Consider the following 57,671-nt stretch of genomic DNA (forward strand, 5'->3'; position numbering starts at 1 on the left):
TTTTTTTAAGCTTTACACCAAGCATTTGTTTGAACCTCTGTCCAATAAGGGTGACCTCTTTATTGCTGAGGTGATAGGTCAATCTAGTTTGTTGCGGTCCGGGGTGGTATGGTATGGGTTTTAACATTATTTCATTTGATTGAGCTTATAAATTATAAATAATACAAAGAAACAGCTGACCCTTATCTTTTTTTGGTCAACTGTTTGACAATTAATTATTAACCAAAGTCAATATAATTCTATAAATAAAAATCACCAATATAAATACATTGGTGATTACTTTTGGACTACTATCTAACTTAAGAGTAAGCCTTCTGTCCGAGGGTCCTTGGCTGTATTCTCTTTATCTAATATAACAGCCCGAATCTGTTCTGCAATATCAATATCCACTATACCTAAGTCTCTAGAACCCATTAAATTTCCGCAATCGTCCCGCTATCCACAATAACAGTTATATTCGGATGGTTTTTTAGAATAGAAGCTGGAAAATCTTCTGAGATTTCTCCTTCTAGCAGTCGCTTAACCGCTTCAATTTTCCCCTCACCCGAAACTAATAAGAGGATTTCTTTGCTAGAAAAAATCGTATCAATCCCCATGGTTATCGCTTGCTGCGGGACTTGGTCTATCGAATCAAAGAATCGAGAATTAGCCTTCCGAGTGGAGTCATCTAGGTCCACAACATGGGTTTTTGATTGAAACGATGTACCTGGCTCGTTAAAGCCTATATGACCATTTCTTCCCAAGCCCAATAGTTGTAGATCAATCCCACCATGGTTAGCAATCAAAGATTCATACTGATGACATTCGGCAGAAAGTTGTTCTGAAATACCGTTTGGTAGATGAATATTTTCTGGCCATAGATCCATATAGTGAAAAAGGTTTTCCTCCATATAATAATGATAACTGTTCGGATCGTCAGGGGATAAACCTACATATTCATCAAGATTAAAGGTTTTCACATGGTGGTAGGAAGTATGATTTCGAAGATGGTCATCGACTAAATAACAATATAAGCCGATGGGTGTACTTCCCGTTGCCAAGCCTAAATTTATTTTGTCAGCCATTGCCACTTTTTCGATGATGATCGCGGCAGCTGTTCTACATAATTCTGAGTAGTTATCGACTTTCATGATCTTCATTCAAACAGCTCCTTTATGAAGTACTCATGTAACTTGATACGATTATTTTTTATTATCAAGAAATCAGATGAATATCTGACTATCAGATTTGCTATTTTTTTAAAAACCTAGGTAAATATTCTTTGTGCGCCTCCAGCATTTCGTCTACAATAGCTATCGCCACTTTATCGTTAGCAACAAGCGGATTAATAGTCAATGCAACGATTGCTTTTTCACGACTTCCTTCTACCGCCGCCTCAATGGCCACTTGTTCAAAAGATTTAATCGTTTGTATCAATCCACGAACGGGAACCGGCAATTCTCCCATCGTTAATGGAACCGGACCATCCTTTGTGATGACACAGCTAACCTCAACAGCACTGTTATACGGCAGGCCTGAAATTGCCCCTTTGTTCATTGTATTTAATGGTTGAATATCTCGCTTATCATTGTAAATAGAGGAGATTAAACGACAAGCCGCGTCGGAGTAGTATGCTCCACCACGTTGTTCTAACTCAGGTGGTTTTACATCGAGCGTTACATCTTTATATTTTTCAAATAAAGAGGCTTCAATCCGTTGTACGACTTCTGCACGTGTTTCATTTGACTCAAATTCTTTCAATTCTCTTGCCAACATCTCAGACGTTTTATAGTAGTAGTGATGGTATGAACATGGGATGATATTGATACCCTTGAGGAATTCAGGTGCCCACTCCTCTGCGTCAATATTTTTTACAAAACTTGCATTGGCAGGGTCCATTATCATTTCAAGAACTTTATCTTTTACACAAACCCCGTCCAGATAAACTTCTAATCCAAAAACCATATGATTCAGACCTGCAAAATCAATTCGAATACGAGAGTGATCCACGTTTAAAAGGTCTGCAATCCCCATTTCCATTCCAATCGGAATATTACATAGGCCAATAAATTTCTTTATATTTGAATATCTTAAGGCTGCCTCTGTCACCATACCTGCAGGGTTTGTGAAGTTAAGTACCCACGCATTTGGACAAAGTTCCTCCACTTCCTTGCAAATATCCAAAATGACCGGAATCGTTCGGAGCGCTTTAAACAAACCACCTGCACCATTGGTTTCTTGACCAATGACACCATGTCTTAATGGAATTCTTTCATCAAGTGCACGTGCAGCCAATTGCCCAATACGAAGCTGTGTAGTCACGAAATCAGCATCTCTCAAAGCTTCTCTACGATCATACGAAAGGTGAATCTCCATTGGAACCCCGGCTTTTTTTACCATACGCTTTGCTAGTGCTCCAACAGTTTCTAACTTTTCGCGGCCCGCTTCGATATCCACCAGCCAAAGTTCGGTAACTGGAATTTGATCATATCGCTTGATAATCCCTTCAACTAGTTCCGGCGTATAACTAGAGCCCCCGCCTATTGTCACAATTTTAAATTTATCAGGCATTTTTAAAGCCCCTTTCATACAAGTCAACGATCTCTTTTGCCATATCTTTTACGGTTATAGCATTCATCAAGTGATCTTGTGCATGAATCATTAAAAGTGAAATTTCTGTTGGAGTTCCACCAATCTCGGATTGAATTAACGTTGTTTGAATATGATGTGCCTCATTTAAAGAATCACTCGCTTCTTTTAATTTCTGGCGTGCTAATTCCATATTCTGTTCTTTTGCGGCATGAATGGCTTCCATAGCAGCACTTCGACCATTGCCACCATGTAAAATTAATGTAAAAATTTCTGTTTCATGTTTTACCATAAAACTGACCTCCTCTCTCTTTCAAGCGAAACTTTGAAACTCTGAATTCTATACTATTTATTTTCGATTAGTTTTATTGCTTGCGCGAGAATTGCTTCACCATTACACATGCCGTAATTCATCATATCAATGACTTCAACTGGAATGTTTTTCTCATCACAAATATTTTTCATTTCTTTCAAAAGGAAACGTACTTGCGGCCCTAACAATAACACATCAACCGCGTCGATTTCCGAGCGCACAACTGATTCAGAAACTGCCCAAATGCGGGCCGAAATCCCTTTTAACTCAGCGGCTTTTTCCATTTTTGTTACGATTAGACTAGTAGACATGCCGGCAGAACAACAAAGTAAAATATTCATTATTATTTCCTCTTTCTTTATTCAGCTTTTTTGACGTCGTTTTTATTAACAACGACTAATCGAGCAACTCGATCGTGTGCAGCTAATGACTTGGGATTAGCAAATATACTTATAATAGATATCAAGAATGGGATGCCTTGAAAAAGAAACATCGTTAAAAATTTAATGAAACTCCTAACAACCACTAATAATGCATAAGCAAGCTTACCTTTTTTGTTATTGAGGTAGGTTAATTTTAATTGAAAGATCAATTTCCCAATTGTAGCTCCCCTGAATAAAAGCGTTGTTAAGAAATCATAACAAAACCAGATAATCAGCGTTTGGAGATAGGCCTCATTAAAAAGAGCCATTACCTGTACAGTAGCATCTTGACTAGCAGCTTCACTCATTATTTTTTGAACTTCAATCATCCTTGTTAAGACTCCAGGAAAGTTTGGAAATCCGGTAATTCGGTAAATAATTGAAAGTAGGATAAAGACAATCACCGCATCTATAACAAAAGCAGCCATTCTTTTTAATCGAAACTTAGTAAATAATTTCTTTTTGGTATCCATAATAAGTATTCGCTAAAAATTAAGACGTCTATTTGGATCCATCATGTTCACCACGAACATGATGGGTGTCAAACTTGAAAAGATTGACACCCCTAAAGAAGACACGCCTTAATTAATTATTAGCTTTCTCCATTTCTAAATTTTTCTTATCCCACATCTTAATGAATGGGAACCAAATTGTAAAGGCGACTGCAAAGGCAACCAATTGCATGACAACACCCATTAGTTTACCACCAGTCATAAGATAACCACTGATGAAATATGGTGTTGTCCAAGGAGGCATTGTTCCGTTTGTATAAGGGAAAATCCCTAAATCTGTTCCAAAATAAGTGATAGTTAAAACGGCGATTGGTGCCAAAATATAGGGAATCATTAAGAATGGGTTTAATACCACTGGAAGACCAAACATAATTGGTTCATTTACGTTGAAGATAGATGGACCAATTGCTAATTTTCCGACTTTCTTCAGTAGATTCGATTTTGCAAAGAACAACATGTAGATTGCTACTGGTAGAGTAGCCCCCGATCCGCCCATCCAAATACCATTCTCATAGAAAGAATAAGTAACAATATGCGGTAGAACTTTTGAACCTTCTTTAACAGCATGTAAGTTTGCGTCTGAATTTTGAATCCAAATTGGCTCCATGAAAGCTGTAATGATTGATGAACCATGGATCCCAAATGACCATAAAAAGTGCTCCATGAGACACGCGATAAGCGTACCGATATAAGTTGACCCCGCTAAAGTGAATGGCTTTGAAACAACTTCTCTAATAAAAGTGGCTAAGTTTTCCCAACTTGTATACGCAAATCCAAGTCTTATGAGTAAAAATAACACAATAATAACAAAACCAGGAATAAGTGCTGTAAATGAACGCGCTACTGTTGGTGGAACAGTATCTGGTAAAGTGATAATGATCTTCTTCTGCAAGAAGAAACGATATATTTCAGCTGTAATGATGGCAACAATTAACCCAACAAATAAATACTGTGCAGTAAATAGATCAGGAGACCATGCGGATACTTGCTCTTTACCTAATTTAAAATTACTTAAAAAGCTGATAATAAAATAGCCTGATAAAGCTAGAACACCTGCTGGTATACCATCAATGTTTTTATTGTCGACTTTATAGCTTGAAGCTAAAGAATAACCAACACCAAAAACCGCAATTATCGTAAGGATACCTAGTGTAGCATTATATACGACATCACCAAACGCACTCCAATTATCTCCAAAAATACTAGCCATGAAGTTTTGGTACTTTTCTACTTCTAACCATGCCAATGTGATGAAAATAGAACCAATAATCATAAGCGGCATGGCAAACATAATACCGTCACGTAGGGCAAGCAAATGTCTTTGATTACCTATTTTTGAAGCGATCGGTAGAAATTTCTCTTCAAAAAAGTTACTTTTCATTTAATGATTCACTCCTTTATGGATCTTGGTAAATTAGGAAATTCCCCTTCTACCAAGATCCTTTTAAAACATTTTTTATTTAATTTAGGAATAATATTAATGAGCTTTTGCAAATACTAAAGTTTTCTAGGTGCACCAGTTCATTTCATTTAATTATTAAAGTTTGAATGGTACAACTGTTGTGTAATTACTGTAAACTTTAACCTTACCAACAACAGTGTAAGCACGAGCTTTAAAGTAGTAAGTTTTACCTTTAACTAGTCCAGTAGCGGTAAATGTTCCTGTTGTGGTTGTTTTCGTCACTTTGCTTGTGAAATTGCTTGCTGATGCGCGATCAATTTCATAGCCAGAAACACCATTTACTGCAGTCCAAGTTAACTTAATTGAAGTCGGACTTGCTTTCGACGCTTTTAGACCTGTTGGTGACCCAACTTTCCATTTTGCGTAAAGTGTTGTATTTGCTGTCACTTTATCAGTTGTAAAGTTCCAAGCTGTTTTAAACGCTGCATCTTTGTACCAACCAACAAAGACAAATCCTTTTCTCGTAGGATTAGCAGGTTTTGTAATTACAGTATTGTAATTTGCTTTTTTAGTAGTAACGGTAGATCCACCATTACTGTTAAATGCCACGTTATAACTATTGATTTTCCAGTGAGCAGTTAACTTAACACTTTCTGTTACCCCTGCACCGAAGTTAAATGGTACAGTTGTTGACACGGCATCATTGAACCAACCAATGAACGTGTAACCTGTTTTGCTTGGTGTTGTTGGTGCAACAATAGGGTCCTTATAACTTGCAGTTACTGAATCAACTGTAGAACCGCCATTTGAATCAAATGAAACTGTTTGTACCGCATCCCTTGAAACAGTTCTTTCAAAAGTCATGATATGACTATCGTTTGCAAAAGTAGGAGAATCGTCTATTTGTACAGCTGAGTAAGTTACTGTTGCCATAATAGTAGCTGGCTGGTCAGTTATATAATTAACCGCTCCAGTTTCCGAATCAACTACCACATCAGATGGAGAAGATGACTCAAAAGTAACCTCCACATGTTGATTTCCATCTGTGTTTAAGTCAGTTGAAGCCATTGCTTTTTTCAACCAAGTTGGGTAAGCAAATGTATCTGTATCTACAGAAGTTGGTGCAATTAGTTCTGCTGAGTTCTTTGCATCAACTACGTTGATTGTGTATGTTACTTTTTGAGGAGTTCTAAAGAATCCGTCAATAACATATCCAGTTACAGTAACCGTTCCAGGTTTTAAACCCGTTGCGTAAGCACCATAGTGATCACCGTTAACGCTGATTCCATTTGCGTCTACATTTCCAACTTCTTTATAATTTGCTAATGCTCTTAAGTCAATGACATCTGCTTTACTACTGTCTGCAATAATCTTTGTTGGTACTCCGTTAACATATCCTGTTTGAGTCCAAGCATCTGTTAACCAAGATACGTTCTTAATATAACCTTTAGCTGTTGCATCAAGTTTAACTGAATCACCTACATTGATGGTAAAAGTATGTGAGTCTGCATCATATTTGGCGTTCGGGTTCAATTTTGCAATGTTTGTTGGATAAGTTAAACTTTCTGTTCCATTGTTAACTGGAGCAGTAACTTTTGAACCTAAGTCAGCAATATAATTCGCATCTTCTGGGTTCTGTGTGATCCAGTATGGCATAGAAATGACTGTTGAAGATTCCAACGTATTGCTTGTACCAGAATCAACGGTTCTTCTTTCATGCGTTCCAAAAATATTCGTATTGTATTTAGACATCTTTACTTCATCTCGTGGGATTAGTTGGTCAACCATTAAGTCACCAGCTTCATGAGTCACGTCGTTTCTGTTTGCAGAAAGGACATCCCAGTTCATGTAGTTGTTTGGAATGCGTTTCATTCCCCATTCTGAACCTGCACGATCAACGGTTGCGTCCCCAATATCGAATCCTTTAGCTTTCAATGCACCTAGAGAAGCTGCATAGAATTCTGTCATAAATGGATTTTTCTCACGTTTTTCGTTATACCACCATTGCTTCATCCCGTATAAGATTGCAGGAGCAGTTGCTTTCTCCGCATGGTGAGATAGCGTGTAGTATGAAAGGGCAGCTTCTTCTTCATCAGAATAGTTCATATACGAGTCGTAAGAAACACCGCTTACCCCCATATCGTCTCCGTTATGCGCAGAAATACCAAAGTATCTTGAAACGTATTGCTTTGTCATATCTAGAAGCGATGTTGAGTTATAAGACTTCGGATACCTTTTTTCATAATCGTTATGGGTTGTATCAGTTGTCGAAACTTCCTGGCCTGTCATCACTTTGTATTCGTTTGCGTAATCAAGTGGTGCAATAACATGGATACCTTGTGCCTCAAGCGCTTCTTTTTCAGCTGGAGTATAATTCCCCATATCTCTTGCAGTGACAAGCATTTGCAATGCTAGTGTTGCGTTTAGAGGACCGTCTTCATAGTCACCATCTACCCATGCACTTGGAACACCATCAAGGAATTCAGGGTTCATGTTCCCCCATCTTGTTGGCGAAGAAGTAGCATTCAATCCATTTCCTGGAGCAACTCCATTGTAGCGAGCTTCGAGTGCGTTTTCTCCAGTAATACTCATTTGGTAATAATTGTTCAATATTACGCTGTTTGTATGGTTGATTAAATCATTCTTTATAATAGCTGCTAATTCAGGGTCACTATCCTTGAATGCATTATATGCAAGGTCAAGAGCGAAGTAGTGTCCAACTAATTCATCCGTTGAAGTAGTTGCTTTGTAATAAACTTTATCTGAATCAAGGTCTTTTGTATCTTCATCTAATGATGGATTTTGATCATTTACAATTTTCGTTAAACGTGTAGGTATTGCAACGGTATCATAAGCTTTTACATTCGTTGCTTGACCATTTTTAAACTGTCCAGGAACAGAGTAGTTAACCGATTTTCCTGTAATATCAGTCGTTGTTCCTGCTTTCTTTTTAAGCCAAGCAGTATCAAAACTTTTTGCTTCAGCAATGGTAGCACCATTATTCGAACCATCTACTTTATATGTTCTAGCAAAGAAACCAGCAGAAGCAGGTTTTCCTGTATCTGTTAACGTGTACTTACCATTATCATCAACGAAAACTGGTTTCGCTTCATTCGTTTTAAGCCATAATTTACCTTGTTCAACCGTTTTCACATTTCCACCCAACGAATTTACCACATAAACCACATCGTTCACGTTATTCTTGGAAGGTACTTTTAATTGCATACCAGAGATATATCCAAGCGTTACGATCGACTCGACTGCACGAACAGCAGAAGCTTTCGCATCTTTTGTTCTTTCATCGGATTCGCCGAATGTTTTTTTCATGTAGTTGTATCTCCAGATTTCACCTGAAGCGTACATGGTAGTCCAAAGACCATCGTTATCCGTGTCATAGTTTCCACGTGCTGCATCTGTGTCCGCAGTCATCAACGCTTTCATCATTTCAGCTTGATTTGTAAAACTCATATTACCAGATTGGAAGCCATAGCGGTCAGTAAAATTCCTAGAAATTTCCTCTTGAAGCAATGCCTTACTCATCAATGAAACTTGTTTTCTAGCGATATGTGTTGCATTTCCGGCTGAACCTAACACCCAAAGTCCATTGTCGCCGTCAGGCATGATGTTAGTGATAACCTCGACTGCATTCGTTCCTGGTTGAGAAGTACCCGTTTGTGGAATATATCTTCCGCCTTGTAAATATTGAATTTGATCGGCTGAAGAAAGATTTGGGTCGTAAAGTGTAACCGCATCCGACACGATACCAGAAGTAACATTCATAGGGGCACTCGAAGTAAGATCGACTTTGCCACTAGACATCATTAAAGTATCTTTGGATACCAACCATTTTACTCCGTCATCACCATCAACATATCCTAAATAGTTTTTAGAAGGAAATGTCTTTCCTTCTGGAGCCGTGGGAATGTTTGTTGTTTGCAATTGTGAATCTCTAAGTTCTGCAGGGATCGCTGGATCATTCGCAGCATAATAGTAAACAAACTTATCTAAAAACGTTTTATCTTGTGTTTCTGCTACAGTAACTGTGATCGTCACTGTTTTAGCAGCACCACTAAAATCCACACCAGTACCAGTGATAATTGCTGTACCACCAGTTACCCCTAAAATCTTTCCGCTGTGATCACCGTTTGCATTGCCAACCTTATCAACATAGGCAACATAAGGATCAGAAGTTGTCCATTTTACTGGCTTTGATGTATCTAAACCAGTAGGTTTTGCGTGAGTGATTTGTGTAGTATTCATATAAATGCTTCTGGCAGTTGAAATACTTTTTACATTAAAAGCTTGAGTTGAAACAGTAGGAGCAGCTTTAACAACTAAACTACTATAATTACCTGCAACCATTGAAAGAGCTAAAGCAGCAGTCGTAACCGTTTTACTAAAACGCCATTTACTTCTTTTCATTTATCTTCCTCCAAAGTAATATATTCGAATCAATTTTCTAACTCATAGATTTAACAATACATTCTAAACCCTTCATTCCCCTTCTGCTATCAACCCCCTTAAGTAATGGTGTTTCAAAAGTTTTTATATTATTGTTCCTTCTATCGAGCCTCGTTTACAAAACTCTTTTGTTCATTGCGATAAAGGAACAAATCATAACAAGTCTAGCAAAATAATATTTTAGAAATCTCGTACTGAAAATCATTGAAGTTATTTGACTTCAGAATTCTCTGTTTCGCCTCGGGATGATCCATTAACTGTAAAACTAGTCGACTTAACTCCTTGTGTAAAAACAAGTCTCCAGCACGTAGATTAATTAAAAAAAGTATTTGTACTACCTTTCCATCGTAAGTTGGTGGATTCTTAAATATCACAACACTTACAGAATCTTGAATAGCAACCATTTTTAATGCATGTGGCACTGCAATCCCATTTTGAAGAATCGTCGATATTTTTTCTTCCCGTTCGACAACCAAATCAGGATAGTCAGGTGTTGCAAAACCCAGTTCAACAACTCTTTTTGCTTTTTCTTTAATGAAAGCTTTATAGTCAAAAGACTCTCTACTTTCTTCTATATAAAACAATTCTGAATGAAACAGAGATAAGAGTGATGGCACATTTTCCTTAACTTTACTCGCTGGGTACCTTGTGAGCGTACGACGAATTCTCTGGATATCCGTTTCAGATAATATTGGTCCTACTTGAATATACGGAATAGAACTATTGTCAAAACGAATTGGAATGGATGAAACTAATAAATCATATTCTTCTAGATGAACCGTTTGAAGGTCACTATACAGAACGATTTCAATTGTTGCCCCCTGGAAAAGTGTTGCGAGTTTCATTTTTAGTAAATCGGCCGATCCTGCTCCTGATCCGTACGATAGTAGAATTTTTTTGTAGGAACTTAATTGTTTTTGCTTCTCCCTTTCCATATGGGCTGCAAAATGCATTGTAAGATATCCCATTTCATCACTAGAAAGTTCGAATCCCCATATTTCCTTTATCATTTCAGAAAATTTTAATGCAATCATAAAGACATCGGAATATCTACTGTATACATCATCTATCAATGGATTTGAAAGCTTTAAATTGAAATATAACCTTCTTAACAAGGGATACATATGCATCAAAAGGTTATCCAAAAGTTGCTGATCACCTGTAAACTGTGTCAAGAAAGTTTGATCTAATTTCTCCAAACACTGCTTTAGTTTTTGTTTCAAATCATTCTTTTCTTGTTCCTCAATATCATCCACACTCGATTTACCACTTAAATGTGCAGCAAGATAGATAATCTCACTCTCTGGTAGTAAGACATGATATAGTTCAGAAAGGATTTCACAAATTCTCTTGGCTATATTCATATACGATGGCTTGATCAGGGATACATCTAAATTCTTTTCCTGATTAGGCAATATAAAGTTGTGTTGAGTTACTCGAAACGAGAGTATTTGAATATGTCCTAAAATGTTCTCAAGTGCAAAATAACTCAATTTCAAATGATTGTTTTGTACCTCTTCACTCAAAACAGTTCTAATTTCTTCAAAAGGAAACGCTTTCTCGAAATTTAGATAATTAGATTTCTTTAACAATCCTGTTTCTTTTTGACTTAAGAAATAGGAAAACGCCCTTCTAAAATTTGTTTCGTCACCTAGTAAACGAACACCGTAACGTGATTTTGTTTCTACTTTTAAATCAAAAATCCTAACTAGTTTTTCAACTTCAACCATGTCGCTCAAAACTGTCGATCTGCTTATCATTAGGCTTTCAGCAAACATATCAATGGTTTGAAACTCAGTCGTTTGAAGCAGGAGCATAATGATATTGATTACACGAACACGAGGTAAATCCGGGGCTAAAGCTCCCTTCATTTCTTTCAGATACGATTGAACCATTTCTTGATTTACTACATGAAGTAAAAATCCTTCACCACGTTTTTTCTGAATAACAAATCCAGACTTTTCACCAATAACGTTTAATTCTTTCAATTCATTTCGTAATGTCCGATTTGAAATGGCGAATTCTGATTCAAGTTCATGTGATGTAAGTGTTTTGCTTTTTTGATACAAATATTGCAAAATTAGATCTCTTCGCATACATTACCTCGTCACTCTAGATGCTACTCTAGTTAATTTAAGTTTACTTTCCACCAAATATATTTAACAGTTTGATTTTTTCCAACATACCTAGCAATTTGAAGCTAAATAAGCACTTTCAAGACTTTTAAAGATGACCTGACCGAATCTTATCATAGATCTACTTGTTTAAAAATTTAGCGTTTCTTCATACTTGTTAAGTAAAACTTATTTATCCCTTAAAGTTTCCTCTATGCCCAGTACGTGGTAAATTTCGTATAAGTCAAAAAAACGTTCCCATGGCCCTGGAACGCTTTTCTCATTAAACTCCTATTCACTATGCTAGTAACAGATATGGGGCTGAATTACACACCATAATACTTCGCAAAAAGTTCTTTATTCCATTCTTCTCCGCCATCAACATTAGAGCTCTTAAACACAGGAGGTTTCAGTCCAGCTTGATGGTATTTTTTTGCTAACAAAATAGAAATGGTTTGAGCAACAAAAGCTCCCGCCATCGTAGAAGTTGCCCCCATACCTGTGTTTGCTTCTTCAACATAAAAAGCAGCATCCCCGGGTCCAGTACAACTATCAATAACTACATTACTAAAGTCACAAAGATATTTTCCGCTACTGTGTCTGGATTTTGAGCCTGCAGGATGAATCGGATTTGTAAATGCAATGACCTTTGTACCGCATTCCTGTACCATTTTTGCAAGTTCAACCGTCATTCCATTTCTACCTGAATTAGAAGCAATGACAAGTACATCCTTTGAGGTAATTTTATATAAATCAAAGATAACTTTTGCATAGGCTTCTATCCGTTCAATCACAGTACTTTTTAAAGGATGATCGTGTAAAAAAAACTCATTCGGTAAAATAGGCGAGACCTGTGCAAATCCACCCGCTCTTACGTAAAATTCTTCAGCAAACATATGGGAGTGACCTGAACCTGTAACAAGAAAGCGACCTCCATGTTGGAGTGCTTCAAAAATGCATGTGGCTGCTTCACCCATTTTTTCAATCTGTGTCGTATACAGTTTTTCGAGATTTGCTGTCACATATTGATAATAACTCTCCATTATAACTATTACTCCTTATATTGATTTGTTACCACCCGTACTTATTTTCGCTCCATTTTTTTATAATTAGATCTTGCTTCACAAAAACAAGACTATTCTTTTCGATATCTTTATCTATGATTGCACCAGCTCCGAGAACACTATAAGCGCCTATTTTACAACCAGGCATAATAATCGTATTTACGCCCGTTCTGCAATAGTCACCAAGGTAAGCAGCATTTGAAAAATGTAACGGTACTTCTTTTCGTCCATTTACAACGTGCTCAGTTTCTCCGTCATCAAACCGTAATGTTCCGCAAACGGTTGCTGCTCCGATATCCGTATGACTGCCAATTGCACCATAAAACTCGCCATAATGGTAAAGATATACCTTATCCATCACCATTCCACCAAGGAACTCTGCACAATGGTCGAATATACAATTCGATCCTATCGATACTCCATCGTAAATGATGCAGTAATTACTAATTTTTGTATGATCACCAATCACAGCATTGCCATTAAAAATGGCTCCATTATCAATGATTGTATTGTCACCCACAATCAGGTTACCGTAAATGACAACTCGGTCCCCAATTGAGGAGTTCTTGCCCAGTTTTACATGGCCATGAATGGTTGCATTCGTAGAAATTGTCGCACCTTCTGCTAGTTGGTTCTCTTGTAATGCATTACAAAAATAATCCACCATAAATTGGTTCGCCTCTAACATATGCCAAGGCTTGTCAATATCAAAGAAATATCCACTACATTCGATAGCAGTCAATTTTACTTGATTAAGCGATTTCAGAAGTCCGGCTTCAATAAATCTCTCCTTTGGAACACCTACACCTACTTTTACATCAGGAAAATAATCTGGAGTTCTTTTCACATAATCTAAAAGTGTGTCGTCAAAGTGAAATCCTGCAAATTGGTGGGTAATGCTGTTCCCACGATAATGGGCACCGATCGACTGAACGAACCCATTCTCAATACTCGCACCAATCCAGTTTCTTGAGGATTCCTCTAAATTTTTCAACAATACAGCTGGCTTTGCAGAATTCACTAAGTTCTCTAAATCCTTTTGTTCAACGATGGTATCCCCATAGAGGACTAAAACGTCCTTCGTATCCGAGAGATTCTCAGTTCCTATTACTAGACTTTCAGCACTTCCGAAATTTGTTGGATCACTTACATATTTAATGTTTTCTATATCTGATAAAAGATTCTCTATCTCTCTTTGATGTTCTTCATGAACGACAACAACAATTTCTTCTATTCCCATTGCCACAATGGATTCAATGTTATAGCGGATTAATGGCTTCCCTGCGATTTTTATTGTTGTTTTGGAGCGTACCGCGTTGAAAGGAAACATTTTACTACCTTTGCCTGCCGCAAGAATAATGGCGCTTTTCACCATTCCATCACCTCCGGTTTCATTCACGTTTTATAACCTTGTATTAAAAACAACAAAATACAGTCTAAAATCATTTTTTACCATGGAAATTTTTCACTTATATTCTACTAACCGAAATTTATTTTTGCCTGCTAAAATATAAGGTAATAAATCTTTGGCAAACGGATGAACAAATCCAATGACATTGTGCTCCACCGATTGTCCTAAATCTTTCAATGAGATTTGCACTTCCCCTTCATATTGAGCACTTCTATTATTTAAAACAGAGATTGTATACTTTTCCCTTGGTGCACAGAAGCAAGGAGGCACTTCCATTCCTCTCGTATCAGTCGCCCGGATTAGATTTGCAGGCTGATCCACTCTTGAAATGAGGACTGAATCTTGAATTTGCATTTTTGTATTTTGAGAAACAAACGGATGGAATACAACTGGAATCTCTATATAATCTTGTTTGTAACACCTCGACATTTCAATAAGCTCTGAAAGATCGGCAAACGAGTCACCAATTAGCACATCATCAAAACCATTTGCAAATAACTCTAGCATTGCAATATGGCAAGGCAAAAAGCGGTGTTTTTCAATCGTGCAAACCCCATGACCTAAGTAGTGCAAATCTTTAGGCGAAAGTTGCGATGCAATAAACCCTCCGACTGGCACACCAAATGAGGCAAACAAGTCGTTAATTGGGCGAATGTCCCCAAGAGACAATGCTGTATCTGGTAGTGGGAAAAAATTGTGACAAGCGGTTAGTTGACCAATATTTCCTTCTTTTTCTACCGTTTCTAAAAATTCACGATACTCACGTAAAGCGCCTCCATTCTGATTATCAGAAGAGGACATCGAAGCGTTTACTTCTATTTGAATCCCCTGTTGATTTTTTGAAAGAAGTGCCATTTCTTGGCTCGTAAAACCTCCATCAATACGGAGTTTAGTGATGCCCATATTTTGTAACGCTGTAAGATCGTTTAATGTACAGCCCAACTCGTTGAAAACCTCATCATTCATATCAGCCGATACAGTCATACCAAGTTCTTTACAGTACCTCAGTATGTCCTTCCAAGTGTTCACACTTACATCGTGAGCACCTTCAAAACCATGATTATTTAAAATCAGAGAAACAAATACTTTTTTAAAACCAAACGAATTGGCCTTTTCCAAATAATCTTTGATTTGACCTACTGGATAAAAGTTGGGATACACACTAATTCCTATTTCACGCATATAAAGTCGTCATTCCTTACTATTATTAATTTGTATTTACTTGTACCCCCGCACCAATTATGATGGCACCAAATACTGGATCATAAAGTGGTGCAGAAATCTCTACTTGTGGTAAAACCACACGTAACTTCTCTTTTAACGTACCCAAATAATCTGTTGATTTCGTCAACAAACTGCCTGCAACAGAGAGACGGAATTTTTCTGACCCCATTTGTCGACTGATTCCAACGACTAAACGGACTAATTTCTCTAGTTCTGCTTCAACAATCGTACGAGCAGCTTCGTCTCCTTTTGCCCATGCTTCTAGAATAAATGGTGTACATGAAGCTACCTTGTCAACGGGTAGCGTATCTTCCAAATATAATAAATCCATAAAATCTTCTGGAGAAGTCAACTGAAAATGAGTGAGCAACTTTTCTGTAAATGATGTAGGTGCAATAACTTTGTCGTACTCTTGCATTACAGCTGCAATCGCATGTCGACCAATTTGGAAACCGCTTCCTTCATCACTTATCAATCCACCCCATCCACCAGAGCGTACGATTTTTCCTTTTGAGTCAATTCCCACAACAATGGAACCTGTTCCAGCAATCATCAAAGCATCTTTTCGATCTCCGTTGCCACCAACAAGGGCAATTTCTGCATCATTCACTACTTCTAGTTGGCAAGTGAATCCGCCTTCTTTTAATGCAGACAGATAGACTTCAACATCCTTCGGTCGATCGACACCTGCAGAACCTAGTACGAGAATCGCATCTTGCAGTCGCTCTTGAAAACCAGAGACCAATGCTTCATAAATTTCGCAAAATACTTGCCTAAGACCTTCTACTCCGATGTTATTATAATTAGACATCCCAAAATTTTGATCAAATAGCGTTTCTCCATCTGGTCGTTCTTTGACCATGACTCTTGTTTTCGTTCCTCCGCCGTCCATTCCAATAATCAATCTATTACTCATTATTTGTTTATTCATCCTTTCATTACTCATCGAATCAACCTAGTTACTACTCTAATTTATTTAAGTATACTTACCACCCCAATTATTAAACAGTTGGATTTTTTCCAACAAATTTAGCAATATTATTATTCATATTTCCTGTTGACTAAAGGGATACCATGGTAGATTAGGGGACTTTATTGTATCCTGCGAAAAATTGGATGTTATAATGTAGGAATTGCCAGTTGTCCTTCCAACACAACCTGAAAAACACACGGCACAAGTACTGATAAATCAAGGTTTCTTGTTTTCTAATGTTTCCTTGTGATTTCTAATTTTAAAAATTTGGGCACCTAGCATGGCACCAAAAACACCTACCTATTTTTTTCTGCACTGGCAGCCAATTACTGAGCGGCAGATGATAATAGAAAGATCAGAAAATCATATCCGCAATATAATTAGGACTTCTGTCGGCAAAAAACAAAAGGAAACTAGAATCACAAAAAAAAAATCTGCTGTTTTATTGATATCTTTTAGGTCATGTAGGTCAACAAGGACCTATATGACCTGATAAAACTAGTTATTAGGAAGTACATCAATCAAAACTTGAGGAATCCTTAAAAAATGCCTTTATCATTTGGGGTATTGTAAAAATCCTACTAACAATAATCATCGGAGAAGTTTTTAGCAACAAAATTAAAAAAAGGCCCTGATAATATCAGGGTCTTAATAACTATGTTCTATGAAGGGTGAACCTGTGACCACAACCCTGTCAAGGAAGTAAAGTGAATCTGATTATAACAGTTTAGTTATGAAAACGTTGATTTAAAAGGATATTATTTCATCCATAAATGGTTTAATAAGGTGGAGTTGTGGCATAATGTTAGAGTTTGCCACCAACTTGCCAACATTGTTTCTATATACATATGTGTCGTAAACTGGTCACTACTTCCATTGACCAGAAAAGGGTTAGAAAAACCGTAGTGCATAATAAGATGCTTTTTTCCCTTCAGCTTAATTTTATGAATAAGCTTATGAAGTAACTCCGGGGTTATATCATTTATATTTATTAGCTTCTTTAGTTCATTTTGGGCTTTTCAACCATCTCTGTACTTTTTGTGTATAGTTTTAACATATCCTTCTTTTCAAGAATTTCTGATTGTAGCTTTTTTATTACATTTCTATTTTCATTAACCGCTTCATCATAATCAACTTTTTCTAATACTTCATTCGCTGACAACTTTAGAAATTTCTTATTTTCCTTTTTCAGATTGTTTTCCCTGATTCCTATTTCTTGACTGTATCGCTACACTTTGAGTTATGTAAGCTTCAAGCTCACTAATTTTATCCAACAATTCCATTACACTATCTGGCGACCCTTTCACTCGGTATATCTTCAAGCTCTTTCCCTCCACCCTGCCTTTTTAAATAAGCTTCCATTAAACTAGTTTATTCAGCATGTAGAAAAGCTGTGAAACTTGAGAAAAAATTGCAACCGTTCATACGAAAAAAGCCAGGCCACATTGAAGAAGGCCTGACGCTAACTAAGAAGGAATTCTTCCCAAAGAGTAGTAATGCAGATTATCCTCTCGATTACGAATACGACTCCGTGATTTTTTAGTTGCTGTAACACGACCATGTTTTCTTGTTCCTTTTCTCACGACAAAAAAACCTCCAAATAAGTAGTATTTGAAGGTTCTGAACTCACACAGTTTTGTATTCTCGGACTCACACAGACTCAATAATAATTACCAAAAGACTGCGGGTGTTTGAAATTGTTCATTTGACAAGAAAGTCAGTATTGGCTGGACTGCGTGGTAATCGAACCCACCAGACCTGTCACGCAGGTCTCAAGCAGTTTTGAAGTTTGCTGGCACCTGTTTTTTTAGTATCTTTATATATTCTCAAGTATTGATATATCAAGCTTTTGTACTATGTAGTATTTTCTAGTGATTTATAATTTAAACATTTTGGGCACCAAGCATGGCACCATTACCGCATGATATAGTATTCGAACAATTAGTCCGATGCAGTTTTTAATAACTAGGCTGTGCTAAATGTAAATGTGATTATTAATTAAAATTAAGTAAAACCCGAAAATAAAGATTTCCAAATATTTAATAGCTACATTTAATGAAAAACATCATACAATCTCTCCACAGCCCCGGCTACATTTTCTTCCCTAAGATTAGCAAATCCCAATATTAAACTAATCCTGTTTTCATAATTAACGCTCTTTTCTAGCATAAACCGCCGCATCGAATAGATTTCTAGCTTTAACCGTAACGCGCGCTCTTCTATTTCCTGATACCCTTTCCCCGTATGAAAATGGGCGAGAAAATGAAGGCCTGCCGAAACATCTTCAATATCGATTTCCTCTTGAAAACGCTGTTGAAGCTCCGCAATTAACAATTTTCTTCGTGTATCATACTGATGGTTCATCCGTTTTACGTGTCGTGCATATTCACCGCTTTCAATGAAAAGCTTCAACGTGAATAACATAAGTGAGTTACTGTATTGGATGAAGTTTGAATAATACTCCCTGTATTCCCCTATGAGCTCAGGTGGCAAAACCATATAACTAATCCGCAAACCTGGCAACACTGTTTTTGAAAAAGTCCCCATGTAGATGACTCTTTGGTTTCGGTCTAAACTTTGCAAGGATGGAATATTGTCTGTTCCATATTTAAATTCGCTATCATAGTCATCTTCAACAATGTATCTGTTTTCGCGTTGTGCTGCCCAGTTTAACAGCTCGATTCGTCGGGAAATTGGCATGATTTTTCCTGTAGGGAATTGGTGAGACGGGGTAACAAACACCACATTTGCCTTTACTGACTCAATCTCGGTCATGTTAATACCTTGATCATCCAATGAAACAGGGTGAACAGTTAAATTCATCTTTTTCAGGAGCTGGTGAAAGCGGACATACCCCGGGTTCTCAATAGCAACAACTGTTCCTTTGCTGTTCATTTCCATCAATTGACCTACCAATAACTGTGTTCCTGCCCCAATGATGATTTGCTCCGGCTCACATTCCACTCCCCGAGTCAAAGCAATCATTCGGCAAATAGTCTCTCTCACCACATAAGGCCCCTGGGAATAAGACATTTCTGAAAGTTCTCTTTTATACGATTTAATTGCTTTCTCCTGACACTTTAGCCATTCCTTAAAAGGAAATAAAGAAGTATCTGATGCCATATGGGACAGTGAAAGCCACCCATCTTTGTTGACAGGCTCCTCCTTTAGTTCACTTGGTAGCTTTTGCTTCCAATGCTTTTTTTGTTCAATAAACTCAGTAATATTTTCAACAAAGTATCCACTTCGTTCAATCGTATAGATATACCCCTCAGCAAGCAGCTGTTCATAGCCAAAGCTGACGGAATTAATACTGACATTTAATTGTTCGGCTAATGACCTTTTAGAAGGAAGCTTTTCATTTGCTTTTAACTTTCCTGTTAAAATATTTTCTTTGATCCCTTCGTATATTTGTTGGTAAATATAATTAGAATCCCTCTGTTTATCGATCAGTATGAACATTCTATTACTCCCAATCTGGTACCTATTTTTTTTCGATTTTGGTACTTTTCATTATACCAGATCCATGGGATACTTTTCCTATAATTCAGAAAATTATTGAAGGAGCGATCAGAATGCTAGTCTCTTATTCACAAACTGCAGCATTACAGGAAAAAAGAAAAAAATTTGTCCCAAAGGGTGTAAGCAATGGCAATTTAAACTTTGCCCAGCATGCCTCCGGGGCAACCGTAACAGATATTGATAATAATGAATGGATTGACTTTGCAGGTGCAATTGGAACGTTAAATGTAGGCCACTGTCACCCTAAAGTATCCGAAGCAGTCAAGATCCAAGTAGATAAGTTTTTACATCCTGGATTCAACGTTATCATGTATGAAAGTTATATCAATCTTGCTGAAAAGTTATGCCAAATCACCCCTGGGGAATTTGACAAACAAGCGATTTTCTTTAACTCAGGTGCAGAAGCAGTAGAAAATGCGATTAAAATTTCCCGCCGCTACACGAAAAGACCCGCGGTTGTTTCGTTTGTCCGCGGCTACCATGGACGAACCAACTTAACAATGGGCATGACAAGCAAGGTAAAGCCATATAAATATGGGTTTGGTCCCTTCGCTCCGGAAATTTACCAAGCACCATTTCCTTATATGTATCATAAACCAGCCGGGATGACAGAAGAAGAATATGTGGATCAGGTCATTTCAGACTTTGAAGATTTCTTTATCTCCACAGTTGCTCCGGAAATGGTAGCATGTGTGGTAATGGAACCTGTTCAAGGCGAAGGCGGTTTTATTATTCCACCGAAAAAGTTTATGCAAGCTGTGAGCCGTTTCTGTAAGGAGAATGGAATTGTGTTTGTAGCTGATGAAATTCAAACTGGATTTGGCCGTACTGGCAAATTATTTGCCATCGAACATTTTGATGTAATTCCTGATTTAATTACGGTTTCAAAATCGTTAGCGGCTGGTCTGCCGTTAAGTGGTGTTGTCGGGAAAACAGAAATCCTAAATGTTGCAGATCCCGGTGAACTTGGCGGTACTTATTCGGGGAGTCCTGTCGCCTGTGCTGCAGCTTTAGCCGTAATTGATATTGTGGAAGAAGAAAATTTAGTGGGGAAAGCTGAAATCCTTGGGCAAAAAATTGAAGCGAAATTACAAGACCTCAGCATAAAACATGATTTTGTAGGTGATATTCGCCGTTTGGGTGCGATGGTTGCTTGTGAGATAGTGGAAGACCGCTTCAGCAAAAAACCAAACAAGACGAAAACATCACAGATTGTCAAATATGCAAACGAAAATGGATTATTACTCCTTTCAGCCGGCATAAAGAGTAATGTCATTCGTTTCTTAGCCCCATTAGTGATTACAGATGAAGAATTAGCAAAAGGATTTGCGATTTTGGAAAAGGCTTTTGAATAAGAATTAGAGACACCCGGTCCGATATTGGAAGGATCGGGCTATCTTCATAAAAACATTGGATGGTGTATATAATGGCAGATCTATTACAAGTGAAGAATCCGGCAACAGGTCAAGTAATTAAAGAAATCCGGATTAATACAGAAGAAGAAATAAAGCAAGCACTAAAAGCTGGGCATGACAACTTTAAAAAATGGGCAAAGGTTAATGCCCATGAACGTTCCCGATTATTAAGAAACTGGGCACAAATCATTCAAGAGCATAAAGCAGAAATCGCTGAAATCATGACATTGGAAAATGGCAAGCCGTTGAGTGAATCACTCGGTGAAGTAGATTATGCCACTAGCTACATTGATTGGTATGCAGAAGAAGCAAAACGCATCTACGGAAGAACAGTCCCTGCGTCTTCTGAAACAAAAAGAATCACTGTTACTAAACAGCCGATTGGTTTAGTGGCTGCAATTACGCCGTGGAATTTCCCGGCAGCAATGATGACAAGAAAAGCAGCACCTGCTTTGGCGGCTGGCTGCCCATTTATTGTAAAACCTGCAGTCGAAACACCTTTAACAACGATTAGATTAGTTGAACTGGCCCACGAAGCTGGAATTCCTACTGATGTCATCCAATACGTAAATGGTTCTGGCTCGATGGTCGGCGACCTTTTTACAAGCAGTGAACACGTCCGTAAAATTACGTTTACTGGATCTACTCCTGTCGGAAAGCAATTAATCAAAAACAGCGCTAATACGGTGAAACACGTAACGATGGAATTAGGCGGGCACGCTCCTCTTATCGTTGCCGAAGATGCGGACCTGGATTTTGCTGTCCAGCAAACGCTCCTCACTAAGTTTCGGAATGCAGGACAAACATGCGTATGTGCAAACCGGATCATTGTCCATGAAACGATTGTTGAGGCTTTCTCTGCCAAATTAGCAGAAGCAACAAAAAACTTAAAAGTTGGCAATGGACTTGATAAAGATACACAGGTAGGACCTATTATTAACGAAAAGGGTTTCAACAAAATCGTTGACCAAATTAATGATGCGATTGAAAAAGGGGCAATGGTCCTGGCTGGAAATCAATTCAACGCCGATAAGGAACAAGGGTACTTCTTCGTCTCCCCTACTGTCTTATCAAATGTTACGCTTGATATGAACATTATGCAGGAAGAAACGTTTGGTCCGGTCGCTCCGATTATTACCTTTAAACATTTAGAGGAAGCAGTAGAGATTGCCAATAGTACTCCATATGGGTTAGCTGCCTATTTCTTCACCAATAACTATAAAACCGGCACATATTTAAGTGAAAATCTGGACTTTGGCATTGTCGGCTGGAATGACGGGGCACCATCCGGAGCTCACATTCCCTTTGGTGGCATGAAGGAAAGTGGAATTGGCCGCGAAGGCGGGCTCGAAGGGATTGAACCCTACTTGGAAACGAAATATTTATCTATAGGAAATCTATAGAGCCTCTCAACAAAGATATATAATAATTTTTTTACTTGCCAAATACAGTTTTTTGAAGAAATTTATTACCATAAAATTCAAACAAGACTCTTACGTTGGACATATTAACAACGTAAGAGCCTTGTTTTTTCTATATTTCAATTCATTTCATCTCTTTCTTAACAGCTATGGACACCCTATAACATATTCCCTAACTTCTTTAACTCGGTTTCGATATATGATCTGCTATGATCAAACCCAATAATGGCCAAAACGTTTCCGTTATGGTCCGTTAAGGGAGCAAAGCTGGTTTTCCATTCTCCATAAATATCTTCATATAAAGAAGTGACTCCTGCTTTCCCATCCATCGCCTCAAATGCAACTTCCATCATTTCAGGAGGCCCTTCATATATATGCCCAGGTGGAATGACGAAATCTTCACTTGCTACAATCGTTAGCATTTTATTATTATCTAAAGCTTTAAAAATATAGACCCACTCAATGATTCCTTCTTGTTCACGTATTTTCGTTAATTTTTTCTGAACATTTTTATACGTCAGGTTGGATGGCGACATATTATGATTTACTAATTCAAAGATTTCTTCTGGAAGAATGACAGTAGATGTCACAATCGCCATGGATCGTAATTGTTTATTTAAATGTTCTTCTAGTATCTTCCTTTTATTTAGAGGTGAAAGAGTTTTGTGTTGCATTTTCTCGCGGATTTTTTTATATTTTCTACTCATTGTAGGTTGACTAATATCCAATACTTTTGCTGCAAGCTTAACTGATTTATATTTATCGATCGCCATTTTTATCAATTGTTCTTCAATCATATCCACCGCTTCTTGCATCGGGATAATGTGATGAATTATAGGAGGATCCTTTACAGCAGTCTTTTTCGGGATATATTTGTAGACTAAGCTTGAGTCTACATTCAATTCTTTACTAGTCACGACGATTCGTTCAATCGTATTCTCTAATTGCCTGACATTTCCCGGCCAATCGTAGATACATAATAAATCAATAGCATCTGGTAGAATATTGATGTTTCTATGGTATAACGAATTATATTTTCCTACGAAATGATAGATTAGGTAAGGAATCTCTTCAGTTCTTTCCCTTAATGAAGGAATTTCAATTGGTACTACATTTAAACGATAATATAGGTCTTCTCTAAATCGTCCCTCTCTGACCATTTTTTCTAATGATTGATTCGTTGCAGCTATTATTTGGACATCAATATGAATCGGTTTTGAACTTCCTAATGGTGTGACTTCTTTTTCCTGTAAAATTCGCAGTAACTTAACTTGCAAGTTCAGTGGCAATTCTGCAATTTCATCGAGGAAAATAATTCCTTCATTTGCTAATTCAAATTTTCCGGGAGCACCATTTTTGTTTGCACCACTAAATGCCCCGCCCACATAACCGAATAATTCACTCTCTAATAAATTTTCCGGAATAGCACCACAATTCACTGCAATAAAAGGTTTAGATCCCCGATTACCTAATTGATGAATGGTTTTAGCAAACATTTCTTTCCCTACACCTGATTCTCCTAATAAGAGAACTGTGGTTGAAACTTTTGAAACCATTTCTATTGTATGGAGTACATCTTTCATTTTCTGACTATGGACGACCATTGAAGGAATGTGTTTTATTTCCGGCTCATCGTTTATTTCAATGGAATTCCTTAAAGGATCGGAGATACTTTTTAATCCCCATACCATTAACTCTTCCATAGTATCCTTTGATTGGAACACGGTTATGAGAATCGTACTGCCATTCCAAGCCTTTAATTGAAGAGAGTGTGCCTCTTTATTTAATAATTGTAAAATGGGAGCACCAAAAAATGAAATTTCCTCTAATTCAGTAAATGTTCTACCTATCAATGAGGTTGTGTTTGTTGACCAAAAGTTTTTCAATTTTCCACCTAGAAATAAAATCGTTCCGTTTACATTGGTGACAATCATTTCATCGTAAATAGATAGAAAACTAGATTGAAAAGCTTGGATTAATTGATCATTAGTCATAATCATGGAAATCACACATTTACCCCTTCATTCGCTAGATTTTTAAATTTTGGGATTATTCAAAATGAATTATTTCATATTTGAATAAAGAATTCAAATTTGAATTTAACAAATACTAAAAAATTAAAAGAATATTGAATTGTGGCTATTTTGTGAACACTTTCAATCTGGCATAAAACTTGCAAATGTTTATATTAGAGGATTAGAAAAGAGGCGGTCTATAGAACTGGAACGATTTATTGCATGAACAGCAAGTAAAATAAGATTATTTTCCATCTATTCAATTTAAAAGTGAGTTTATTGTTCAAAAAATAAAGGAGGAATTTTTCATGTACAAATCTACTAAACTGGATTTATTTCCATATCCTTTTCGAAACATTAAAGAAGGTACCAACTACCGTTATTCAAATGACTTAAAAAAACTTGAAAAGCATGAACAAAATTGTGTTGTCATAACACCAGAATATGAAAAACAAATAAAAAGAAAAAGGGAATTACTTAATGAACAACCTGAAGTAAGATTCCAATCCTATCCACATACCATGGAAATGCAATGGGAAGTAGCAGAAATGCTGATTAATATGGCGGTTGAACGCTACCCGGAGCATTTCCAAGTTGAAAAAAATGGTAATTACTGGACTTTTCATAATTTAATCCTAAATGAAACGGAATCTTTCAAATTTGGTGATGAATCTAGCATCGAGCTAGAGCCGCTTGATCTAGTTGGCCGTCATTTCGCCACTGACTTTGTATTAATGGTTCTTCGGGATGACAATCTTTATTTGGAAGTTGCTCAAGAATCCTATGCAGCTTTATTCTCCCCTCACTGGAATAAAGGAATGTCCTTTGACGAAATTCATGGACCGGTACCATTTGTATCACGCACAGGTGTACCGCTAGTTGAAAGAGTTCGTAATTTCTTAATACGCAATGTTTTACCAGGTGAGCCATGGACCAGAATCAATTGGAATTTGATGGCAAACCGTTGGGATGTAAATTATGAAACATATGATATATGGGGACCAACACGCTCTCTAGTCACTCCAGAAAATGCCGGTAAACTAGTAAGACTTCGTGTAGAAGAACAATTTTTCTATCGTATGCCTAGAAGTAATGCGATTTTGTTCGTATTAAATACTCAATTCCTGCCAATGGAAGATTTGACATTAAAACCAGAATGGCTTGAACAAACCTACTCTATCCTCTCGGATATTCCTAAACCAATGGCTGATTATAAAGGATTTACCCCATTTATCGAACCTACTGTAGAATATTTGAAAAACTTGGTTGAAAAAGTAAAATTACAAACTAACTAGCGTGCAATGATTGGAGGTATGTAAAGTGGTATACAACAGCCCAGTATTATTTGATCAATCAGAAACAATTGTAGAAAAATTCACAGTAAGACATGATAGGAGAAAATTACTTATTATTTCTGCTGAACCAAGAGAAGCAGTAACAATCCAACAATTTACGAACGAAATAAATGACCAAAAAGAATATGAACTTATCGAAATCAATGATGAATTACAATTAAAAAATATTAGCGAAGTGTTTGATCGTCAAAAAATGGGGACACAACTTTATATCTCAGCTAAATGGGAGGATGCGGTTCCTATTTTTTCTTCAGCGATTGAGGCTGGGTTTTCAGAAGATGGAATTCAAACACTTATTTCTGGCGAGAAGAGACGATATGTTTATTGTATGAAATGCTATCATCTACAGGAAGTTGAACCTAAAGAATCAGATACAATTTGTTGCCATTGCCAAATCAGCTTAGAAATTGGTCCTTTCTTCTCCATAGAGCGAAAAGGATATATTGGATATCCTTACAACCCAGCTTTCGTAACATCAATTTAATAGTTACATGAGAAGTAAAAAGTAGAATTAAAGTCATAACGATGGGAGTGATGTTTATGAGAGCATTCGGAAAGATTAAAGTTTACGTAGGAAAAATAGTACAGGAAACAAGAACGGTAAGGCGCTTCCACTTGTATCCGGTTGATGTAGAATTACTGCCTGCATTTACAGGTGGTTCCCATATCGCTACATTTGTAAAAAGCGGTAATGGCGTTATTGAAAGAAATTACTCTCTTGTCAGCCATCCAACCGACCGTACTCAATATGCAATTGCCATTCGGAAGGATGACGCTTCAAGAGGTGGTTCCGTTTATTGGCATGATCAGATCAATGTGGGCGATCATTTAGAAATCAGTTGGCCTAAAAATCATTTCCCGCTGGCTTTCAAAGGAGCTAAACATCATGTATTTTATGCAGCTGGAATCGGTATTACTCCATTTATGACCATGATGGAGGATTTAACAGCAGAAGGAAAATCATTTGAATTACATTATTCTGCAAGAACGAATGAAGATTGTGCTTTTTATGACGAATTGCAGTCAAAATATCCCGGTAAATGTCACTTCTATTTTTCAAGAACAGAAAATCCTACTAGAATGACACCTGTAACCATGGCGGAACATCGGATTGGCACACATGTGTATTTCTGTGGACCCGTTTCAATGGTGAAAGAATACAAGGTAGCAGCGGACTCATACGGTTACCCAAGTCATTCCATTCATTTTGAATTATTTGCCACGACTGATGAAGGAGCGAAAAATCCTTTTGTTGTAAAATTAGCGAACAGCGGGAATCAGGTGGAAGTTTCTGAAGAAGAAACGTTATTAGAAGCCCTATTAAAAGCTGGGATAGAAGCTCCCTATTCTTGTAAGGTAGGTGGATGCGGTAGCTGCGAAGTACAAGTAGTTGAAGGTGAGGTTGATCATCGAGATCACTTCTACAAAGATGAAGAAAGACGTACGAAGAAAGTTATTTTAACCTGTTGCTCGAGAGCAAAAGAACTTGAAAAAGAGCTCGTTTTAGAACTATAATAGTGACTTTTTTCTGTAATAGATTCATAATTTTCATCTTTGGTATCTAAAAACGCTGAGGCGTATAAAATTGGAGGCAATTCTTATGACAACAACCACTCAAGTATTAGAATTAAAGATGCTTATTAATGGTGAATGGAGACTTTCTAGTAATCCAGATTCCAATAAGGTAATTAATCCGGCAAATGGTGAATTAATTGCGATCGCTCCTAGAGCAACAGTTGAAGAAACCAAAGAAGCCATCAAAGCGGCAAAAGAAACGTTTGAAAGTGGGGTATGGTCTAAGCTAAGTGCACAAGAACGTGCTCATTACCTATTGAAAATTGCTGATAAAATTGATGAAAAACACGATGAACTAGTAGATCTTGAGGTAAAAGATAATGGAAAAATTAAAGCCGAGGCTGATATTGATATAAGTGATGCTGCCTCTTGTTTCCGCTATTATGCCGGCCTAATTAGGACTCCAGATGGACAAACATACCATGTTGCCGATCCAATGCAAACGATGGTAGTACGTGAACCAGTAGGGGTTACAGGGTTAATTGTTCCTTGGAATTTCCCATTCTTAATGAGTGTTTGGAAATTTGCTCCTGCGTTAGCAGCTGGAAATACGATTGTGTATAAGCCAGCTGAAGTAACTCCGGTAACTGCGACGAAATTAGTTGAAATTATAGAAGAGGTTGGTGTCCCTAAAGGTGTAGTCAATTTGGTATTAGGAAAAGGCTCTGTAATTGGCGAGGTTATCGCAGCCAGCCTTGATGTAGATATGGTGTCATTTACAGGAAGCACTGAGGTAGGAAGAAGCATTATGCGTAACGCTGCAGGCAATTTGAAAAAAATCTCCCTTGAATTAGGTGGAAAGTCACCAAATATTATATTTGCTGATGCTGATTTTGAAGCTGCTGTTGATCATGCATTATTAGGTATTTTTTATGGCTCTGGTCAAGTATGTTCTGCTGGAAGCCGAATTATTGTTGAAGAAAGCATTTATGATCAATTCGTTGAGGAGTTCGTAAGACGCGCCAAAAATATCAACGTAGGACCAGGATTAGAAGAAGGTTCTGAAATGGGTGCCATTGTCAGTGAAGCACAGCTTAATACTATTCTAGAATATATCGAAATCGGTAAAAAAGAAGGCGCAACATTAGCATGTGGTGGAAATCGTCTTACGGAAAATGGTTTAGATAAAGGATTCTTTGTTCAACCAACCGTATTCATTAATGTATCTTCAGAGATGAGGATCGTAAAAGAAGAAATCTTCGGACCTGTGGGCGTTATTCAAAAGTTTAAAAATGAAGAAGAAGCAATTAAACTGGCAAATGACACAATTTATGGTCTTGCCGGCGGCGTATTTACTTCAGATGGAGCAAAAGCACTGCGAGTAATTAAACAAGTACGTGCTGGGATAACTTGGATTAACGCTTATGGACCAACTTACAACGAAGCGCCATGGCATGGATATAAACAAAGTGGCATCGGTTCAAGCCTTGGAACATTTGGATTAGATGAATTCCAAGAAGTGAAACAAATTAACATAAATCTTGCTGTAGGACCAACAGGCTGGTTTTCAGACGATAAATAACGATTAAAATAAATTAACTTTCTAATTAACTAAAGTTTACTGAATATTAGCATAACTATACATTGGCACAGTACTGGCAAATAGAATTTAATTACTATTTAAAGGAGGCTCAAAAATATGCAAAAAAATCAGAACAACATAATTGATGGATCTGCGACAGAACATCATGATAGTGATGCTGCGCAACTGGCATCGCTTGGATATAAATCTGAATTTCGCCGCGACATGAGTCCATGGGCAAACTTTTCGCTTGGGTTCACATATCTATCTCCTGTAGTAGGTGTGTACACACTATTTGCATACGCACTTGCGGTTGGCGGGCCGGCAATGATTTGGAGTTTTGTTATTGTCGGACTCGGACAATTACTAGTGGCACTTATCTTTAGTGAGATAGTTGCTCAATACCCTGTTTCAGGGGGAGTTTACCCTTGGGCCCGAAGATTATGGGGCCGCAAGTGGGCTTGGATGACTGGCTGGGTATACTTGATAGCTTTGCTTGTGACAATTGCCAGTGTTGTATACGGAGCAGGACCTTTTCTAGGACAAATTTTAGGGTTTCAAGCATCTGTGGACTCCACGATAATATGTGCTCTAATCATTCTTGTACTTGCGACTATCATTAATTTTCTTGGTACAAAGGTTCTTGCAACTGCAGCCATAATTGGTTTTGCTGCTGAGATTATTGGTGCGCTTGTTGTTGGTGGCTGGTTGCTTTTAACGGAAAGACATCACGGTCTTAACGTGCTCTTTGATTCTTTTGGTGCTCAAGGTAGTGGCAGCTATTTTATTGCATTTGCAGCAGCTTCATTAATTGGAATTTTTCAATATTATGGGTTCGAAGCTTGTGGTGATGTAGCTGAAGAAGTACCGAATCCGGGTGTTCTTATACCGAAGGCCATGCGTCGGACGATTTACATTGGCGGTGCTGCGGCAACTTTTGTTTGCGTTTCTTTAATCCTTGCCGTTGCTGATATCCCAGCTGTCATCGCTGGTGAGGACGTAAACCCTGTGGATACAATACTAAACGATGCTTTTGGCCCTATTGGAGCAAAAATTGTACTGGGTATTGTAGTGATTTCTTTCCTTTCATGTGCAATGAGTTTACAGGCGGCAGCAAGCAGACTTGCTTATTCGTATGGACGTGATGATATGATTATAGGAAGCCGATTGTTAAAGAAGTTTTCCGCTACTCGCCACATCCCACCATATGCACTTCTCCTTGCGGCTTTTGCGCCTGCCATCATTGTGCTTGGATCAAAAGTGTCTGCAGATGCAATCACAAAGATAGTCAGTTTTGCGGCTTTTGGCATTTATCTTGGATTCCAACTGGTTGTCCTTGCTGCGCTTCGAGCTAGACTTAAAGGATGGAAGCCAAGTGGGAAGTATCAATTAGGCAAGTGGGGACTGCCTATCAATATTGGTGCACTTATTTACGGAATTATCGCTATGATTAACATGTGCTGGCCAAGAACGCCAGATGCACCGTGGTTTGATAACTATATCGTGCTCATTTCAGGAGTGGTAGTTGTTGTTACTGGACTAGTGTATATGATGATTCATCGCAGCTATGGACATAGCAGTATGCCGTATAATGATGCAATACCGAAAAAATATATCTCGGAGCAAAACGAGCCCAAAGACATATCAATGTAGAATTTATGCTAACTCATATTTGGTGAGTAGGTTACGTCAAGTTCCACAGTGTCCGTGTCACTACAATTCATCTGATTCCATCTTTAATTACAAGGCTATGTTAATGAATAATGTTGATTTTTAAATAAAAGTCAGGGACTCTAATGTTTACGAGTCCCTTAATCCTTAATAAGAATCCCCTTGTGATAGATTTACCTTTTCAAAATGTTCAACTGTCGGAAAAGGGTGATAGAAACGGTGTAATAACGCTTTCCATTCTTGATACTCATTTGATTGTCTGAATCCTACAGTGTGGTCTTCTAAACTCTCCCACTTAACCAAAAGCAAATATTTACCCTCCACTTCCATACAACGCTGTAATTCGTGTGAAATATAGCCCTTCATTGTTGAGATAATTTTAGATGCTTTGCGAAATGATTCTTCATATTCCTGTTCCATTCCTGCTTTCACTTGAAGCATAGCGGATTCCAGTATCATTGACTCTCCCCCTAATAACAATGCTATTTCCTAATGGAAAAATTTGATAGTCTTAGGCTATCATTAGTCACGTTGTTGTAACATAGCCAAATACAAAGAAGGCAACTTCATAGTTAGTTGCCTTCTTTGTATTTGAGTTCCGAGATAAATATTCACTTACCCCAAGTATAAGGCATAATGTGGGTAACCGTGTCCAGAAAGTAATACCAGCTGTAGATAATAATTATTGGTTAAATCGCCCACGTTGGCGAAGTAACTCTCGGTATAGATTCGGATCTTTTTCAAATGCAGCACGCCCATGAAGCCAGAAAATATTATTGATCACGACAAGATTTCCAACTGGTAGTTCCAATTCTATTACATGATTATCATTTTCCAATGATGCAGAAAGATCACGAAGATATTTTGCTTGCTCAATGGTATCAGGATAAACAAATTGATCGATAAAACATATACCAGGCTTGTTATTATAATTGAAGAAAGTTAATCTTTCAATCTCTTGATCAATGTTTTTACTTTTTGGCGCTTTATACATAAATTTATGATTTGCTAACGGATGTTTGACATACTTGTCCATTTCATTCCAGTCATCAAGATGCAATAAACGTGATTCACCACCGCGGGCATTTTGTTCCACCATCTTCATCATTATCAGCCAATCTGTCGGCTCATCCACAAACGTACCATCTGTATGAAGTGTAAATAACCGATATGCTTGACGAAGATACGAGTCGCTGCTATCCGTATCTTTTACAGTGAAGCGTGCATAATACTTTCCCGACATTGCATCATGATTTGGAGCTCCCAATAAATGAGAAATAGCGGTTGAAAAAATTACATATTCGTCAGTATTTTCAGTAACACCTTCTAAACCAATAGTAAAACCACCGGATTGTCGATCATGTAAAATGCTCAGAAGAAGTTCAGCAAACTCTTCCCCGACTTGATTCAATAGATAAGAAGCAACAATATGGCGAGCAAATGGCGTATATTCCAAATGCCGAACGGAAATATCGTCCTGTTTTACTGCTTCCAGAAAATTAGAAAGCGCATTTGTTGAAATATTAATGTGATATAATCGGTCACTTTGAGGATGCGGTTCAATTTCATAAGCTTGTGTTTTTTGAACAAATTTTAATGCTTTCTTTTCGATAACATTCATCAATAAAACCTCCTGAATAATGATTAAATTATCTGTTATCCACTTGAAAACAAAAATAGCCAGTTATTCTGCTCAATAAAGACACAGTATAACTGGCTATTATCTACCTTATTGCCCTACATTAATAGAGTCATAGTAAATTTCACAGTTTTTTATTAAATTAATTTCCAAGTTTATAACAAACATGATCCACGTTTTTGAAAAGGTGACTATTCAAAAGGCGAATATACATTTTATTATCTATTAAAATATTAATCTATTTTTTCAATAGTGTCAATATTAATAATATTGTTTCATTTAACTGCTTTAATCTCATTTTTTTGCTGGTGATAGTAGAGAGAAAGGTCTTTTAGAGCAGCAATCAGCGCATTTATTGCTTTCCCGCGGTAATAATACTGAATATACTCAACATGTTTGTCAATTTCCTCATTCAAACTGATTCCCTTCAGTAAATTGCCAATGAATTCTCTCCCGTGCTCCGTTGCAAGTGTACAAGATGCTTCTAATATAACTCCATATTTAGTTTCCACTTCTGCCGTAATCGTTAATGTATCAAACACACTTTTAGCCGCCATCCCCTGTGGCAATCTTGCATGGCCAGCAATAAACATGACATTTGGATTTATCATAATTTTCTCCCTCAATTAAGCTTTATATTTTTATTTTGGTCTTACAAACATCTGTTTATTATAATGCAACAGACATTTTTAAATGACCTTGAACCGGTATTCGATTAACGACTTCCTTTCCGATTTCAATCGAAGCTGTTGCTGCAGGAGAAGGAGCATTACATACGTGAACACTGCTCTTCCCCAGAATAATATGGAAGTCATCAACCATGACCCCATCATTTTTCAAAGCTTGTGCACGCACTCCCGCTGGAGCAGGAACTAAATCATCTGCTTGAATTTCAGGAATTAATTGCTGAAGGCTTTCAACAAATTTTGCTTTGCTTACAGAACGAACCATTTCATCAAGGCCCTCTTTCATAAATCCACTTGCAAGCTTCCAAAAGCCTGGATACCCCATTACTTCTGCAAAATCCTTTAGATTGAAATCTGTCTTTTTGTAACCTTCGCGTTTAAAACTTAAGACTGCATTCGGCCCTGCATCTATTTCTCCGCTAATCATTCGTGTAAAGTGAACACCAAGGAATGGAAACTTAGGATTAGGGACCGGATAGATTAAGTGCTTAACAAGGTATCTTTTTTCTGGTTTTAATTTAAAATATTCGCCGCGAAAAGGCACAATTTTCATATCTGTTTGGTATCCAGCAGCTTTTGCTACACGATCACTATGTAGACCTGCACAGTTGATAACTAGACGGGCTTTATACGTTTTTATATTCGTTTCAATCAACACTTCGCCTTTATTCTCATTTATTTTTTCCACTTTCGTTCCTAGCTTGATTTCACCTCCATGTTGCAAAATAATTTCGGAGAATTTTTCGCTCACTTGACGATAATTAACTATTCCTGCCATCGGGACACGAATCGCCCCCAACCCATTGACATGAGGTTCAATTTCCTTTAATTCTCCTTTGCTGATCTTTTGAATGGCCAATTCATTTTCAAGACCACGTGAAAATAAGTTCTCAAGATGCGGCAATTCTTCTTGCTTAGTGGCTACAATTACTTTACCGCAGATATCATGTTCTATATCATGCTTTCGGCAAAATTCTATCATCGAACGGCTTCCCGCTTTAGCAAAACGCGCTTTAAAACTCCCCGGCTTATAATAAATCCCAGAATGGATAACACCGCTGTTATGGCCTGTCTGATGATCCGCTACCACATTTTCCTTCTCTAGCACTAAAACTTTCGCATCCGGATAACGTTCATAAAGTGCCATTCCCGTTGACAATCCCACAATTCCCCCACCGATTATCGCAAAATCATACATACTTTTCTCCTCAATTGTTGATTATTTTTTCTCTTTTCAAGACTTTTAAAAATAGCTTTTCCATCTGAGTGTATAGCAGATAGAAAAGCCAAATATTCTTCATAACAAATTTAATTAAAATGAACAGGTAATAGGCTATTCCCCTGAAGCTTGAGAAGTTGGTTTCGAGGGAACGGCTGTCTTACCTCTACGCAACATAAAGAAAGTGATAATAACAAATGCTGTAATTGCAAAGGTTGAGATAGTTGCATGCGCCAATTCTTTTCCAGCGAAAAACATTGCAACTAATGTGACGATTAAAAGTAAGATGACCGCATAAGATAGATATGGAAATAGCCACATTTTGATCGGATAGTATTTACCTTTATCACGATTGCGCAAGCGGATATGTGACATGGCAATAATCAAATAGACTAGCAGGCAAATTGCACCTGCAGCATTCGCTATAAAACCAAATAAATCAATTTTTATATCCAGGAATTTTAAGATTACTGCCAAATACGCAAACAATGTACTAGCCCACACCGCTCGTACTGGTACACCACTTTTACTTAATTTCGCAAAATATCTTGGGGCATCTCCTTCTAAGGCAAGAGAAAATAACATCCTTGAATTTGTGTAAAGAGCTGAATTTAAACATGAAAGCACTGAGGTTAACACAACAATCTGAACGATTGTGCCTGCATAAGGAATGCCAAGCGTGTCAAATATAGATGCGAATGGGTTTTGTAATTTAGCGGCATCAGATGTTGGAATCAGCATGGAGATAACCAAAATCGACCCGATATAGAAAACTAAAATTCTCCAAACAACACTGTTGATTACTGTATGAACTGCCTTTTTAGGGTTTTCCGATTCATTGACAGCAATTACGCCAATTTCTGTACCGAAAAAGGCAAACATGATAAATAACATTCCAAGTAAGATAGAGTTAATGCCTTTTGGCATAAAGCCACCGTGAGCTTCATTTAGAAGATTCGAAAACCCAGGAGATTCAACACCCGGAAAAATCCCTATTATCACCATTGTGCCTAAAACTAGGAAAACAATAATAGCTGCTACTTTAATAATCGCAAACCAATATTCAAATTCTCCATAGGATTTAACCGATACTAAGTTTGTAAATGTGAGCAGCAATGTTAGCACTAAACTCGTTAGCCATTCAGCGGACATACTTGGAATCAAACTATGCAAAAGATCAGCTCCTACCGAAGCCTCTAACGCTATAATATACATCCAGAAAAAATAATACAGCCAACCTATTGAATAACCGGCAGCGGGTCCAAATGCTTCAGTCGCATACGCCTTGAAAGATCCAGGCACTCCTACTCGCACACTTGTCATTTCTCCCAACATTCTCATTACCAAAACAACTAGAATTCCAGCAGTTAAGTAAGATATTATTACAGCTGGACCATATTTATTAATATCTAGACCACTGCCAATAAAAAGTCCAGCCCCAATGACACCACCAATTGATATCATTGTAATATGCCTTTGCTTAAGATTACCTTGTAACTTTGTTGGATTCTCCAAACATACCAACTCCTTTTAATTGCTAAATTTATTTTCTGAACAGTTTTTATTTACATTAAGAATCATTTTTACTTATCTGGTCTTTAGAAAATATTTTAGTTCATTTAGCTGATATGCCACATTTGATTGTCAGATATATTTGTTTATTTCTATAACTCGAAAATTCAGAAATCTATTGACGCGGACAGGTAAAGATTTTATTCTTCACCTTGCTGGGCTACATTTTTGTGGTAATTGTCACTGTTTTATAAGAAGTAAAAAACTCCATTGCAGCTTGTCCTTGTTCACGGGTCCCGGAGCTGGATTCTTTCATTCCACCAAATGGTGCTTGCGGTTCTGCCCCACCTGTTTCTCCATTAATTTGAACAAGACCAACTTCACTGTTTTTAATAAAATGAAAAGCTTTATCAAGATTTGTTGTAAAAAGCGAAGCACTTAATCCATAAATAGTATCATTTGCTTTTTCTAGTGCTTCTTCATAATTAGCCACTCTTATTACAGCTAATACGGGTCCGAAAATTTCCTCTTTAGCAATCGTCATCTCATTTGTCACATTGTCAAAAATAGTCGGTTCAATAAAATAACCACCCTGATAATCCGGACCTTCTAAAGTTTTTCCGCCATAATAAAGATTCCCCCCTTCTTCTATTCCCTTTTCTATATATGAACAAACTGTTTCATATTGTTTCTTCGAAGCAACTGGTCCCATGGTCACAGACTCATTAATCCCATCCCCAACCTTAATATCTTTTACGATTCCCATGATCTTTTCCATAAATAAATCATAGATTGCTTCCTCAACATACACTCTGCTAGTTGCAGTACATCGCTGCCCTGTCTGTTTCATACATCCCTCCACTGTCAGCTTTGCTGCTAAATCAATGTCCGCATCCTTCAAAACAACCACAGGATTCTTCCCGCCAAGCTCCAATTGGTATTTTTTATTTTGCGCCACTGCTCGAATACCGATAGCTCTTCCTACTTCGTTAGAACCAGTGAATGTAATGGCAGCAACATCCTCATGTTCAACTATGGAGTTTCCAAGAGCACTTCCTCTTCCATTTACTATATTTAAAACTCCTGCTGGTAAACCAGCTTTATCGAAAACCTCCGCAATCTTCACTGCAGTAATTCCTGCATCCTGAGCAGGCTTCCATACCACGGTATTGCCATATACTAAAGCTGGTGCTATTTTCCAGATAGGTATAGCTATCGGAAAATTCCATGGCGAAATCACCGAAACAACACCTACAGGCACTCGAGTGGTATAAAGTGTATTATTAGGATTGGCTGACGGTAGCATTTCCCCTGTTTTCCTCATGCCCTCTTGTGCAAAATAGCGTAAAATCATCGCCCCTCGCAATACTTCACCTTTTGTTTCTACGATACGTTTGCCCATCTCTTTTGTAGCAATTTCAGCAATTTCTTGTATATTTTCTTCGAGAAAATCTGCAGCCTTGCGCAAAATTTCTCCTCTTTCTACTGAAGAGCGTTGTTTCCAGTCAGAAAATGCTACTTTTGCTTGTTGCACTGCTTCTTTTACCTCTTCAATTGATGAGACTTGAGTAAACCCAATACTTTCAGAAGGTTTGGCAGGATTGAAATGTTCATGTTTCTCTCCTGTTGACGATTCCGTCCAGCGACCACCAATATAATTTAAATAATTACTCACCATTATCTTCTCCCCTATAATCACGACTGTTTTTTCCCCACTTCTTGAGCAATGACATTTTCCAAAATAGATAAGCCTTTCTCCAATTGTTCCTCTGTAATTGTCACAGGTGGTAAAAAGCGTAGAACATTTCCATAAATTCCAGCACTTAAAGAAATTAGTCCTTGCTTCCATGAAGCTTCAACAATAGCCCCCGTCAATGCCTTATTCGGTGTTTTTGTCTCACGGTCTGTGACTAATTCAAGTGCACACATTGCTCCTAAGCCACGTACTTCACCTACAACTGGGAACATTTCCTGAAACTCACGCAATTTCGCTTGAATTTTTTCGCCAAGCCACGCGCTTCTTTCTACTAAATTTTCTTCTTCAATAACATTTAATACAGCTAAGCCAGCCGCACATGCTAACGGACTTCCTGCAAAAGTTCCACCTAGTTGTCCTACGCCAGGAGCGTTCATTATTTCTTTTTTTCCTGTCACTGCGCTTAAAGGCATGCCTGCAGCCAGGGATTTGGACATCGTGATTAAATCAGGTTCTACGCCAGAATGTTCAATCGCAAAAAGTTTTCCAGTACGGCAAAAACCCGTTTGAATTTCATCTGCAATGAAAAGAATATTATTTTCTTCACAAATCCGTTTCAGTCCTTGAACGAAACGAGCTGACGGAACAATAAATCCACCTTCACCTTGTACCGGTTCCATGATAATGGCTCCAATTGCTTCTGGTGAAGCTTCGGATAGGAAGAAATCTTTAAACTTGTTAAGAATTTGATCATCTATTTGCTCATTTGTCATACTATAATCACTACGGTAATAGTAAGGGTAAGGCATACGATAGGTTTCGTTTGCGAAAGGACCGAAGCCTTTTTTATATGGTTCAACCTTACTTGTCAAGCTCAATGTTAATAATGTGCGGCCGTGATAAGCTCGGTCAAATGATACTACCCCTGATTTCCCAGTATATTTCCTTGCGATTTTAATGGCGTTTTCTACAGCCTCAGATCCGCTATTTACAAACATTGTCTGCTTTTCAAAATTCCCTGGTGTCACTTCATTTAACTTTTCTGCTAATTCAATATAGCTTTCATAAGGAGCTACATGGAAACAGGTGTGAATAAATTTAGATAATTGGTTCTGAATAGCTTCAACTACTTTCGGATGATTGTGTCCAATATTTTGAATACCGATTCCTCCGGCAAAATCAATGTATTCTTTTCCATCAACATCTTTAATAATGGCGCCTTTGGCAGAATCGACATAAATTCCTGTCACATGATATGGACCTCTTGGAACCGCTTTCTCACGCCTTTGCTTTAATTCAGCTGATTTATTAATTTCTACATTCGTTACTTCCTTTACATTTACCATGGTTTCCCCTCCTATTAAATATGACACTTAAACTGCAAAAAAAGAACCAGCCACATTAATGAATAGAACACCTAAAAAAGGTATCTCATTTCATTAATACAACTGGTTTTTAATCTAAGTTTTGCTTCGTTTCTCAACAAAGTCAATTAGATTTGGCAGTTACTTTTTGAATTTCCCAAAACTTACTTTACTCATAATTAAAGAAATATAAACTACAATATTATGTTTTTAATTTTACAAACATTCGGAATAGTTGTCAATAAAATTCTTAGATCACCCTATTTTCTCATCTTCAATAGTTTATTTAATTACTTTTGATACGACGGCAAACATAATCTCAAGAAAAATGTTAATAATCATTATGCTCCTCCTATTTTTTTTATAGCAATCCTAATTATGATAAAAGGATGATATCTATTTATTATCAGATTGATTTCAGACCGAATAATCTTATCGTGGTTTAGAATCTATGACCGTGATATCTGTCACAATGAAAATGCTATCAATATGAAGGTTTTAAGACAAAAGAAAAAAGTTGCTCATTGGCAACCTCACTTATACTTCCATTCATTTTCCTTATTATTTGCATAAAAAAATCCACCTTTCATTCAGAATTTGGTGGATTTGACACACTAGTACAGACAAAATCAGTCGCACTAGTACTATATAATTTCAGAAAAAAAACTGGTAACTTTTCACTCGTAAATATTGATAAATCAAGTCTACGTGGATATTCTCAAATAGGTAAGTACCGGAGACTTTAATTAAGAAAATGAATTTGTCTTTCACTAACTCCCAATTCCTTTAGTGATCGATTGATTGCAATCATAAACGGTACTGGACCGCAAAAATAAAAGTCGGCATTTTTAACATGATTACAAAAATATGGCTAATAATTCACCTTTCGTATATTGTTTTGAGGTTCCACTGATTATTTCCTTCCTGTAATTAAATAGAACAATTCATCACGATCAATAAAACTCCCTTTAAATTCATGTGTCAACCCTTGCTGTCCGACAATTTAATCTGAATCGGAAATGATTTTCCAGGGGTAAACGTTTTAGGTGTATAAAGGTTCACATTATACTTTTCAGATCCACAGCTTGCTAGTAGAACTAGCATTAGACTACATATAATAAATAGGAATCTATTCATAATTATACAACTCCTGTATGTGTATAAAAATCTGATAGAAAACGTTTTGCAGTCATTTTCATTACCGTTTGATTCTCGATCAATATAACATGAGTCCCTACTCTTTGGATTTCAGAAAGATGATGCGAAGAAAAAATAACAGTTTTCCCCATGTCATTAAATGACTGAATAATATCAATGATTTCTTCCCGACCATATGGGTCGATACCAGAGGTCGGTTCATCCAAAATAATAAGCTCTGGATCCCCGAGAAAGGCGAGACTTAAGCCAAGCCTTTGTAGCATTCCTTTTGACAGTTCTCTTGCCTTTTTACCTTTGTGCTTGTCCATCCCGGTTAGTTGCAAAACTTTTTCTATATCATCCAAATGACCTTTTTTCAAAGCAGTGAAAAATTCAATATTTTCAAAGACTGTAAGTTGAGGGTAAAGTTGAAATTTCTCAGGGAGGTATGATATTTTCTTTATCCATTTCTTAGATTTTTTTACATCATTCTCCATCACTTTGATCGTGCCCGTATAACCAGGTAACATTCCAAGAATGGTTTGTAGTAATGTTGATTTACCTGCACCATTTCGACCAGCAATTATACAAACTTCTCCCCTTCCAATCTGGAGGGATACATTTTTTAATACCTGAAAATTTTTATGCCACTGATTAACTTCTTCGAGTTCAATCATTCTTTAAAGCCCCCTTTCTTTAATGCAAGCAATCCCAATCCATAAGAGATTCCTAGATAAAACAAGAGATTCAAAAATAAAATTAAAGTGGGAGAGTGAAAAGTAACATGGTCAAACATAAGGCTAAAGCTATCCATATCAAAAACATTAAGTTTAACGTTTAAAAAATAGCGCATCGTATTAATAGGCGAGAGAAAATAAAATATAGAAAATAAAAAGACATCACTTGAATGAATACTCGGAACGAAGTAGATTAATATTAAATCATAAATAAACAAATAAAAGAGCCAAATAATCAATATATATGAAAGAAGACGGATCCGATTTTCGGTAATAAAACCGAGGAAGCACCCCAATTGGTTAAAGATCATCGATATAAAAATGATGGATAATAGGAAATATATAAAAGGCATGAATGAAACTTGGACATAGAACTTACTAAATAGGGTTATTAATAAATAGGAAATTCCTATAATAGAACCCATAATTACATGGATAGATAAAGATTTTTGCCAAAAAAACTGCATAGGCGAAACGTAACGCGTCAATAAAATGGGCATAGTTTTTTGCAACTTTTCTTGTTGAATGGAGAATGATGCAATAATCATAGAAAGTAAAGGAATGAAATACATATTTGCTTGAAATAATGGAACAAACAGTTGAGACAAAGTTATCTCAGAATTATAGCTTATCATCTGGCGAATAATTAAAAGGGAGACACTAAGAATTAAAAATATAGAAGAACCTACAATTTTACTCCGATACATTTCTTTCCATTCTTTTAACAGAAATAGCATGGGCAATTTTCCTCCTAAACTGTCGAAATAACAATACTACCAAAGTACTGATAATCAATATATTAAAAACATTCATGTTTTCTTTTTTCCATTGTAAGGATATCGGATGGGGATCCTCTATCTGAACCTGATCTTTTGATATAGTTTGTTTAACAGTCTCATAAATTTTTAGGGAAGGACTATCCAAAAACAGATATCCCAATTGATTCTGGGCTAAGATCTCACCATACGAGGATGAATAGGTATATGGTTTATCACCGACCCCATTGTCGTCTAAATCAAACAAGATGCTGTCTGACCATGCATTTCCGATTCCTTGGCTACTCCAGCGATTTCGATCAATTTTTCCATTTGAGCTATATTGAATTACATTAGAATTAAATTGATTTTTCGTAAAACGGTTTTGAATGGAACTAGTCCAGATTTCAATTCCTATATTGTTATGGACAATTTCATTATGAGCAAACAAATTTCGATTCGATTGGTCTACAAATAAACCTTTTTGATTCATCATCATATAGTTATTTTTTACAACATTATCATTTGCTGTTTGTAATAGTAATCCAAATGATAATAAACCCCGATTGTTATAAAAATAGTTTTTTTCCAATTTAATCCGATTGGAGTACATAATAGCTGCACCACCGATATTATTAAAAAAACGGTTATTGTAAAAAGAATTTTCATTAGAATACATATAATGCAGGCCATATCGAACATTAAAGATCCTATTTCCTTTTATAAGGTTTTTTTCTGAAAACGAAAAGTACATACCATCACGGCTTTGTGTGATGCTATTGTTCTCCAAATGATTTCTGTTTGAATAAAACAAATGAATACCATTACCGCGATCCGCAGAACGCAGAGATTTAATTCCAATGACCTTATTTCCATCCAAGGTATTATCATTTGCCTTTTCAAGATAGATACCGTGTAGAGTATGATCGATTTTGTTTTGAACAATGTAATTCTTGTCCGATCGTACTTTGATACCTGCATCGTCATGTGTTAACATTCTACCGCTGTTCTTAACTGTAAACCCCTTAAATGTTATTCCATCAGCCGATAAAGTAACTACATTCCCTTTCCTATTCCCTATAATCGTGACATTACCATTTGCAATTAATGAAACCTTTTTATTAATGTTAAGATTTCCGTAATATATGCCTTGAGGAACCTGTATCTCATCTCCGATGCCAACTGATTGAATCAACTCTTGAATATCATTCGTTGTTTTTTTTTCCACAATCCTTGCATATGATGTAATCGGAAAAGCCATGAAAAAGACGATCAAACAAACAACTAATTTATTCATCTTTGAACCTCCAAATGGCAATAACCATAAGGAAAAAAGATGCACCCAATCCGTAGGCACCTAATTTAAATCCCATTGACGTATGAAAATTTGCAATTTGATTTTCCCCAACCATTGGCGGTATAAACGGCTTGTAATCTATTGGGGCCTTCGGATCTAAGTTCATACCGAAATCATATAGCCAATGGTATATATCAAATAAACCTATTACACCCGCAATACAAATCAAGCCTGCAGCGATAACTCCGTACTTTATCTTTCCAGTAAAAGTGACTATGAGAGACAATAAGGCTAAAATAATAAGAGCAAATGGAATAACTTTTAATTCCGCAAAATCCTTTGCATGAACCTCTTTCATGCCGATATAATGGTTTAAGGTATTTAGGATTTCCATATCTGCAATATTTCCTAGTTTTGTTGGATAAACTAGTAATCTTAATCCTTCAGGGTATTGAGGAGCGACTAAGGTCATTCCCCACCAAGGATAGAATATTGACAAAATCAATAATACTCCAGCAACCCCAAACATTATCCTTCCGAATAGTAGCAATTTCCCTCTCCATATTCTACTCAAATAAGACCCTCCCTCATTAAGTTCCTATGGGCCCTAAAAAGGGCCCATAGCCCCACCTAATTATTTAGGTGATACCAATAAGTAACCTGTCATTTCCTGGTGTAAAGCCGAGCAGAAATTGGTGCAAGCAAGCGGGAAAACCCCTGACTTGTCAGCAACAAATTCAAGCGTATTTGTTTCCCCAGGTTGAATTTCCATATTTTGGTTGTATAATGATATACCTAGTCCATGTGTAATATCTTCATCCAAGTCGATATTTGTAATATGGAATATTACCTTGTCACCCTGTTTAACTCGGACAACATCAGGCGTTTTACTTTTAGCATCGAAAACAAAACGCGAACGCACTGCAATACCGTATACATGGACTTCATTCCCTTTACGTTCGATATGGGCATTTTCTTTTTTCCAGACCGAGTTTGGACGTGAAGTTTCCTTCGGATATATTTCTATTGGCTTAATTTTATCCGCCTTTATCATTTGAGCATAATGCGGCTCAGGATCAGCAGGTGCACTGTAAAGCATTTGCATTTTTTCCTTAGAAATATCTATCAACTGTAGGCTTTCCGGATGGGACGGGCCAACAGATAAATATGAATCTTTCGAAAGTTTATTCAAGGATACTAAATAATTACCATCAGGTGACACAGAATCTCCTTCTGCAGCTGCTGCGTGACCTGGCGAATATTGAACAGGAATTTTGTCGATCACTTTTCCTGTTTTAATGTTAAATTTAGTAATCGCACTATCAATAAACAAAGTGGTATAGGCATTTCCACGACCATCAAACTGCGTGTGCAATGGTCCTAATCCTACTTCAACTTCTTTATGGCGGACTGATTCATACTTAATGACGGGGAGACCTCTCACCTTACCTTGAAAATCATTATTTTCCACCGCTTTAAAAGTCTTTTCCCAGTCGTAAACTGTCACTGTAGGTGATAGCTTCCCGCTTGAAAGATAATACTTTCCATCTGGGGTTACATCCACTCCATGAGGACTTTTAGCCACCGGAACAAGGAACACATATCCTGGGTCTTTACAGGATCGAACATTTTTGCCCCATTAACGATTTTGTAATTTCCTTTCGCAACTTCTTTTTCTATCCCTTTCCAGTTGAAAATAACAAGATAATCGCGATCATTTTGGGAAGCCCCAACCTCAAGGGTTGTATTTGCTTCTTCCGTGTTATACGTGGTCATGACAGCCCAACCATCAGATATTTTTTTACCTGCATCTGATAAATCGTAAGACCAAGGCGGAAGATCAATTTCCCATGCGAGATTCATCTTTTTCTTGTCAAAATCATATTGAACAGCTGCGGTAACCCCCCTATATTTATTACTAAATTCACTAACATCTGCATATTCATTTCCAAGTGGTGCTGAAAACCGAGTTGGCAAAAATACGTATTCCGAATTGGGTGTTACAAATGCTGCACAATGGGGACCATTTACATTTGGAATCGGCCCCAAAATGTCAACCGTATGAAAAGTTTTCAAGTCAATTACTGCTGCTCGGTTATTTTGAATATCAGTGGCAAATAGAGCACGGCCATCATACTCACCCTTTGTCTCACTTATCGCAACATGGTGAAGGTCGCCCCATGTAAAGTTACCCAACATCGATTTTGTGTCTTTACTCCAACCGTAACCAGATGCTGATTCAGGGGTGAATACCGGGATCGTACGAATGCGCCTCATCGAAGGTACACCGTATACAAAGACGTTCCCGGAATGACCTCCAGATGCAAATAAGTAATATTTGTCTAAGCTTCCTGGTGGAACGTACGTTTTTTCAGCGGCTGATCTAGAGGATTCTACCTTTGAACCACTTCCTGCAGCAGGTTGATGAAAATCTACAAAAAACGCAAGTGCTATAACAACCCCTGTTAACAGTCCCGAAAACAGCGGTGTAAGCCATCTTTTTTTCTTGACATTCATGATTTTCCTCCTACTTCTCTGTTAATAGTTTACTAATTTTGTCTTTTACTTCGTCCGTTAGTTTTAAATTAGAAAGAACTCCTGACATAACTTGACTTTTTGGATTATCCAGGTAATCTCGGAGGGAAATCTCATACTTTTCTTCTATAACGGTTCCCATCATAGGATTCGTTAAATCTGGGCCTTGTTTCCCACCCTCTAAACCATACTTAGACATTGAATGACAAGTAATGCAGGTACTTTTTACAAAAATCTGGGCTTCTGGATTGCTTGCCGTTTTTGTCTTGTTATCTTGCCCTTTAACCTTTTCTGACTTTTCTTTCGGTATATCCTTTACTGTTGATTGGCCAGATTTAGCAGCACTTACCGATGTATTTGTGCTGAATGCCATTTTTCCAATCCCAATTGTCAAAGCCAAACCAAGAATAAGTCCTATAGAAAAAATACTTAGAAATCGTGTCATACTCTCACCCCCCTTCGTTGAATTTATTACCTTCTGGCAGTTATAAAATTACTCCTGAATGCTCTATCAAAGTGTGAGGTTTACCACAGTTCCCCCAGTATTCAAAGAATGTTTCAAAGTTTGTTACAGAAGAGATAAAATTAAAAATTGGACCTTTTATGAATTAGAAAGTGGACTGTTACAATAAAGAATAAAGAAAATTCTCGTTCTCTATTTAAGCTTTGTCCTACTGATTACCTCGACTTACCTGTTTAGTAATACATATCAAAAAGCCCACCACCCAAAGGATGATAGGCATAAATATAATTGAAATATTCATAATCTAACTTTTGAACTTGCTCCCCTAGTATCCGGCTCGTTCTTCTCTCACTCCCACAGAAATTGGCTTCCTTCGTTATCCTCCAATAAAAGGACTTTTACCCAATCTCCTTTTTGGAAAGCGCGGGTACTGGCAGGCAAGATGATCAATGTATCTGTTATTGCAAGGCTTAAGACAATATTAGACTTGTCCATACCAACAGGTCCAGCTAGTATCTCTCCATTTTCATAGAATAACCGACCTCTTATAAAGCGGGTAAAAGGATTAACTTTTGGAAAATCAAAAGTCAACTTGGCCGAAACCACTTTTAAAAAAAGGTTTTCACAATATAACATCCTCTTGAGAATCGGTCTTACGAACAAATCAAAACCAACATAGCTTGCTGAAGGATTGCCAGAAAGACCAAATAGCAATTTACCTTCAAGAGCTGTTACAGTAGTCACACTGCCAGGACGCATTGCCACTTTATTAAACAAGACTTCTCCATTTAACCTTTTATAAACCTCCGGCATAAAATCGTAATCTCCAACTGAAACACCCCCAGTTGTGATGATAATATCAAACTTTTTTAATGCCGAAGTAATAGAATTAAAGCAGGTTTCAATCTCATCAGGGAGCAATCCAAGATAGACAGGGTCTGCACCAATTCTTTTGGCTTGAGCAACAATCATATAGGAATTACTGTTTCTTATTTTCCCTTCTTGCATAGCCTCATTCACATCAAGTAGTTCAGAACCAGTAGCAAAAATCCCTATTTTCGGTTTGACTGCTAAAGGAATACGAGCATATCCGAATGTAGCAAGTACAGCTTTTACCCCTGGGTTTACTCGGGTTCCTTTTTTTATGATTGTTTCACCGTATTTCGTCTCTTCTCCTTGGAAAGAAAGGTGTTCTCCCTTTTTCACTTTTCGTTTTATAGAAATGTATTTCTCTCCATTCCTATTAAATTCCTTTACTAACTCCAGCATAATGACGGCATTTGCCCCTTTTGGAGTTTTCGCCCCAGTCATAATTCTAGAAACTTCAAATGCACCTATTTCTTTTGTAGGTACCCTTCCAGCCGGTAATTCCTCTACCACTTTAAATTCTATTGGCGTAGTTGAAGAACAATGTTTGGTATCTTCCGCTCGAATTGCATAACCGTCATAACCAGAACGGGTAAACAATGGCACATCATGGGTTGCAATAATATCTTCAGCCAGATAGCGATTGTCACAGTGTTCGATCGGAATCATTTCGGTTTTTCCAACAAGACAATGTGCCATTAATTTATCTATAGCTTCGTTAATTTGCATCGGGTATCGTTTCTCCATCTTTTCGTTCACCCTTCCAGTGATTAACCCATTCCCTGTTGATCTTTTTTATAAATATAGATTCCGATTGGAAAAAGTAAAAGGTTTAAAAAACAAAATAATAGAACCTTTCCATAATTTTGATAGAAGTATTGATGAACCATATATTGAGTAAAGACAATATTCAACATTAATATTCCACAAAGCAAAAGTAAACTTTTGTATCTATACCTCATATCGTTTCACCCCAGTTGCATAAATTGACCCATTTTCTACTGTTACATATATTTCAGGAAGGGGACGTCTTGGCGGACCAGCTATAGGTACACCTGTTTCCACATCAAATTTTCCATGGTGGCAAGGACAGAGCATTTCTCCGTCTTCCTTCTTCCAAAATACAGGACAACGGAGATGGGTACAGGCATTTTGATAAGCAACATACTTATTTTCTGATAAACGAATTAATATAGCACTGTCATGTTCACCTGGAAAAGCAAAGTCCACCGAATCACCAACAGCCAAAGAATCAACCTTAATAATTTTCTGCATAGGATACCTTTTGTCACTTAGGCCTGATAATTCCTTTGCGGCTAATACTCCCCAGGGAAGAGATGAAACGGCGAACATTCCTGCTGCCCCTACCAAGGTTTTCATGAAGCCACGTCTGTCAAGGTTTCTCTCAGTAGAACGATTTATATTATGTGTGTAATTATCTTCCTTGAATGGGATTTTATCATTCTTCTCTATCATTTGAATCTCTCCTAATACAATTTCGTGACCCCCTGTAAAATTCCAGGGAGATTCACTTTTACATTTGTATCACCTTCTAAATAAGGCATACTTGTCACCCATTTACCGTTATCAAGATTAAATTTATTTCTCTTTTGTTCTATTTCTTTATCCGTCAACCATTGGAGTGTGTTGGTAGGGCATACACTTGCGCACATTGGCGGGATTCCATCCTTTGAACGGTCGATGCAAAGATCACACTTATACATTAGATTTTGTTCTGTATCAAACTTTGGAATTCCGTATGGACAAGCAATCGTACAATTTTGACAACCGATACATTTTTCAACTAACGCCGATAAAACAGCTCCCGTTTCATGAATTTGAATCGCCTGTGCTGGGCAGCTTCTAGCACAGGCGGGATTTACACAGTGAAGGCACATAAGAGGCATTGTTTGACGATTAACCAGAGGATTCACATCATAAACATAGTTGCGATTACGCTCTTCATGACCTCCACACTGTGTGCAAGCTGCCAAACAAGAACGGCAGCCTATACAGTTTTCAAGTTCTAAATAGAGCCTCTTTTGCATTTACTTCACCTTCCTCATTTCCAGTTTTTCAATCTGTGCGGCACAAGCCTTGAATTCAGGCATTTTGGAGATTGGATCAAGAGCAGGGTTAGTTAGATTGTTCGCAGCTAGTTCAAAATCCCAGTGATAAGGAACAAATATGGTGTCCTTACGGATCGCTTCCGTAATTTTCACTTTATAAATGACTTCCCCACGTCGTGTGAACAGACGGACTCTTTCTTCATGTTCAATATCATATTTTTTGGCCGTCTCTGGGTGTATTTCGACAAATGGTTCTGGACACATATCTTTCAAGAATTGAATTCTTCTAGTTTGATTACCAGATAGATAATGGTAAACCACCCGCCCGGTTGTTAAGCGGAGCGGAAATTCTTCATCTGGTTCTTCAGCTGCAGGAACATAAGGGAGTGCCAGAATTTTGGCTTTACCATCTGGAAAATAAAACTTTTTATCTAGGAACATATGAGGAGTTCCCGTATCTTCTTCATCCTTACATGGCCAAAATACTCCATCTTGTTTTTCGATTTTTTCCCAAGTAACCCCGTAATAATCTGCTTTTCCACCTTTAGAGGCTAACCGCAGCTCATTAAAGACATCCTCAGATGTTTTTAAATGGGAGAAGTATTTGCCACGGCCAAGACGTTCCGCTAATTCCACTTGAATGAGCCAATCTGGCTTTGATTCGCCTAACGGCATTTGAGCACGATTAATTTTAATCACACGGCCTTCGACGTTTGTAGTTGTCCCTTCATCTTCCGCCCAAGTTGTGGTTGGAAGCACAACATCTGCATATTCAGCGGATTCAGATAAGAAGAAATCTGAAACGACCATAAAGTCAAGCTGTTTTAATACCTTACGTACATAGTTTGAGTCTGGTGCAGAAACTACGGGATTAGAACAAAGCAGATACATAGAACGAATGATCTTTTTCTCCATTAATCCAAATAATTCAAAAGCAGATACTCCTTCACCAGGCATCTCTTCAGGTTCAATTCCCCAAACTTTCGCTACTTCCTTCACATGCTCAGGATCAGATAATTTTCGATATCCAGGTAAAGCGTCTGCTTTTTGGCCGTGTTCCCTTCCACCTTGGCCATTTCCCTGTCCAGTGATCGTTCCAACTCCCGCTTTTGGGCGGCCAATATTTCCTGTTACAAGTGCTAAATTAATGTAGCCGGAAACATTATCTACACCTTTTACCTGTTGTTCTATACCTCTGGCAAACAATAGAATCGCATTCGGCGCTTTTCCATAAATTTCAGCAGCCTTGATAATTTTTTCCGGTGCAATACCCGTGATTTGACTAGTATATTCAGGTGTAAATTCTTTTACTAGTTCCCTTGTTTCTTCAAAACCGTTTGTATGGTTTTGTACAAAATCTTCATCGACATGACCGTTTTTGATTAATAAATGTAATATTCCATTTGCTAGTGCTAAATCCGTCCCAGGTCTTAAATCAAGATGGACATCGGCCCTTCTGGCAACTGGGGTTTCCCTTGGATCAACCACAATTAAATAGCCGCCTCTTTCTTGAACTGCCCATACACGGAACATCATCGTTGGGTGACACTCTGCCGCATTACTTCCTGCAAGGAATAAGCAATCTGTATCTTGGATGTCTGTCCAAGGCACTGTCGATCCCCTGTCGATCCCTAATGAGCGGTTGATTCCACTTGCCGCACTCGCCATACAAAACCGTCCATTGTAATCGATATATTTCGTTTGCAGAGCAACACGAGCAAATTTCCCATTTAAATAACATTTTTCATTCGTCATTGAAACTCCGCCGTATACGGAGAGCGAATCTTTCCCATAGTCATTTTGAAGTTGTTTAAACTTTCTCGCAATTAAATCATATGCTTCTTCCCAACTTGCTTCACGGAATCCGTGTTTCGAACCTTTTAAGGATTTGTCATCGCGGATTAATGGCTTTAAGATTCGATCTGGGTTGTTTACCTGCTGATAAGCGGTAACGCCTTTGGGACACATTTTACCAAGCGTAACTGGCCAATCGTAACGAGGTTCCACCCCGATTATTTTATTGGTTTTTGTATTTACCCTTAGGTTCATACCACATTGCATTGCACAATAGCTACAGTGTGTTTTGATTAAAGCTTCATTTGGATGATTTAGATTTTCGATATCTTTAAAAAATACATCTCTTTCGTTCTTAAAATTTTCCCTTTGCATTCTGGTTTGCCTCCTTGACCTTAACTTGATGTGTTGCGAAACCTGAAAATCTCGAAATTCTATATTTTCTGCGACACGGCAGACAGAGTTCTGCAAGATTAAACCCATCCTGCATATTAAATTCCATTTCATTGACACCTAAAACTTGAATGACATCATTCGATTGTTCCACTGATACAAAATGATCGCCGCATACTTTACATTCTTTCATTTGCTGCTCACCATGATGTTCACGATAATTTCGAGCAAGTACGCTCATTGGGCGGAATGGAATATGGGCAAGCTTTCCAAATGGTAGATAAATTAGTGTAACAATAACTGAAAATTGATGAATCAGTGACATTTGCGGCTGCATCCAGCCATGTAGGAATACGTTTTGGACCGTTAATAAAAGTCCAGTAACGGAAATAAATAATAATAGATAAAGCGGTAAGAAATCGTAGATAAACTTTTGTTCTGCTCTGGCTTGCATATTTTTTAAGCGGCGGTTTAGAGCCATACAAACTCCTACTGTAACCATGATGGCAGCAATATTAAGTGCGTTATAAGATAACCAAGCGATGATTCCATCTGCTTTCACATTCATTACATTCATTCCAAATAACACAATGGTATAGAAGCCATTGCCATCCATCGTAAAATACATCCAGCTGAACACTAGCGGGAAAGTTACCAAGCATGCAAGGACACAGCCCCAACCGATTAAAATATGCTGAACCCAGCGGTACACCCCACGGTTACGAATGAATTCGTAAATAGCTAAATGATTTACTACTGTTTTAGGTGTACTTTTTCGCAATAAAAGCTTTAAGCCTTTTTTGATAAAAATTTTGGTAGGAGGTCTTTCCCCCCAAGCAATAAATCGGTAGAAAAAACCTCCAATAAATACCATGGTTCCAATCATGTATCCATAAAGATTTAAGTCGATATGTGTAAACATTCTCGTACCGATAAACGTTAAAATCGCTACTCCAACAACCGTCAGAAACATTGATTTGGCAAAGTGAGACGCAAAAGCACTATTTGTTGACTTTTGGAGTTCCTCACTTATTTCAATTTGTTCAATCAAAGCATTTCCTCCCTTTATTAAAACTACTATTCTTTCGATTTCACTCTTAACGAAGAGATTACACTGTCAAAAAGATGTAAAGTGTGAGGTTCTTCACATTTTAATAGGACTTCAACGAATGTTAACAATCTTTTGTCAGAACAAAAAAAATTGAAAATTGGACCTTGAGCACGAGGATAAAGTGGATTAGTAATTAGAAAAAAGTTGTTTCAGTAGTGAACATCTTGACAATAAGATGGGGATATGGATTTAATGGTTATATGTTTAGTTTTAGACCCGTTATAAAAACAGATTGAAAAATATCAATGAAAATTTTGGTGAAAACAATGGAATGGAAACCGGATAAACAAAGTGATATTCCTCTTTATCAACAAATCGCTAATTACATACAAAAAAGAATTGCTTACGGTGAGTATCCGCCTGGAACAATTCTCCCTCCAGAAAGAACTTTAGCAAAAGAATTAGGTGTAAACAGAGGCACCGTTGTAACTGCCTACGACGTGTTATACTCCAATGGAATGATTGAACGGATAAAGGGGAGTGGAACAAAGGTCCTTTCAGACGTATGGGGGTTAACGCGCTCTCGAATTCCCAATTGGGATCTGTATGTTGAGCGTGGATCGTTTCTGCCTAATCTTCCTTTATTTCAACATATTCGTAAAGAAATTCATGGAAAAGATCTGATAAACTTTGCAAGTGGGGAATTGGCACAAGACTTGATGCCCTATGATATTTTCAAGGATATAATGTCAAAAAATGAATTCAAGCAATCTCTCAGTTATGAACATCCCCAAGGCAATCTTGGACTTCGAAATGAGATCGTTAACCATTTAAAGGAGTACAGAAACATAAAATGCTCCAGTCAATCTATTTTGATAACCTCTGGTGCCCAGCAAGCCTTACATCTTGTTACTCAATGTTTGTTAAACCGGGGGGATGCAATCGCATACGAGGATCCCTCATATGCTCATTCACTCCCCATTTTTCGTTCAGCAGGTTTAAAGACGCATAAACTACCTGTTGGAAGAAATGGTATAGATCCAGAGGATATTTTATATTTATATCAAAAGTATAAAATAAAAATGGTTTTTCTTAACCCTATCTTTCAAAATCCAACTGGCAGTCTTTTATCTTTGGAAAATAGGAAACGAGTACTGGAAATTTCAAAAGAGATAGGCATCCCTATCATAGAGGATGATCCCTACAGCTTAATTTCATTCTCAGATGATTTAAATACATCCACTCTCAAATCTTTGGATCCAGGTGGAAATGTTTTATATATCAGCTCATTTTCAAAAATAGCTGCTTCAGGATTACGCATAGGCTGGATTGTTGGGCCAGATAATGTCATTCACCGATTGGCCGATGCCAAGCAGCAAATAGATTTTGGTCACAGTATTTTACCTCAATGGCTCGCTGCAGAGTTTTTACATTCGGATTCATTTGGTTCGATATTACTTGAGTTAAAACAGAAGCTTATTGAAAAAAGGGATACACTTATTACTATTTTGGAGGAAGAAATGGACGAATATCTATCTTTTCATATTCCAGAAGGCGGTATTCATTTATGGTGTCAATTAAAAATTGAAGTCAATGAATATCAATTACTAGAAGAAGCGTTACGAAACGGGGTTGCCTTTGTTCCCGGGTCCCTTCTGGGAACAAAAAAAGGGTGCATTCGGCTAACATATGGACGAGTAGAAACCAACCTGATCAGAGATGGAATATTAAAGTTGAAAAAAGCAATTCTTAAATTGACAAACTCGGCAATAATCTAGATAGGTAAAAAAACATGAATTAATAGATATAAAAACGCAAGCGCTATCTAGGCCTTGCGTTTCTTTATTATCTATGTTCTAGTAATTGAATATTAAAAGTAATTAATGTAAAAAGTGGATGTGAATAAAAGATGCAAATTGGATCTTTTAAAAATTTCAATATCTTCTATGATTAAAGAATAGCTTCTATTGCAACCATTATATAAATGAATAAATCCGAGCGAATGGAACTAATAGAGGAACTTTTTAACTAAGAAGGGAAATAATTTGTGAATCGTACCCAAGAAAAAAGCAAATGGAGAAGGAATATATTATTAGATATAAATACCAAAAATATAGCTGCAGGGACCGTTGCAGGAATATTCGTGATAACAGGACCATCTGCTCTAATACTAGAAGCTTCATCAAATGGGAATTTTAGTGCAGCACAAACCATACTTTGGATATTTTCCGTTTATGTATTCGGAGGCTTATTGGGAATTTTCTTACCATTATACTATCGAATTCCTATCGTCGGAGGTCACTCCTTAACAGGAGTTGCATTTCTTGCCACTATGACAAACCAGTTTTCTTTCAATGAATTAATAGGGGCATACATAGTTTCAGGGCTGTTGTTATTATTCGTTGGTTTACTAAGTTTTTTTTCAAGATTAGTGAATTTGGTACCTAGGGAAATTATTTCGGCCATGCTGTCAGGAATGATTATGAAATATATGGTGAATTTTATTATTTCCACAACCCAACTTTTGCTCGTTGGAGCTATTTCTTTGATCACTTTTTTTGTTTTTAGTAGGTGGAGGACAAAAATTCCTCCTGTGATTGCAGCAATTATCATTGGGACGATTGTACTATCCCTAACCTATCCCATAAATATCGGTGATTTGGTTCCAGGAGAGTTTCTTCCACAAATTCAACTACCAAATTTTAATATAGCCAGCTTTTTTTCTGTATCAATACCACTTGCATTACTAATTTTAAGTAACGATGTGGCAGTTGGGATAGGTGCATTAGAACAAAATCATTATCATACCCCTATTAATCGAATTGTTTCCTTTAGTGGAGTATTTTCTGTGATCTCAGGCTTCTTTGGGGGGCAATCGGCAAATATCGCCGGTATGGCAACCGTCATTTGTTCGGATGAAGAGGCAGGTCCGAAGGAAAAAAGATTCATGGGGGCAGTTGTTTCAGGTGCTCTCTTATTAATTTTTGGCCTATTTTCATGGAAACTCGTTCCTTTTATTCAAGCCTTACCGAAAGAATTTATCTCTATCATTGTTGGATTTTCACTTCTTGGAGTGTTCAGCAAAAATATCCATCAAAGTTTCTCTAGTCCATCAATAAAAATAAGCACAACCTTCGCCTTAATTATTGCATTATCCAATATTACAATATTAAATATAAGCTCTCCTATTTGGTCCTTATTGATAGGTACTGTAATTGCTAGATATATTGAAAAGGATACAATGGGAAAAATTGAGAATGATGGAAAAAGATCTGCTTAATTCATTGGGTGATTTCTATCCTAGTTTTTTTAATGTAGAAAGTGTTTTATACCCTCTAGAAGCAGTCTAAGATTGTTGAATCATATTTATAAACGTTTCTTTCATCCCTTGTTTCTCGGCTATTTCCAACAAAGTTTGTGCTCCAATTCCTGTCGTAAAAATTGCCCAATCTGTCCCCTTCTGTATAAGTTTCTTAAGATCCAGTCCGACATTTGTTTCGGCTAAAAATACAGTTCCTTGAAGTGAACGGACGATTGGGACTCCTCCCTGTTTTTTAATAAGCATACTGATTTCTTCTGTATTACGCGATGCACTTATAGCAATACGTTTTCCCTTTAACCCTTTTACAATATTACGACCTTCTTCGAACAAAATATTTTTATCCCCTTTCAAATAAGTAAATAAGCCGATTTCCTATTAATAAGAAAACGGCTTTATTACTTAAATAGATATATGGTGCTATTTCTGCCAAAGTGTGCTCTCTTGTTTTTCATTGTTAACTAACAATTTAAAAACGTCCGGTCTGGCATAATGACCTACGGGATCAAAGTCAAATTGGCTGTATGCGATTTGTTTCATATCAAGGTCAGCAATAATGATATCTTCTTTTCCCCAAACGGGTTCAGAAATGTATTCACCCAAAGGTCCAACAATTGCACTTCCACCATTACACATCACTTCGGGAGCAGACTTTAAATCATCATAACAAGCTAAATCTTCAGGATACATATCCTTCGTTACATATTGATTGCAGGACAGAACAAAGCATCTTCCTTCCATTGCAATATGGCGAATGGTTGACTGCCATGACTCCCTAGCATCTGCAGTTGGTGTAATATATAGCTGAACACCCTGAGCATACATGGCGGCCCTTGCTAGAGGCATATAATTTTCCCAACAAATCAATGCACCAATCTTTCCATAGGGGGTGTCAAAAACAGGGAGTGTACTTCCATCACCCTCACCCCAAACAATTCGTTCTGCTGCTGTGGGTTTTAATTTACGATGTTTTCCTAAAAGCAATCCATCTGGACCAATGAAAATAACTGAACAATAAAGAGTTCCTCCACTATTTTCGCTATCTCGTTCTATTACTCCCATAACAAGGTAAACGCCAGCCTCTCGTGCGGCTTCCCCAAGTATTTCTGTCGCTTCACCTGGTACAGAAATCGAGTTCTCCCAATATCTATACCAGTCTTTCCTTCCGTCTTCCGTACGGCTTCCTATAACCGTACCAAAAGATAAGCCTCTAGGATATGCAGGGATAAACGCCTCAGGAAAAACAACAATATTAGCCCCCTTTTTTCCAGCTTCCCTTATCAACTTCACTGATTTTCCTATGGTTGCGTTAAGGTCCATTAGAACAGGAGCAGCTTGGATAACAGCAACCCTTACACTTTGATTTGTATTCGCCATATTTAAAGCACCCCTAGTAGCTATTTTACAAATATGATAATAGAATGATCATAATAGTAGAACCTCCAAATACGATGAAATTCACCCATCCAATTCTCTTGTTCTACTAATTTCCTTTAAATAGGAAAAATTATACATTCCTTAATTCGTTATTTGATTGTAATCATATAATATAATGCTCTATGCCCTCTATGTAAATAAATGAAGAAAGAGCGTTAAAAAACGCCCCCTTTCTACTTACATATCCCATAGGAAAATAAGCAATGTACCAAAAACCGTAATTAAGGCCATGCCTATCATAAAATAAACTTTTCCATAAATAATCCACTTATCTTCAGTTTCTCCAGCATGCATGAATACAACAAATTGAAGGGAAGCTTGGGAAAAGGCAGTAATTATAAGTACCGTCATACCTGCTGCAAAAGACAAATCCAAAAAGTAAACTGTTAGAGCGACTGCCGTTAGAACGAGGGAAGAAACAAATCCCATTATTTGATTTCGCGGAAATAATTCGCTCATATTACATCATTCCTTTCAAATAGATGAAGCTAAAAATAAAAATCCAAACGACATCTAAGAAATGCCAGTAAAGAGAAAAGATAAATGATTTATTGGCTGCCTCCGGAGTCAGCCCCCATTTTTTTATCTGGATAAGTATAGATGCTCCCCAGAATAAACCGAAAGTAACGTGTGCACCATGTGTACCTAATGTAGTCATCAAAATGGCGGTAAATGCACTGGTTTGCAGTGTTGCTCCTTCATGAATATACGTAATAAATTCATCTATTTCAAAGCCCAGAA

48 protein-coding genes (1 of these 48 only partly in view) are annotated in these 57,671 nt (G+C 37.3%); 9 read left to right on the forward strand and 39 right to left on the reverse strand.

What is annotated here, in order from left to right:
* Positions 1–413 precede the first annotated feature (413 nt).
* The 15 genes from nagB to gabR all read right to left on the reverse strand — a co-directional run bounded on the left by nagB (position 414) and on the right by gabR (position 19,926).
* A complete protein-coding gene (gene nagB, locus RCG22_RS06165) occupies positions 414–1,139 on the reverse strand; it encodes a glucosamine-6-phosphate deaminase (RefSeq protein WP_308106183.1) in 726 nt (241 codons plus the stop codon).
* 91 nt (positions 1,140–1,230) lie between these two features.
* Entirely contained in the window at positions 1,231–2,550 is a 1,320-nt protein-coding gene (locus RCG22_RS06170) for a 6-phospho-beta-glucosidase (protein WP_308106184.1), read from the reverse strand.
* Complete coding sequence (locus RCG22_RS06175; protein ID WP_308106185.1) at positions 2,543–2,860, reverse strand: PTS lactose/cellobiose transporter subunit IIA; 318 nt, start codon at positions 2,858–2,860, stop codon at positions 2,543–2,545. Before RCG22_RS06175 ends, RCG22_RS06170 begins: the two co-directional genes overlap by 8 nt.
* Positions 2,861–2,913: 53 nt before the next feature.
* On the reverse strand, positions 2,914–3,222 hold the full coding sequence (locus tag RCG22_RS06180) for a PTS sugar transporter subunit IIB (RefSeq protein ID WP_308106186.1): 309 nt from the start codon (positions 3,220–3,222) through the stop codon (positions 2,914–2,916).
* Positions 3,223–3,239: 17 nt separating this feature from the next.
* Complete coding sequence (locus tag RCG22_RS06185; RefSeq protein ID WP_308106187.1) at positions 3,240–3,776, reverse strand: RDD family protein; 537 nt, start codon at positions 3,774–3,776, stop codon at positions 3,240–3,242.
* Positions 3,777–3,888: 112 nt separating this feature from the next.
* The gene (gene celB / locus RCG22_RS06190; protein ID WP_308106188.1) at positions 3,889–5,196 is read right to left on the reverse strand and encodes a PTS cellobiose transporter subunit IIC; all 1,308 of its coding nucleotides are present in this window, start codon (positions 5,194–5,196) and stop codon (positions 3,889–3,891) included.
* Between the two features lie 156 nt (positions 5,197–5,352).
* Complete coding sequence (locus RCG22_RS06195; protein ID WP_308106189.1) at positions 5,353–9,639, reverse strand: InlB B-repeat-containing protein; 4,287 nt, start codon at positions 9,637–9,639, stop codon at positions 5,353–5,355.
* Between the two features lie 203 nt (positions 9,640–9,842).
* A complete protein-coding gene (locus tag RCG22_RS06200; protein WP_308106190.1) occupies positions 9,843–11,774 on the reverse strand; it encodes a BglG family transcription antiterminator in 1,932 nt (643 codons plus the stop codon).
* A gap of 344 nt (positions 11,775–12,118) precedes the next feature.
* Positions 12,119–12,835 (reverse strand): SIS domain-containing protein, encoded by a 717-nt coding sequence (locus RCG22_RS06205; protein WP_308106191.1) that lies wholly within the window; start codon positions 12,833–12,835, stop codon positions 12,119–12,121.
* Positions 12,836–12,863: 28 nt separating this feature from the next.
* Positions 12,864–14,231 (reverse strand): nucleotidyltransferase family protein, encoded by a 1,368-nt coding sequence (locus tag RCG22_RS06210; protein ID WP_308106192.1) that lies wholly within the window; start codon positions 14,229–14,231, stop codon positions 12,864–12,866.
* Positions 14,232–14,321: 90 nt separating this feature from the next.
* Entirely contained in the window at positions 14,322–15,449 is a 1,128-nt protein-coding gene (locus RCG22_RS06215; RefSeq protein WP_308106193.1) for a MupG family TIM beta-alpha barrel fold protein, read from the reverse strand.
* A gap of 25 nt (positions 15,450–15,474) precedes the next feature.
* On the reverse strand, positions 15,475–16,407 hold the full coding sequence (locus RCG22_RS06220; RefSeq protein WP_308106194.1) for an N-acetylglucosamine kinase: 933 nt from the start codon (positions 16,405–16,407) through the stop codon (positions 15,475–15,477).
* Between the two features lie 1,057 nt (positions 16,408–17,464).
* The gene (locus RCG22_RS06225; RefSeq protein WP_308106195.1) at positions 17,465–17,626 is read right to left on the reverse strand and encodes a hypothetical protein; all 162 of its coding nucleotides are present in this window, start codon (positions 17,624–17,626) and stop codon (positions 17,465–17,467) included.
* Between the two features lie 13 nt (positions 17,627–17,639).
* On the reverse strand, positions 17,640–17,786 hold the full coding sequence (locus RCG22_RS06230) for a hypothetical protein (protein ID WP_308106196.1): 147 nt from the start codon (positions 17,784–17,786) through the stop codon (positions 17,640–17,642).
* 730 nt (positions 17,787–18,516) lie between these two features.
* The gene (gene gabR, locus RCG22_RS06235; protein WP_308106197.1) at positions 18,517–19,926 is read right to left on the reverse strand and encodes a MocR-like transcriptional regulator GabR; all 1,410 of its coding nucleotides are present in this window, start codon (positions 19,924–19,926) and stop codon (positions 18,517–18,519) included.
* 113 nt (positions 19,927–20,039) lie between these two features.
* Between gabR and gabT (RCG22_RS06240) the strand changes: the two genes are divergently transcribed.
* Complete coding sequence (gene gabT / locus RCG22_RS06240) at positions 20,040–21,341, forward strand: 4-aminobutyrate--2-oxoglutarate transaminase (protein ID WP_308106198.1); 1,302 nt, start codon at positions 20,040–20,042, stop codon at positions 21,339–21,341.
* 71 nt (positions 21,342–21,412) lie between these two features.
* Entirely contained in the window at positions 21,413–22,804 is a 1,392-nt protein-coding gene (locus tag RCG22_RS06245; protein WP_308106199.1) for an NAD-dependent succinate-semialdehyde dehydrogenase, read from the forward strand.
* 176 nt (positions 22,805–22,980) lie between these two features.
* Here RCG22_RS06245 and RCG22_RS06250 read toward each other — a convergent pair whose 3' ends face one another.
* Entirely contained in the window at positions 22,981–24,822 is a 1,842-nt protein-coding gene (locus tag RCG22_RS06250; protein ID WP_308107101.1) for a sigma-54 interaction domain-containing protein, read from the reverse strand.
* Positions 24,823–25,145: 323 nt separating this feature from the next.
* On the opposite strand from RCG22_RS06250, the gene RCG22_RS06255 reads away from it, so the two are divergent.
* The 5 genes from RCG22_RS06255 to RCG22_RS06275 all read left to right on the forward strand — a co-directional run bounded on the left by RCG22_RS06255 (position 25,146) and on the right by RCG22_RS06275 (position 30,942).
* On the forward strand, positions 25,146–26,132 hold the full coding sequence (locus RCG22_RS06255) for a heme-dependent oxidative N-demethylase family protein (RefSeq protein WP_308106200.1): 987 nt from the start codon (positions 25,146–25,148) through the stop codon (positions 26,130–26,132).
* A 25-nt stretch (positions 26,133–26,157) separates the two neighbouring features.
* Entirely contained in the window at positions 26,158–26,676 is a 519-nt protein-coding gene (locus RCG22_RS06260; protein WP_308106201.1) for a hypothetical protein, read from the forward strand.
* Positions 26,677–26,732: 56 nt separating this feature from the next.
* Positions 26,733–27,707, forward strand: coding sequence for a PDR/VanB family oxidoreductase (locus RCG22_RS06265; RefSeq protein WP_308106202.1), 975 nt, complete (start codon positions 26,733–26,735; stop codon positions 27,705–27,707).
* Between the two features lie 85 nt (positions 27,708–27,792).
* On the forward strand, positions 27,793–29,289 hold the full coding sequence (locus RCG22_RS06270; protein ID WP_308106203.1) for an aldehyde dehydrogenase family protein: 1,497 nt from the start codon (positions 27,793–27,795) through the stop codon (positions 29,287–29,289).
* A gap of 117 nt (positions 29,290–29,406) precedes the next feature.
* On the forward strand, positions 29,407–30,942 hold the full coding sequence (locus RCG22_RS06275; RefSeq protein ID WP_308106204.1) for an APC family permease: 1,536 nt from the start codon (positions 29,407–29,409) through the stop codon (positions 30,940–30,942).
* Positions 30,943–31,107: 165 nt separating this feature from the next.
* Here the strand turns inward: RCG22_RS06275 and RCG22_RS06280 are convergent, their stop codons facing one another.
* From RCG22_RS06280 to RCG22_RS06370, 19 genes are all read right to left on the reverse strand, one after another.
* On the reverse strand, positions 31,108–31,419 hold the full coding sequence (locus RCG22_RS06280) for an antibiotic biosynthesis monooxygenase family protein (protein ID WP_308106205.1): 312 nt from the start codon (positions 31,417–31,419) through the stop codon (positions 31,108–31,110).
* A gap of 223 nt (positions 31,420–31,642) precedes the next feature.
* On the reverse strand, positions 31,643–32,581 hold the full coding sequence (gene glaH / locus RCG22_RS06285) for a glutarate dioxygenase GlaH (RefSeq protein WP_308107102.1): 939 nt from the start codon (positions 32,579–32,581) through the stop codon (positions 31,643–31,645).
* A gap of 293 nt (positions 32,582–32,874) precedes the next feature.
* Positions 32,875–33,210: a DUF3870 domain-containing protein gene (locus RCG22_RS06290; protein ID WP_176525506.1), complete on the reverse strand. Its 336-nt coding sequence runs from the start codon at positions 33,208–33,210 to the stop codon at positions 32,875–32,877.
* Between the two features lie 58 nt (positions 33,211–33,268).
* Complete coding sequence (lhgO, locus tag RCG22_RS06295; RefSeq protein ID WP_308106206.1) at positions 33,269–34,483, reverse strand: L-2-hydroxyglutarate oxidase; 1,215 nt, start codon at positions 34,481–34,483, stop codon at positions 33,269–33,271.
* Positions 34,484–34,618: 135 nt separating this feature from the next.
* Positions 34,619–35,968, reverse strand: coding sequence for an amino acid permease (locus RCG22_RS06300; RefSeq protein WP_374049466.1), 1,350 nt, complete (start codon positions 35,966–35,968; stop codon positions 34,619–34,621).
* 268 nt (positions 35,969–36,236) lie between these two features.
* Positions 36,237–37,694, reverse strand: coding sequence for an aldehyde dehydrogenase family protein (locus RCG22_RS06305; protein ID WP_308106208.1), 1,458 nt, complete (start codon positions 37,692–37,694; stop codon positions 36,237–36,239).
* Between the two features lie 17 nt (positions 37,695–37,711).
* Positions 37,712–39,058: a 4-aminobutyrate--2-oxoglutarate transaminase gene (gene gabT, locus RCG22_RS06310; RefSeq protein WP_308106209.1), complete on the reverse strand. Its 1,347-nt coding sequence runs from the start codon at positions 39,056–39,058 to the stop codon at positions 37,712–37,714.
* 1,157 nt (positions 39,059–40,215) lie between these two features.
* Positions 40,216–40,890: an ABC transporter ATP-binding protein gene (locus RCG22_RS06315; RefSeq protein WP_308106210.1), complete on the reverse strand. Its 675-nt coding sequence runs from the start codon at positions 40,888–40,890 to the stop codon at positions 40,216–40,218.
* Complete coding sequence (locus RCG22_RS06320; protein WP_308106211.1) at positions 40,887–41,687, reverse strand: hypothetical protein; 801 nt, start codon at positions 41,685–41,687, stop codon at positions 40,887–40,889. Before RCG22_RS06320 ends, RCG22_RS06315 begins: the two co-directional genes overlap by 4 nt.
* Positions 41,644–43,002, reverse strand: coding sequence for a nitrous oxide reductase family maturation protein NosD (gene nosD / locus RCG22_RS06325; protein WP_308106212.1), 1,359 nt, complete (start codon positions 43,000–43,002; stop codon positions 41,644–41,646). Before nosD ends, RCG22_RS06320 begins: the two co-directional genes overlap by 44 nt.
* Entirely contained in the window at positions 42,995–43,576 is a 582-nt protein-coding gene (locus RCG22_RS06330; RefSeq protein ID WP_308106213.1) for a hypothetical protein, read from the reverse strand. The genes nosD and RCG22_RS06330 overlap by 8 nt, the downstream gene beginning before the upstream one ends.
* Positions 43,577–43,636: 60 nt before the next feature.
* Positions 43,637–44,587, reverse strand: a complete 951-nt coding sequence (locus tag RCG22_RS06335) for a hypothetical protein (protein ID WP_308106214.1) — start codon at positions 44,585–44,587, stop codon at positions 43,637–43,639.
* A complete protein-coding gene (locus tag RCG22_RS06340) occupies positions 44,557–45,519 on the reverse strand; it encodes a hypothetical protein (RefSeq protein WP_308106215.1) in 963 nt (320 codons plus the stop codon). Before RCG22_RS06340 ends, RCG22_RS06335 begins: the two co-directional genes overlap by 31 nt.
* A gap of 10 nt (positions 45,520–45,529) precedes the next feature.
* The gene (locus RCG22_RS06345; RefSeq protein ID WP_308106216.1) at positions 45,530–45,982 is read right to left on the reverse strand and encodes a cytochrome c family protein; all 453 of its coding nucleotides are present in this window, start codon (positions 45,980–45,982) and stop codon (positions 45,530–45,532) included.
* A 366-nt stretch (positions 45,983–46,348) separates the two neighbouring features.
* Positions 46,349–47,614 (reverse strand): molybdopterin molybdotransferase MoeA, encoded by a 1,266-nt coding sequence (locus RCG22_RS06350; protein WP_308106217.1) that lies wholly within the window; start codon positions 47,612–47,614, stop codon positions 46,349–46,351.
* A gap of 204 nt (positions 47,615–47,818) precedes the next feature.
* Positions 47,819–48,343: a Rieske (2Fe-2S) protein gene (locus RCG22_RS06355; RefSeq protein WP_308106218.1), complete on the reverse strand. Its 525-nt coding sequence runs from the start codon at positions 48,341–48,343 to the stop codon at positions 47,819–47,821.
* 11 nt (positions 48,344–48,354) lie between these two features.
* Entirely contained in the window at positions 48,355–48,915 is a 561-nt protein-coding gene (locus RCG22_RS06360) for a 4Fe-4S dicluster domain-containing protein (RefSeq protein WP_308106219.1), read from the reverse strand.
* Complete coding sequence (locus tag RCG22_RS06365; protein WP_308106220.1) at positions 48,916–51,105, reverse strand: molybdopterin oxidoreductase family protein; 2,190 nt, start codon at positions 51,103–51,105, stop codon at positions 48,916–48,918. It abuts the gene before it with no gap.
* Positions 51,086–52,096 carry a hypothetical protein gene (locus RCG22_RS06370; protein WP_308107103.1) on the reverse strand — a complete coding sequence of 337 codons (1,011 nt, stop codon included), beginning with the start codon at positions 52,094–52,096 and terminating at the stop codon, positions 51,086–51,088. The genes RCG22_RS06365 and RCG22_RS06370 overlap by 20 nt, the downstream gene beginning before the upstream one ends.
* Positions 52,097–52,500: 404 nt before the next feature.
* On the opposite strand from RCG22_RS06370, the gene pdxR reads away from it, so the two are divergent.
* Both pdxR and RCG22_RS06380 read left to right on the forward strand, forming a co-directional pair.
* Complete coding sequence (pdxR, locus tag RCG22_RS06375) at positions 52,501–53,952, forward strand: MocR-like pyridoxine biosynthesis transcription factor PdxR (RefSeq protein WP_308106221.1); 1,452 nt, start codon at positions 52,501–52,503, stop codon at positions 53,950–53,952.
* Between the two features lie 269 nt (positions 53,953–54,221).
* Positions 54,222–55,454, forward strand: coding sequence for a benzoate/H(+) symporter BenE family transporter (locus RCG22_RS06380; protein WP_308106222.1), 1,233 nt, complete (start codon positions 54,222–54,224; stop codon positions 55,452–55,454).
* A 66-nt stretch (positions 55,455–55,520) separates the two neighbouring features.
* Here RCG22_RS06380 and RCG22_RS06385 read toward each other — a convergent pair whose 3' ends face one another.
* From RCG22_RS06385 to qoxC, 4 genes are all read right to left on the reverse strand, one after another.
* A complete protein-coding gene (locus RCG22_RS06385) occupies positions 55,521–55,826 on the reverse strand; it encodes a uroporphyrinogen-III synthase (RefSeq protein WP_308106223.1) in 306 nt (101 codons plus the stop codon).
* 87 nt (positions 55,827–55,913) lie between these two features.
* Positions 55,914–56,870, reverse strand: a complete 957-nt coding sequence (locus RCG22_RS06390) for a carbon-nitrogen hydrolase family protein (RefSeq protein ID WP_308106224.1) — start codon at positions 56,868–56,870, stop codon at positions 55,914–55,916.
* 237 nt (positions 56,871–57,107) lie between these two features.
* Entirely contained in the window at positions 57,108–57,389 is a 282-nt protein-coding gene (gene qoxD / locus RCG22_RS06395) for a cytochrome aa3 quinol oxidase subunit IV (protein WP_308106225.1), read from the reverse strand.
* A 1-nt stretch (position 57,390) separates the two neighbouring features.
* A protein-coding gene (gene qoxC, locus RCG22_RS06400; protein ID WP_308106226.1) for a cytochrome aa3 quinol oxidase subunit III crosses the window boundary here: on the reverse strand, positions 57,391–57,671 show its 3' portion. It continues 316 nt past the right edge of the window; the window shows 281 of its 597 coding nt (coding positions 317–597); its start codon lies off the right edge, out of view; it ends in the stop codon at positions 57,391–57,393.

Source organism: Neobacillus nitrireducens (assembly GCF_030915405.1).
Classification (GTDB): domain Bacteria; phylum Bacillota; class Bacilli; order Bacillales; family Cytobacillaceae; genus Neobacillus.

What these genes read in the sequence shown, in the direction of transcription:
- nagB (WP_308106183.1), bottom strand. Translation starts at nt 1,139, where the DNA reads ATGAAGATCATGAAAGTCGATAACTACTCAGAATTATGTAGAACAGCT.
- RCG22_RS06170 (WP_308106184.1), bottom strand. Translation starts at nt 2,550, where the DNA reads ATGCCTGATAAATTTAAAATTGTGACAATAGGCGGGGGCTCTAGTTAT.
- RCG22_RS06175 (WP_308106185.1), bottom strand. Translation starts at nt 2,860, where the DNA reads ATGGTAAAACATGAAACAGAAATTTTTACATTAATTTTACATGGTGGC.
- RCG22_RS06180 (WP_308106186.1), bottom strand. Translation starts at nt 3,222, where the DNA reads ATGAATATTTTACTTTGTTGTTCTGCCGGCATGTCTACTAGTCTAATC.
- RCG22_RS06185 (WP_308106187.1), bottom strand. Translation starts at nt 3,776, where the DNA reads ATGGATACCAAAAAGAAATTATTTACTAAGTTTCGATTAAAAAGAATG.
- celB (WP_308106188.1), bottom strand. Translation starts at nt 5,196, where the DNA reads ATGAAAAGTAACTTTTTTGAAGAGAAATTTCTACCGATCGCTTCAAAA.
- RCG22_RS06195 (WP_308106189.1), bottom strand. Translation starts at nt 9,639, where the DNA reads ATGAAAAGAAGTAAATGGCGTTTTAGTAAAACGGTTACGACTGCTGCT.
- RCG22_RS06200 (WP_308106190.1), bottom strand. Translation starts at nt 11,774, where the DNA reads ATGCGAAGAGATCTAATTTTGCAATATTTGTATCAAAAAAGCAAAACA.
- RCG22_RS06205 (WP_308106191.1), bottom strand. Translation starts at nt 12,835, where the DNA reads ATGGAGAGTTATTATCAATATGTGACAGCAAATCTCGAAAAACTGTAT.
- RCG22_RS06210 (WP_308106192.1), bottom strand. Translation starts at nt 14,231, where the DNA reads ATGGTGAAAAGCGCCATTATTCTTGCGGCAGGCAAAGGTAGTAAAATG.
- RCG22_RS06215 (WP_308106193.1), bottom strand. Translation starts at nt 15,449, where the DNA reads ATGCGTGAAATAGGAATTAGTGTGTATCCCAACTTTTATCCAGTAGGT.
- RCG22_RS06220 (WP_308106194.1), bottom strand. Translation starts at nt 16,407, where the DNA reads ATGAGTAATAGATTGATTATTGGAATGGACGGCGGAGGAACGAAAACA.
- gabR (WP_308106197.1), bottom strand. Translation starts at nt 19,926, where the DNA reads ATGTTCATACTGATCGATAAACAGAGGGATTCTAATTATATTTACCAA.
- gabT (WP_308106198.1), top strand. Translation starts at nt 20,040, where the DNA reads ATGCTAGTCTCTTATTCACAAACTGCAGCATTACAGGAAAAAAGAAAA.
- RCG22_RS06245 (WP_308106199.1), top strand. Translation starts at nt 21,413, where the DNA reads ATGGCAGATCTATTACAAGTGAAGAATCCGGCAACAGGTCAAGTAATT.
- RCG22_RS06250 (WP_308107101.1), bottom strand. Translation starts at nt 24,822, where the DNA reads ATGATTATGACTAATGATCAATTAATCCAAGCTTTTCAATCTAGTTTT.
- RCG22_RS06255 (WP_308106200.1), top strand. Translation starts at nt 25,146, where the DNA reads ATGTACAAATCTACTAAACTGGATTTATTTCCATATCCTTTTCGAAAC.
- RCG22_RS06265 (WP_308106202.1), top strand. Translation starts at nt 26,733, where the DNA reads ATGAGAGCATTCGGAAAGATTAAAGTTTACGTAGGAAAAATAGTACAG.
- RCG22_RS06270 (WP_308106203.1), top strand. Translation starts at nt 27,793, where the DNA reads ATGACAACAACCACTCAAGTATTAGAATTAAAGATGCTTATTAATGGT.
- RCG22_RS06275 (WP_308106204.1), top strand. Translation starts at nt 29,407, where the DNA reads ATGCAAAAAAATCAGAACAACATAATTGATGGATCTGCGACAGAACAT.
- RCG22_RS06280 (WP_308106205.1), bottom strand. Translation starts at nt 31,419, where the DNA reads ATGATACTGGAATCCGCTATGCTTCAAGTGAAAGCAGGAATGGAACAG.
- glaH (WP_308107102.1), bottom strand. Translation starts at nt 32,581, where the DNA reads ATGAATGTTATCGAAAAGAAAGCATTAAAATTTGTTCAAAAAACACAA.
- RCG22_RS06290 (WP_176525506.1), bottom strand. Translation starts at nt 33,210, where the DNA reads ATGATAAATCCAAATGTCATGTTTATTGCTGGCCATGCAAGATTGCCA.
- lhgO (WP_308106206.1), bottom strand. Translation starts at nt 34,483, where the DNA reads ATGTATGATTTTGCGATAATCGGTGGGGGAATTGTGGGATTGTCAACG.
- RCG22_RS06300 (WP_374049466.1), bottom strand. Translation starts at nt 35,968, where the DNA reads ATGATATCAATTGGTGGTGTCATTGGGGCTGGACTTTTTATTGGCAGT.
- RCG22_RS06305 (WP_308106208.1), bottom strand. Translation starts at nt 37,694, where the DNA reads ATGGTGAGTAATTATTTAAATTATATTGGTGGTCGCTGGACGGAATCG.
- gabT (WP_308106209.1), bottom strand. Translation starts at nt 39,058, where the DNA reads ATGGTAAATGTAAAGGAAGTAACGAATGTAGAAATTAATAAATCAGCT.
- RCG22_RS06315 (WP_308106210.1), bottom strand. Translation starts at nt 40,890, where the DNA reads ATGATTGAACTCGAAGAAGTTAATCAGTGGCATAAAAATTTTCAGGTA.
- RCG22_RS06320 (WP_308106211.1), bottom strand. Translation starts at nt 41,687, where the DNA reads ATGCTATTTCTGTTAAAAGAATGGAAAGAAATGTATCGGAGTAAAATT.
- nosD (WP_308106212.1), bottom strand. Translation starts at nt 43,002, where the DNA reads ATGAATAAATTAGTTGTTTGTTTGATCGTCTTTTTCATGGCTTTTCCG.
- RCG22_RS06340 (WP_308106215.1), bottom strand. Translation starts at nt 45,519, where the DNA reads ATGAATGTCAAGAAAAAAAGATGGCTTACACCGCTGTTTTCGGGACTG.
- RCG22_RS06345 (WP_308106216.1), bottom strand. Translation starts at nt 45,982, where the DNA reads ATGACACGATTTCTAAGTATTTTTTCTATAGGACTTATTCTTGGTTTG.
- RCG22_RS06350 (WP_308106217.1), bottom strand. Translation starts at nt 47,614, where the DNA reads ATGGAGAAACGATACCCGATGCAAATTAACGAAGCTATAGATAAATTA.
- RCG22_RS06355 (WP_308106218.1), bottom strand. Translation starts at nt 48,343, where the DNA reads ATGATAGAGAAGAATGATAAAATCCCATTCAAGGAAGATAATTACACA.
- RCG22_RS06360 (WP_308106219.1), bottom strand. Translation starts at nt 48,915, where the DNA reads ATGCAAAAGAGGCTCTATTTAGAACTTGAAAACTGTATAGGCTGCCGT.
- RCG22_RS06365 (WP_308106220.1), bottom strand. Translation starts at nt 51,105, where the DNA reads ATGCAAAGGGAAAATTTTAAGAACGAAAGAGATGTATTTTTTAAAGAT.
- RCG22_RS06370 (WP_308107103.1), bottom strand. Translation starts at nt 52,096, where the DNA reads ATGTTTCTGACGGTTGTTGGAGTAGCGATTTTAACGTTTATCGGTACG.
- pdxR (WP_308106221.1), top strand. Translation starts at nt 52,501, where the DNA reads ATGGAATGGAAACCGGATAAACAAAGTGATATTCCTCTTTATCAACAA.
- RCG22_RS06390 (WP_308106224.1), bottom strand. Translation starts at nt 56,870, where the DNA reads ATGGCGAATACAAATCAAAGTGTAAGGGTTGCTGTTATCCAAGCTGCT.
- qoxD (WP_308106225.1), bottom strand. Translation starts at nt 57,389, where the DNA reads ATGAGCGAATTATTTCCGCGAAATCAAATAATGGGATTTGTTTCTTCC.